The sequence below is a fragment of the Bacillus sp. OV166 genome (assembly GCF_900177675.1).
GTDB lineage: Bacteria > Bacillota > Bacilli > Bacillales > Cytobacillaceae > Neobacillus.
On record NZ_FXWM01000002.1, the window covers coordinates 1 to 57,671 of the forward strand.

At 34.7% G+C, this 57,671-nt stretch carries 52 protein-coding genes, 2 pseudogenes and 2 riboswitches (1 of these 56 running past the window's edge); of the genes and pseudogenes, 15 read left to right on the plus strand and 39 right to left on the minus strand.

What is annotated here, in order from left to right; genetic code table 11:
- Nucleotides 1-1,609: 1,609 nt before the first annotated feature.
- Together CCK98_RS31760 and CCK98_RS31765 are read left to right on the plus strand one after the other, a co-directional pair.
- Nucleotides 1,610-2,557, plus strand: coding sequence for a DNA-directed RNA polymerase subunit alpha (locus CCK98_RS31760; protein ID WP_088090621.1), 948 nt, complete (start codon nucleotides 1,610-1,612; stop codon nucleotides 2,555-2,557).
- Nucleotides 2,558-2,866: 309 nt separating this feature from the next.
- On the plus strand, nucleotides 2,867-3,061 hold the full coding sequence (locus CCK98_RS31765; protein ID WP_088090622.1) for an IDEAL domain-containing protein: 195 nt from the start codon (nucleotides 2,867-2,869) through the stop codon (nucleotides 3,059-3,061).
- A 96-nt stretch (nucleotides 3,062-3,157) separates the two neighbouring features.
- On the opposite strand, the gene CCK98_RS31770 is transcribed toward CCK98_RS31765, so the two are convergent.
- The 17 genes and pseudogenes from CCK98_RS31770 to CCK98_RS31850 form a co-directional block, all read right to left on the minus strand.
- Nucleotides 3,158-4,000 (minus strand): conjugal transfer protein TrbL family protein, encoded by an 843-nt coding sequence (locus CCK98_RS31770; RefSeq protein ID WP_088090623.1) that lies wholly within the window; start codon nucleotides 3,998-4,000, stop codon nucleotides 3,158-3,160.
- A gap of 13 nt (nucleotides 4,001-4,013) precedes the next feature.
- The gene (locus CCK98_RS31775) at nucleotides 4,014-4,511 is read right to left on the minus strand and encodes a hypothetical protein (RefSeq protein WP_088090624.1); all 498 of its coding nucleotides are present in this window, start codon (nucleotides 4,509-4,511) and stop codon (nucleotides 4,014-4,016) included.
- Complete coding sequence (locus tag CCK98_RS31780; protein WP_088090625.1) at nucleotides 4,508-6,103, minus strand: VirD4-like conjugal transfer protein, CD1115 family; 1,596 nt, start codon at nucleotides 6,101-6,103, stop codon at nucleotides 4,508-4,510. The genes CCK98_RS31775 and CCK98_RS31780 overlap by 4 nt, the downstream gene beginning before the upstream one ends.
- Nucleotide 6,104: 1 nt before the next feature.
- Complete coding sequence (locus CCK98_RS31785; RefSeq protein WP_088090626.1) at nucleotides 6,105-6,539, minus strand: hypothetical protein; 435 nt, start codon at nucleotides 6,537-6,539, stop codon at nucleotides 6,105-6,107.
- A 40-nt stretch (nucleotides 6,540-6,579) separates the two neighbouring features.
- Entirely contained in the window at nucleotides 6,580-7,176 is a 597-nt protein-coding gene (locus tag CCK98_RS31790) for a hypothetical protein (RefSeq protein WP_088090627.1), read from the minus strand.
- 12 nt (nucleotides 7,177-7,188) lie between these two features.
- On the minus strand, nucleotides 7,189-8,244 hold the full coding sequence (locus tag CCK98_RS31795) for a lysozyme family protein (protein WP_088090628.1): 1,056 nt from the start codon (nucleotides 8,242-8,244) through the stop codon (nucleotides 7,189-7,191).
- 5 nt (nucleotides 8,245-8,249) lie between these two features.
- Nucleotides 8,250-9,593 (minus strand): type VII secretion protein EssB/YukC, encoded by a 1,344-nt coding sequence (locus CCK98_RS31800; RefSeq protein ID WP_088090629.1) that lies wholly within the window; start codon nucleotides 9,591-9,593, stop codon nucleotides 8,250-8,252.
- 12 nt (nucleotides 9,594-9,605) lie between these two features.
- A complete protein-coding gene (locus CCK98_RS31805) occupies nucleotides 9,606-11,579 on the minus strand; it encodes a VirB4 family type IV secretion system protein (protein WP_088090630.1) in 1,974 nt (657 codons plus the stop codon).
- 21 nt (nucleotides 11,580-11,600) lie between these two features.
- A complete protein-coding gene (gene trsD, locus CCK98_RS31810; RefSeq protein ID WP_088090631.1) occupies nucleotides 11,601-12,260 on the minus strand; it encodes a TrsD/TraD family conjugative transfer protein in 660 nt (219 codons plus the stop codon).
- Entirely contained in the window at nucleotides 12,253-12,651 is a 399-nt protein-coding gene (locus tag CCK98_RS31815; RefSeq protein WP_088090632.1) for a hypothetical protein, read from the minus strand. Before CCK98_RS31815 ends, trsD begins: the two co-directional genes overlap by 8 nt.
- A gap of 14 nt (nucleotides 12,652-12,665) precedes the next feature.
- Complete coding sequence (locus tag CCK98_RS31820; protein ID WP_256942603.1) at nucleotides 12,666-12,995, minus strand: CagC family type IV secretion system protein; 330 nt, start codon at nucleotides 12,993-12,995, stop codon at nucleotides 12,666-12,668.
- A gap of 16 nt (nucleotides 12,996-13,011) precedes the next feature.
- Nucleotides 13,012-14,118 (minus strand): hypothetical protein, encoded by a 1,107-nt coding sequence (locus tag CCK98_RS31825; RefSeq protein ID WP_088090633.1) that lies wholly within the window; start codon nucleotides 14,116-14,118, stop codon nucleotides 13,012-13,014.
- Between the two features lie 125 nt (nucleotides 14,119-14,243).
- Nucleotides 14,244-14,657, minus strand: coding sequence for an IS200/IS605 family transposase (gene tnpA / locus CCK98_RS31830; protein ID WP_088090634.1), 414 nt, complete (start codon nucleotides 14,655-14,657; stop codon nucleotides 14,244-14,246).
- 1,018 nt (nucleotides 14,658-15,675) lie between these two features.
- Nucleotides 15,676-15,939: pseudogene (locus CCK98_RS31835) on the minus strand (DUF2750 domain-containing protein); the annotation flags it as partial.
- Between the two features lie 113 nt (nucleotides 15,940-16,052).
- Entirely contained in the window at nucleotides 16,053-16,499 is a 447-nt protein-coding gene (locus CCK98_RS31840) for a hypothetical protein (protein WP_179196049.1), read from the minus strand.
- A gap of 12 nt (nucleotides 16,500-16,511) precedes the next feature.
- Nucleotides 16,512-17,546 (minus strand): DUF3231 family protein, encoded by a 1,035-nt coding sequence (locus tag CCK98_RS31845; protein WP_088090636.1) that lies wholly within the window; start codon nucleotides 17,544-17,546, stop codon nucleotides 16,512-16,514.
- A 699-nt stretch (nucleotides 17,547-18,245) separates the two neighbouring features.
- Entirely contained in the window at nucleotides 18,246-19,520 is a 1,275-nt protein-coding gene (locus CCK98_RS31850) for an IS110 family transposase (protein ID WP_088090637.1), read from the minus strand.
- Between the two features lie 619 nt (nucleotides 19,521-20,139).
- Here CCK98_RS31850 and CCK98_RS31855 point away from each other — a divergent pair.
- Nucleotides 20,140-21,642 (plus strand): phospholipase D-like domain-containing protein, encoded by a 1,503-nt coding sequence (locus tag CCK98_RS31855; RefSeq protein ID WP_088090638.1) that lies wholly within the window; start codon nucleotides 20,140-20,142, stop codon nucleotides 21,640-21,642.
- A gap of 178 nt (nucleotides 21,643-21,820) precedes the next feature.
- Here CCK98_RS31855 and CCK98_RS31860 read toward each other — a convergent pair whose 3' ends face one another.
- Complete coding sequence (locus CCK98_RS31860) at nucleotides 21,821-22,423, minus strand: CBO0543 family protein (RefSeq protein WP_256942604.1); 603 nt, start codon at nucleotides 22,421-22,423, stop codon at nucleotides 21,821-21,823.
- Nucleotides 22,424-22,720: 297 nt separating this feature from the next.
- Nucleotides 22,721-23,230, minus strand: a complete 510-nt coding sequence (locus CCK98_RS31865) for a DinB family protein (protein WP_088090639.1) — start codon at nucleotides 23,228-23,230, stop codon at nucleotides 22,721-22,723.
- A gap of 1,065 nt (nucleotides 23,231-24,295) precedes the next feature.
- Here CCK98_RS31865 and CCK98_RS31870 point away from each other — a divergent pair.
- Nucleotides 24,296-24,559 carry a hypothetical protein gene (locus tag CCK98_RS31870; RefSeq protein WP_088090640.1) on the plus strand — a complete coding sequence of 88 codons (264 nt, stop codon included), beginning with the start codon at nucleotides 24,296-24,298 and terminating at the stop codon, nucleotides 24,557-24,559.
- 33 nt (nucleotides 24,560-24,592) lie between these two features.
- Here the strand turns inward: CCK98_RS31870 and CCK98_RS35800 are convergent, their stop codons facing one another.
- Both CCK98_RS35800 and CCK98_RS31880 read right to left on the minus strand, forming a co-directional pair.
- Nucleotides 24,593-24,742: a hypothetical protein gene (locus tag CCK98_RS35800; protein WP_088090641.1), complete on the minus strand. Its 150-nt coding sequence runs from the start codon at nucleotides 24,740-24,742 to the stop codon at nucleotides 24,593-24,595.
- 684 nt (nucleotides 24,743-25,426) lie between these two features.
- Entirely contained in the window at nucleotides 25,427-26,527 is a 1,101-nt protein-coding gene (locus tag CCK98_RS31880; protein WP_088090642.1) for a glycerophosphodiester phosphodiesterase family protein, read from the minus strand.
- 399 nt (nucleotides 26,528-26,926) lie between these two features.
- Between CCK98_RS31880 and CCK98_RS31885 the strand changes: the two genes are divergently transcribed.
- Nucleotides 26,927-28,201: an IS110 family transposase gene (locus CCK98_RS31885; RefSeq protein WP_088090643.1), complete on the plus strand. Its 1,275-nt coding sequence runs from the start codon at nucleotides 26,927-26,929 to the stop codon at nucleotides 28,199-28,201.
- Nucleotides 28,202-28,860: 659 nt separating this feature from the next.
- Here CCK98_RS31885 and CCK98_RS31890 read toward each other — a convergent pair.
- The 9 genes from CCK98_RS31890 to pssA all read right to left on the minus strand — a co-directional run bounded on the left by CCK98_RS31890 (nucleotide 28,861) and on the right by pssA (nucleotide 37,051).
- On the minus strand, nucleotides 28,861-29,292 hold the full coding sequence (locus CCK98_RS31890; RefSeq protein WP_088090644.1) for a DUF4395 domain-containing protein: 432 nt from the start codon (nucleotides 29,290-29,292) through the stop codon (nucleotides 28,861-28,863).
- A gap of 285 nt (nucleotides 29,293-29,577) precedes the next feature.
- Nucleotides 29,578-29,922, minus strand: coding sequence for a hypothetical protein (locus CCK98_RS31895; RefSeq protein WP_088090645.1), 345 nt, complete (start codon nucleotides 29,920-29,922; stop codon nucleotides 29,578-29,580).
- A gap of 284 nt (nucleotides 29,923-30,206) precedes the next feature.
- Nucleotides 30,207-30,710: a DUF2716 domain-containing protein gene (locus CCK98_RS31900; protein WP_088091073.1), complete on the minus strand. Its 504-nt coding sequence runs from the start codon at nucleotides 30,708-30,710 to the stop codon at nucleotides 30,207-30,209.
- Nucleotides 30,711-30,866: 156 nt separating this feature from the next.
- On the minus strand, nucleotides 30,867-31,292 hold the full coding sequence (locus CCK98_RS31905; protein ID WP_088090646.1) for a hypothetical protein: 426 nt from the start codon (nucleotides 31,290-31,292) through the stop codon (nucleotides 30,867-30,869).
- 308 nt (nucleotides 31,293-31,600) lie between these two features.
- The gene (locus CCK98_RS31910) at nucleotides 31,601-32,791 is read right to left on the minus strand and encodes an MFS transporter (RefSeq protein WP_256942605.1); all 1,191 of its coding nucleotides are present in this window, start codon (nucleotides 32,789-32,791) and stop codon (nucleotides 31,601-31,603) included.
- A gap of 167 nt (nucleotides 32,792-32,958) precedes the next feature.
- The gene (locus tag CCK98_RS31915; RefSeq protein ID WP_088090647.1) at nucleotides 32,959-34,338 is read right to left on the minus strand and encodes an ATP-binding protein; all 1,380 of its coding nucleotides are present in this window, start codon (nucleotides 34,336-34,338) and stop codon (nucleotides 32,959-32,961) included.
- A complete protein-coding gene (locus tag CCK98_RS31920; protein WP_088090648.1) occupies nucleotides 34,316-35,032 on the minus strand; it encodes a response regulator transcription factor in 717 nt (238 codons plus the stop codon). Before CCK98_RS31920 ends, CCK98_RS31915 begins: the two co-directional genes overlap by 23 nt.
- 30 nt (nucleotides 35,033-35,062) lie before the next feature.
- A complete protein-coding gene (locus tag CCK98_RS31925; protein WP_088090649.1) occupies nucleotides 35,063-36,355 on the minus strand; it encodes a VTT domain-containing protein in 1,293 nt (430 codons plus the stop codon).
- Between the two features lie 204 nt (nucleotides 36,356-36,559).
- Entirely contained in the window at nucleotides 36,560-37,051 is a 492-nt protein-coding gene (gene pssA / locus CCK98_RS31930; protein ID WP_088090650.1) for a CDP-diacylglycerol--serine O-phosphatidyltransferase, read from the minus strand.
- Between the two features lie 443 nt (nucleotides 37,052-37,494).
- Here pssA and CCK98_RS31935 point away from each other — a divergent pair, with 443 nt between their 5' ends.
- Entirely contained in the window at nucleotides 37,495-40,620 is a 3,126-nt protein-coding gene (locus tag CCK98_RS31935; RefSeq protein WP_088090651.1) for an efflux RND transporter permease subunit, read from the plus strand.
- 330 nt (nucleotides 40,621-40,950) lie between these two features.
- On the opposite strand, the gene CCK98_RS31940 is transcribed toward CCK98_RS31935, so the two are convergent.
- Nucleotides 40,951-41,880, minus strand: a complete 930-nt coding sequence (locus CCK98_RS31940) for a DUF1259 domain-containing protein (protein ID WP_088090652.1) — start codon at nucleotides 41,878-41,880, stop codon at nucleotides 40,951-40,953.
- Nucleotides 41,881-42,126: 246 nt separating this feature from the next.
- Nucleotides 42,127-42,224: riboswitch (guanidine-I (ykkC/yxkD leader) on the plus strand.
- 66 nt (nucleotides 42,225-42,290) lie between these two features.
- On the opposite strand from CCK98_RS31940, the gene CCK98_RS31945 reads away from it, so the two are divergent.
- On the plus strand, nucleotides 42,291-42,632 hold the full coding sequence (locus CCK98_RS31945) for a multidrug efflux SMR transporter (RefSeq protein ID WP_088089883.1): 342 nt from the start codon (nucleotides 42,291-42,293) through the stop codon (nucleotides 42,630-42,632).
- Nucleotides 42,632-42,946: a multidrug efflux SMR transporter gene (locus tag CCK98_RS31950; RefSeq protein WP_088090653.1), complete on the plus strand. Its 315-nt coding sequence runs from the start codon at nucleotides 42,632-42,634 to the stop codon at nucleotides 42,944-42,946. The genes CCK98_RS31945 and CCK98_RS31950 overlap by 1 nt, the downstream gene beginning before the upstream one ends.
- Before the next feature lie 806 nt (nucleotides 42,947-43,752).
- Here CCK98_RS31950 and CCK98_RS31955 read toward each other — a convergent pair.
- Entirely contained in the window at nucleotides 43,753-44,631 is an 879-nt protein-coding gene (locus CCK98_RS31955; protein ID WP_088090654.1) for an aldose 1-epimerase family protein, read from the minus strand.
- A 676-nt stretch (nucleotides 44,632-45,307) separates the two neighbouring features.
- On the opposite strand from CCK98_RS31955, the gene CCK98_RS31960 reads away from it, so the two are divergent.
- Complete coding sequence (locus tag CCK98_RS31960; RefSeq protein ID WP_088090655.1) at nucleotides 45,308-46,186, plus strand: processed acidic surface protein; 879 nt, start codon at nucleotides 45,308-45,310, stop codon at nucleotides 46,184-46,186.
- A 164-nt stretch (nucleotides 46,187-46,350) separates the two neighbouring features.
- Here the strand turns inward: CCK98_RS31960 and CCK98_RS31965 are convergent, their stop codons facing one another.
- From CCK98_RS31965 to CCK98_RS31985, 6 genes are all read right to left on the minus strand, one after another.
- Complete coding sequence (locus tag CCK98_RS31965) at nucleotides 46,351-46,791, minus strand: hypothetical protein (RefSeq protein ID WP_306299000.1); 441 nt, start codon at nucleotides 46,789-46,791, stop codon at nucleotides 46,351-46,353.
- Nucleotides 46,792-47,061: 270 nt separating this feature from the next.
- Nucleotides 47,062-47,274, minus strand: a complete 213-nt coding sequence (locus CCK98_RS31970) for a hypothetical protein (protein ID WP_088090656.1) — start codon at nucleotides 47,272-47,274, stop codon at nucleotides 47,062-47,064.
- Between the two features lie 34 nt (nucleotides 47,275-47,308).
- Nucleotides 47,309-47,455 (minus strand): terminase small subunit, encoded by a 147-nt coding sequence (locus tag CCK98_RS31975; protein WP_179196050.1) that lies wholly within the window; start codon nucleotides 47,453-47,455, stop codon nucleotides 47,309-47,311.
- A gap of 451 nt (nucleotides 47,456-47,906) precedes the next feature.
- Nucleotides 47,907-48,542, minus strand: a complete 636-nt coding sequence (locus CCK98_RS31980; protein WP_088090658.1) for a 50S ribosomal protein L25/general stress protein Ctc — start codon at nucleotides 48,540-48,542, stop codon at nucleotides 47,907-47,909.
- Between the two features lie 575 nt (nucleotides 48,543-49,117).
- Entirely contained in the window at nucleotides 49,118-49,255 is a 138-nt protein-coding gene (locus tag CCK98_RS35805) for a hypothetical protein (RefSeq protein ID WP_179196051.1), read from the minus strand.
- Between the two features lie 113 nt (nucleotides 49,256-49,368).
- The gene (locus tag CCK98_RS31985) at nucleotides 49,369-49,554 is read right to left on the minus strand and encodes a hypothetical protein (RefSeq protein WP_088090659.1); all 186 of its coding nucleotides are present in this window, start codon (nucleotides 49,552-49,554) and stop codon (nucleotides 49,369-49,371) included.
- A 48-nt stretch (nucleotides 49,555-49,602) separates the two neighbouring features.
- Nucleotides 49,603-49,692: riboswitch (cyclic di-GMP riboswitch) on the minus strand.
- Between the two features lie 226 nt (nucleotides 49,693-49,918).
- On the opposite strand from CCK98_RS31985, the gene CCK98_RS31990 reads away from it, so the two are divergent.
- From CCK98_RS31990 to CCK98_RS35810, 3 genes and pseudogenes are all read left to right on the plus strand, one after another.
- Nucleotides 49,919-50,377 (plus strand): MarR family winged helix-turn-helix transcriptional regulator, encoded by a 459-nt coding sequence (locus CCK98_RS31990; RefSeq protein WP_088090660.1) that lies wholly within the window; start codon nucleotides 49,919-49,921, stop codon nucleotides 50,375-50,377.
- 64 nt (nucleotides 50,378-50,441) lie between these two features.
- Nucleotides 50,442-51,240 (plus strand): annotated as a pseudogene (locus tag CCK98_RS31995) (transposase); the annotation flags it as partial.
- Between the two features lie 253 nt (nucleotides 51,241-51,493).
- Nucleotides 51,494-51,646, plus strand: coding sequence for a hypothetical protein (locus tag CCK98_RS35810; protein ID WP_179196052.1), 153 nt, complete (start codon nucleotides 51,494-51,496; stop codon nucleotides 51,644-51,646).
- A 607-nt stretch (nucleotides 51,647-52,253) separates the two neighbouring features.
- Here the strand turns inward: CCK98_RS35810 and CCK98_RS32000 are convergent.
- Complete coding sequence (locus CCK98_RS32000; RefSeq protein WP_088090661.1) at nucleotides 52,254-52,778, minus strand: transposase; 525 nt, start codon at nucleotides 52,776-52,778, stop codon at nucleotides 52,254-52,256.
- Between the two features lie 1,282 nt (nucleotides 52,779-54,060).
- On the opposite strand from CCK98_RS32000, the gene CCK98_RS32005 reads away from it, so the two are divergent.
- The 3 genes from CCK98_RS32005 to istA all read left to right on the plus strand — a co-directional run.
- Nucleotides 54,061-54,861 carry a ParA family protein gene (locus CCK98_RS32005; RefSeq protein WP_179196053.1) on the plus strand — a complete coding sequence of 267 codons (801 nt, stop codon included), beginning with the start codon at nucleotides 54,061-54,063 and terminating at the stop codon, nucleotides 54,859-54,861.
- Nucleotides 54,827-55,438 carry a hypothetical protein gene (locus CCK98_RS32010; RefSeq protein WP_088090663.1) on the plus strand — a complete coding sequence of 204 codons (612 nt, stop codon included), beginning with the start codon at nucleotides 54,827-54,829 and terminating at the stop codon, nucleotides 55,436-55,438. Before CCK98_RS32005 ends, CCK98_RS32010 begins: the two co-directional genes overlap by 35 nt.
- A 1,850-nt stretch (nucleotides 55,439-57,288) precedes the next feature.
- Nucleotides 57,289-57,671: the 5' end (the start) of an IS21 family transposase gene (istA, locus tag CCK98_RS32015; protein WP_088090664.1), read on the plus strand. 1,177 nt of this gene lie beyond the right edge of the window; 383 of the gene's 1,560 nt are visible here — the first part of the coding sequence; the start codon lies at nucleotides 57,289-57,291; its stop codon lies off the right edge, out of view.

Below are 57,671 nucleotides of genomic sequence, written 5' to 3' on the forward strand. Positions count from 1 at the left end.
AGAGTGTGGAAACAAATACTCAAATCTAACTAACCAATAGAATCGACCAGAAACCTATATTTACTTATGGTACGGTTCACCGTAACGGCTCTAACAGCAAATATGTGAACAGAGGAAGATAGAAGCATATTTGAAAATGAATGCATTTTGGGAACCAAATGCCTCGGAAAAAGTCAAGGAATCTTAAACGGAAGGATTAAGATCAATCATCTTTCGAGTGGCGTGCCTAATAACAATGACCATTATGCTGAATGGTAATCTCCGAATAATTCTCCTAGCCTATATAAATATTGTTATAATCTACAAATTGATTGAGAGGCTTGGCCCAGAAGTCGTTGTTTTATTAGCCGTAAGGCCGCCAGCCAAACATTTCTATTTCTGAGGCATTAACCCAAGAAACTTTCACACCTTCGACATAATATAAATCAAACAAAAAATTTGTACTTCGACCAGTTATTTTAAAAGGCATTTATAAACTGCTTTTATTAAGTCAGTTTAGATAATAGGTGTGGTGTAATTTAGTCCTACTCCCTCTTTTTAGCAGCAATAAAAGAAGCTAAAATAAAAAGGCGTTATTTTCTTGCTCTCCAAAAAAGATTAATACATGCTGTGGACTCCCAATAACGGAAGTCCAATGTATTTTAGTAAATAAATTGTTTGGGCCTCTTCTCCAAAAATATACCTCCCAAAGCGATTGGCACAAAATCAAGGAATATACAATTTTTATTTAAAAAGCCATTTGCTTCTAAAACGAATGGCCTTTTTCTTTGGGTTCATTGAATAATTTGAACAAAACTGATGGTTCTTATATATCACTAATATCTTTAATGTCTTGTACACAAATATGAAAATGTACTCTTTATGTAACTTTTTATAAAAATCTTCGAGTTACTAGTTTGCTGCCTCCCATAGCACCTAAAGTTACTCTGTCATACTACGCTGAATGACTAATCCTCTATGAATAAGTCATGATGAAAAATGATTTGGTAACAAACCAATGTTACATTTTAAATCAATAAAAGGTAAAGAGACCCTTTTCAAAGGACTTCTTTCCCAGTAAAAGTGCATATTGCATATCGCATATCCTGTTACTAAAAGAAAAGGTTGTTCAAAAAATCATATATTATTATCAATGAAATAAAAGACAACTTATATTATTTATCATAAGTTAAAATTGACATATATGTTGAATTATATTTTAAATAATTGTTTAATTTTAGGAATCGGAAAAAATGTACAGAGTACTGGGTCAGGACCGATGTTTATAACAACCAATGTTCGTTCATTACAAATGTCCAGAGTGTTATAGAATTAAAAAAGAGCGATAATTTTGTCACTCCTCATTTATCCCCTATCTAACTATTTTTACTTGATTTTCCGATAACTTGACTTCAAAGAGTAGTATTTGAGGGATAAAAAGAAGAGCGACCATCACATCCACTCTTAACTCACGATCTCTCTCTAACTTCCCTACAGCTGAACAGGAAAAACAATCGTTAAATACATTTTTTACCCGTAAAATTAGCATTCATTATAGTACTAGGAGTATATTAACTAAATATAATAGGTTGTTTTTTGAGTTTATGACTAAAAGGAGTGTATAAGTCGGATGTTAAAAATTGAAGTGCCGAGAATTGAAAGGGTTATGATTAGCAAGGATAACAATTATGGAAAGTTTGTCGTTCAACCTCTCATGCGAGGATTTGGAACGACACTTGGCAACACATTACGTCGCATCCTTTTATCTTCACTCCCCGGTGCCGCTGTCACTTCCATACAAATAGATGGGGTACAGAATGAATATTCAACTATTGAAGGGATAGAAGAAGATGTAGCAACCATCATTTTGAACATAAAAAAATTATCTATGAATATTTTCTCTGACGATGAGAAAGAATTGATGATTGATGTACATAGAACCAGTACAATAACAGCTGCTGATATTTCTCATGATAGTGATGTAGAGATCTTAAATCCCGACTTACATCTTGCTACCCTTGAAGAATATGTACATTTTAGAATGCGCCTAACTGCAAAACGTGGACGTGGTTATGTTCCAGCAGAGCAAAACAAACGTGAAGGCCTTCAAGTAGGAGTCATACCAATCGATTCAATCTATACACCGGTTTCACGCGCTAGTTATATAGTTGAAAACACTCGTGTCGGTCAATTGGTTAGTTTTGAAAGGTTATCTTTGGAACTTTGGACAGATGGGAGTTTAGGGCCCAGCGAAGCCCTTTCTGAAAGTGCAAAAATGTTTAATGAACATCTATCTATATTAGTAGGACTTAATCCTGAATCACAAGATAGCCAAATTATGCTGGAAAGAGAAGAAGTTTCAAAAGAAAAAGAAATGCTTAACCTAACTATTGAGGATTTAGACCTTTCTGTTCGTTCTTTCAACTGTCTAAAACGCAATGGGATTAATACTATTCATGACTTAGCTAATAAGTCCGAAGAAGATATAAGAAAATTACGTAATTTAGGACAAAAGTCTCTAAAAGAGATCATAGATAAATTAGAAAGTTTGGATATAATCGTACGCAAAGATGATTAAAATCCATCATTATTTTCCTTGTGATTTCCCCTGAAGCAAAAGTTCACCGGTATCTCGAAGAAAGTACTAATGGGCGGTAGTTATAAATGATTTTAAATGTAGTAAGTAGGTGATAATTAATTATGAATACCTACTTACTGCATGGACAGTGCAATTATGTTTTCCTCCATACTCATGAATTGATTCGTAACCAAATATGCAGATAAAGTATGTTTCATTTTGTTGCTCTCTCAAATTACCAATTTCAAATATTTGAATAATCAGAAAATTATTAGTATAATAGAAAAAAGGTCAAGGAGTTGATTTCTTATGGAAAAGAACTTGCTTAATTCACCACAACCTGAAGTAAATGTCATGGATTCTCTATTTGCTGAAATGGTGTTAGACAAAGCCCTGCGTGATTTCCGAAAAGAGAAAATTCAAAAGAAAATCGACCTGTCCTTACGAGACAAAAATAAAGCAGAATTCCTACGATTAACAGAGGAATTAAAGAAAGTTTCTTAAAATTGTTTTATGTAATCGTTCTCAAAAGGATCTTCCAGTCGAAGATCCTTTTATACTGCTTGTTGAACTATTATTGGACTCGGTGTCGCCTTTTCTTTACCTTTTTAATAGAAATCTCCTAGCTACCAGTTTTGTTGTACCACCCATTGCCCCCATCATTCCTCTTCCAGAACCCGTTGAATACCACATGTTCCTAAGTACGGACGGACTCTTAATAAGGAGAACACAACATCCCATAAGTAAAAGGAAATTGAGAAACGTTATATTTTCATTGATTAAAATACTTAGGGCTACAACGAATAAAAAGATTTTCGCAATAATAGTTACAATCTGACTTAATAATTCTCTCCACCAGACACCCAAGTATTCATTATCATTAGCAATGACTGATACACAAGCCAATGGAGATAGCAAATACAGGAACATAATATCTGCATGGAATACAGCAACTGAAAATAAGAATGCTATAAATGCTACTGCAAATACGGCTAATAAGATAAGAAGTGCAGCACCTTGAAAATGGAGTGTATCAAAGTTATTTGGATCAAACATATCATTGATTTTTTCCTTGCTAACCTTACTTCCTTCTCCAATCATCCAGTTTCCCATATTATAAGCGACTTGTTCTAACAAGATCTTTTGAATAAAAGGCATTGCAGGTAACAGTAAGGCGCTTTTTAAGGTATTTACTATAACAGGTCCGTATGAAACGGCATCTCCTGCAGCATTCCTTGACATAACCTCTATAATCTTATATAAAATAATGGTTACAGCTATTGTGGAGGTTAAGGCTAGCAAGAAATTATTGACTGTAGTAAAGAACTGAATTTCAGGATTTTGTTTTAATAACAAATCATTACACATTAGAAGAGCCCATTCAATGAAATCTTCTAACATACCTTGGATAGCCTCAACAATTTTTTCCTTAAAATTAAACAAGTTTACTCACCTCTTATTCAGGGTCTTCAACTCTTACAATTTTCCAAACATGTTCCTGCTTTTCTAGGGTGATTAATTTATGATCAATCTCGTATCGTTCCATATCAAAAGTGAATCTTTTTTCAGTTTCATTTAAACTGACACTTTTAATTTTTGCACCTTGACTAAATAGTAAGTTTGATTTTGTTTCCCCGTTTGGTAAGTCTTCAGCTTTGTTTACAGTCAATATATATAATAGTAGTTTTTGACCATCTTTGCTTAGATCCTTAGAGATTGCCTTAGCATTTTTTTCTTTAATTTTCCCCCATGCAATTTGATTTGCTTCATCACGTGTTTTTGCTTCAGCTAACTTTTCTTCATCATCAAAGGAATTTAAAACACTGTTCATTACCTTTGTTGCTTTTTCTTGCTCAACCTTTGGATCAAATTGATTACCACTGCCATTACATGCAGCAAGAAAGGTACTTACCATTAATACAAATACAAATATAAGCAAAGCTTTTTTTTTCATTTTAAAGTGCTCCCCTCTTTTGATGGATTTTCACTGGGAGTTGAATACCTTTGAGAAAAAAAGCTCATTGCAAGTTCTTCTTGCAATTCAGCCTCTTTTTTTGCTTTCTTTACCTGGTTTTCATGCAATTCAACCTCAGCCTTTTGTAACGCAACTTTCCGATCATTCGAATATATATACTTTTCGTATTCTTCTTTTTTATCTTCAAACCAGTCTAATACCTCTTGTGAAGGGCTATTTTGATAGTCTAATTGACTAGCATAAAATGAGTTCGTAACATTGGGAAACAAGTGATATTGATACGCTTTTTTCGCTCTTATGGGGTGTTTCCCAGTAATGATAATGATGCAATCATCTTTATGCATGGTTAGAATCTCATCTTCATTCATTAGATTCCGTGCTGTGTATGAGTAACTTGATGATGAAGAAGTACTTGATGATTTCCCTTTTGATTCTGAAGATGATCCTGTCTCTACTTTGGCGGTTGTTTTCCCCATTAACTGAGAAAAGTATTTTGCAGTTGTTTCGTTTACATTTCCTAAGCAAATTTTTGTTCCACAGTTACCTAAAATAGATTCAGCTTGTTCCCGCCCATACTTTTCTTGCAATTGAGTAATGTTTTGAACAATCGTAAGAACCCCAATTCCATACCCCCGGCAGGTTGCTAAGAACCTTTCATAGTCCGGAAACTTCCCTAAGTTCGGGAATTCGTCTAAGATAAAAACCACTGGATGAGGGAGTTTTGCCCTGTTTTTAGCACCTACTTTATACAACTCCTGAAACATTTGATTAAAAAACAAATTAATTAAACCTTCCCATGTAGAATCCATTACAGGAATAATAACATATAAAGCTATTTTCCTTTTTCCCACATCTCCTAAGAGGAAATCTGAGAAACTCGTAAACCGTGAAACCGAACTGGAAGTAAAGTCTCCAATTGTTGTCAGCAAAGAGATGATAATGTTTGCGCGAGTTTTTTCTTGGGACTTTTTAAATCCTAACTCATATGCTCTTCTTGCTGGATGCGATTTATCTAGTCTTAAAAATTGCTCATCTAATTCACTAGCACCATCATTGCTTTCCTCTGGATCAAATTCTTGTAAAAAATCCAAAACACCTTTCATGTTCCGTTGATTGGGCGGCATCTCGTGAACCGCATACAAGATTAATGCTTTTAACAAGCTAAATTGAGCATTGTACCAAAAATCTTTTCGTTTTGGATCATTTTTAGAAGCAACAATCGCATTGGCTACCGTGGATGCCTGGATTTCCTCCCTGACATAATCAAAAGGATTATAGCGATCAGAGTACTCCATTTCTGAAAAATTCACCACGTGTACTTCATAACCTTGCCTTCGTTTAACCTCAGACGTCATTTCATAGACCTCACCTTTGGGATCTGTAACGACTAAGGAACACTCTTTTTCGTGTAACACATTCGTTACCACATACCCTTGTGTTTTGGAGGATCCTGGACCACCGGCTACAAAGTGATTTCTGTTGGGAAGGTTTGAATTTGTAGGCTGGACAATAACCGCATGATTCAAAATACCAGCTATGATTCCGTTATTGTCCATATAATTTACAGCCATTTTACTTCTCCCCTTTCGTATCTAGCATACTTGCTTCAAGATCTTTCATAAGTTGTTTTATTGGAACCCTAACTGTCTCGCCATGTTTAAATATTTCATGCTTGTGAGCGAATCTACTTGATCCATGAACACCGTATTTGTCTGCTAACTGATATTTACCTTTAGCACCTTTCATAAAAAAAGCAGCATAGAAGGATAAAAGGAGCACTGCCACACTACCTAAGAAGAAAAGCGGATTTTTCTCTTCAATCATAAGCGTAGAACTCTCAATCGGATGCAGCAGGTTTTCTGTTATGAATTCCTGGTATGGGGCACCAGAAATATTTGCCTTGTGTGCTGCAATAAATGGGAGGATTCCAGCTAAATTGATTACGATCAGTTCAAGAAGGACCAATAAAAAGATCGTTAACAATAGTCGAATACCAAACATTTTCATGGGTTTCTCTCCTTTTGCATTACCGTTGATGACCGCTTACTTAGTTCTGTTCAAAGGGTTCGAAAGATCCCATTAATTCTAATTTATCAAGTAACCATTTATCCCCATTTTGAACAAGTGTAACCTCATATATTTGATTTTTTCTTGGGAACTCGCTGCCACCCACCGAGTATTGTGTTTCCATGTTTACAAGAGCTTTTGCTTGGTCTTTTTCTACAGCACTTAGATATACATTTAAAGCCTTCACTTTATTACTAAATTCAATTTGTGTACTACCCATTTCTCCTGAAGCCATAAGTTTTGAAATGACTGACTCTGCTAATTTGTTGCGGACCAGATCAAAACGTGCAGCATAAGTTTTGTTATCATAATTAAATAGTTCTTTAAAGGTTTCATCTACAAAACGTTTAACCTCTTCACTATGTTCAATTTCATAGTAAGATTCATTCTGTCGAAAGGTGGTAAGGGCTTTTTCCTTTTTATGTGATTCGTCTTTTAACTGAACGATCTGCTTTTTAGAATCTACGGTTTTTTCTTCTGCTTGGGAGACCGTTGCTCTTTGACCAACGTACATTAAACCCAAGATTACATTTGCCAGAATGGATATCCCTAAAAAGACAGCCAATACTTTATTCAAGGTGTTTCCCTCCTAATCTGCTACTCTACCAAAACCAACCAGATGGGATTTCCAATAAGGAGAATCGATATCATGCATTCCAATGCCTGAACCATTTGAATCAAACATTTTCCCGTTCCCCATGTAAATTCCAACGTGCGTGATATAATTGTCTGTCTCATATGTACCCGTATAAAAAATAAAGTCACCTGGCTTTGCTTCTGCTGGTGGGATTTTAGAAGAAACCTCGAATTGTCCTTGAGCAGTTCGTGGCAACTTTATACCAGCCTTAGCAAATGTCCATTGTGTAAAGCCAGAACAGTCAAATCCTGTACCAGGGTTAGCACCTGCCCACATATAAGGCCAGCCTACGTATTTTTGTGCTTCTGAAATAATCGCTTTAAATGCCTGCTCCCCCATCGGAGAATAATTCCTCCCCCCCACAGCAATATCTAGAGGCATGAGGTTTTTCATTACTTTTTGTACATACGTATAGTCTCCGTAACAGTAAGGTGCTCTCCAGTCGGAACAAACCCACTCTTGTTTGGATGCTTCATTCAAAGAAAATTTTCGGGCTAAATCCACTGAATGTTTACCACCATTTGAAGCAACAAAGTTTATGTATCCAGTACCGAAATTGTAAGATTGAACGATCGTAGCAAAATCAACTTCATCTTTTTGCCCTTGTTGTAAAACTGATTTAAAATGTTTAACACCAAAATTGACGGACATAACGGGATCTTGTATAGAGTTCGGTGGAAGCCCAGCAGATTCAGAACTTTGCATAATATCTAACGTTTGAGAATTCCCTAATTCTTGATACATAAGAGCTAGAAGGAAATCTGTGTATTCTGCTATTCCATATTTGCTCGTATATTCACTAACTAATCCTCTCCATTGCGCAATATTTGGTGGGACATCAGCTGCGCCAAATGGTGAATTAATGTTCTCAATCGGCTGTTGTTCAGAGGTATTCATTCCAAGCAGCAAACCGGCCATGAGTATGAAAGCGAAAACGACTCCTACTGTGATTTCCTTCCAGTTCCTAACAACAAAAACAGTCCCCTTAACAGCGGCTAATGCTGCCACTTATTTCACCACAATTCTTTATTAATTTTCTCTATCTCGGCTATCGCGTTTTTAAGTTCCTTGTTTTTGAAATCAAGCTCTTTTTGTTTGTCTTCTGGTTTTACGTTTTCGTTAATCTCTTTTATTTGTTGTTCTAACGTAGCAACTTGATTTTCCAATTCTTTTTTTCTAATAGTGATCTCTAACTCTTTGCTTTTCAACTTTTCATTTAAACTTTTAGCATCTTCAAGATCTCCATGTTCTGTAAAGGCTTTGCCCATACGAAGCTGTTGGTCTTTATCTTTTGCAAATGCTTGCATCGATAACAAAGTGCTATAATCATATCTTAGTATTTTCTTTTCAATCTCCAAATAATCACTTTCAGCTTTTAACCCTGGTATTTCATCCTTTTTATTCGCTTTATATAAGGCCTCCACAGTGGGTTTAATTAAACGTTTATCGGTATCAATTGCCTTTTGATACTCACCTTTTTCAAGGTACACCTTCGCAATCTCCTTATTACTGCCATTATTTTTTTTCAAAAAGGAAATGGCTTCATCGAATTTTTCTTCACTTAGCATTTTATAAAACTTAGATTCTTGTTCAGCCTTTTTAAGTTCCATCGCATGGACCGATTGAATTCTATTTACTGCTGATTTGTTAAGAAAAAGGGCTAAAACTAAGGCAGACGCACAAATCCCAAACGATATACCCGCCATGATCCTCTTTTGCTTCTTGGTTTTTTGTTGTTCCGTTTCCAATCCGATGAAATGATTGGTTTCTTCCTTCTGCAGTTTCTTGGAAATCAATCCTTTCAAATCCTCAACAGATTCAGCATTGTCAATTCTAAATAGAAATTCATCTTTTTCCTTTTTTAAGAGATTACCTTTTTCTCGTTTATATTTTTCATAGGTGAAACGTGAGAACATAGAGATAATTAAAATTTTGTACTGTTCCAGCTTTTCTATATGGTCATCATAGGGTAACCATTGATTGCTTCTATATAGGAACTTTAGTGTTTTCATATCTTTAAAGAAAATGTTTCTGGGATGAATCAATACTATCTCTTTTACTTTATTTAACGGATCCATCTCCAACAACTCGTTTACTAAGGCCAGACGCAGTACACTTGAATATTCTTTTGCTGTAATGAGTGATTGGTAATCTTCCTCCATCACATAGTTGAGAATAAATCGATCGTTTTCTTTTTTTATATCACGTAGAGTAAAGAAATAAGGTGAATCTTCTTGAAGATCTTTTACATCTTCTGATCTTTCGGCCAACACCTTATTTGCAGGTATTTCCAAACGATAGTGGTTATTTTGATGAATAAATAACGTTCCGAATTCGAATAATTGGATTTTCACCATTATGTCCTTCCTTTACAGAACAAAATTTCGTACTTCCTCTTTTTCAATCGGAGTCATTTCGTTCCTAGCTTCATAGTCTGGGATTTCGTCAGGATCCAACCCATACTTTTCAAAATATCGTTTTTTATTCCAAAGACGAAGTTCTTCTTGTGTAAGCTCCACCCTGATAAAAGCACGTTGAGATCCATATGTAATCAACGCTTCTCCTTGTCGTTTTGCACGTAATAAGGAAATCTCTTCATCAGAAAAGGATAGATTAATCTTTTTCACTACATCGTCTACCCCTTTATTGTCTAGACCAAAAAATACTTTTGTATGGCTGTTTTCAATCATAGCTGCCCCCAGGTTATCAGTGGTATCTAGAACATCAATAATTTGTTGTGTACCTGCAATCGCTCCAGCATTGTATTTCCTAAATCGTTTATACGCTTGATAGAAAAATCTCATAGAATCAGGATTTTTCGATAAGAAGTGAAATTCATCAATAAACAGATAAATTAACTCATCTTTTGTTTTTGTTACTTCGTCCCATAAGAAACCGAAAATGTTAAAGTAACAGGCTGCCTGTACATCTACTTCATTTTGAAGTGATTTTAAATTAAAGGAGAATAAGGAATTATTGATATTCACATTCGTGTGACCATTAAATAATGAGTTTGAACCATGAACATAACTTTCTAATATAAAATAAAAATCTTGGATTTTTTCATACCGTTCGATATCATTTTCCTTTAGTTCCCCTAAGTCATTGTAAAAATCTTGAAGAGTAGGATAGTCAGTGGCTTTCAGATTTTTAAAATCAATCTCTTCATTGATTGAAAAGCGATTATAAAGATGGGTTAGTGTCTTGTCTAAAATACTAGATTCAACCTGTGTTAAATCGGCTTTTAACACTTTAAAAAACGCCTTAAGACGTTGGACCTTCTGTTTCACAAGGTCTCTGACGAATTCTGCATCCGTATTAAAATCTTCGGTGTCTGTAATTTCTGTTGAAAATATCTCCAAAGGATTGATCTTTGTTGCACTATTACTGCTAAGATGTACCACTTCTCCACCGAGACTTTTCACGATATGGGAGTATTCACTTTCTGGATCAATGATATACACTTTGATTCCCATTGCGAAGCAGCGAAGAATCTTCTGAACCATAAATGTTGATTTACCAACGCCGGATGTTCCGATAACGACCATGTTTTGGTTTAATGTACGATGCGTATCTAAATAATCAATCGCTACTAATGAATTGGTTGTCTTATTAATCCCTTCCACTTGAGCCCTTGGGGATAGGTAACAAATTTCCGAATCATCAAATGGAAAAAAAGAAGAGGCTGTTTCACTGTTGCACATCTGATAGGTATAATCTTTTAATTGATTATCGCCTAATGGTAAAGCTGACCAGAAAGCCATTGGTGCAGCATAATGAGGGTTTAAAGCTTTCATTCTTAATTTTGTGCAAATCCTCTGGACATTGTCCTCTAAGGTCTTTAAATCTTCTAGGGATATCGCTTGAATGAAAATGTACGTGTAGAGATACATAAAGTTAGAACGGTTGGTTAAAACCTGATTAAGTTGGTATCTGGCACTATCAAGTTCTGATTGTAATCTGATACGCGTAGCTGGATCTCTTGTTTTTAATAGTTCAGCATCCTTATTTTTAATAGAGTCATTGTAATAACTAATCATTCCCTCAGAGTTAGCAGGCTCTAAATATTGGACAAAAGAAATGTTTCCCTTCAAGCGTTTCAAGTCAGAAAGCCAGTTTCCTTTTTGCTCTTTAGGATAAGAAACAATGGCCAGCACTTTAATGAAGTTTCCTCCACTTTCTATGAAACTCTTATTTTCCTTCCAAACAAAGGGATAGATAGAATTAAGCTCTTCTGTCTCTAAAACCCCATATAGCATGTCTTGATGGCTTTGTTGCATCTGTTCTTCTTGTTTATTTTCACGTTTTTTCAATGGAAAAAGTGTTGCTAAAGAAAAGGGCATGATTTTCTCCTTCCCGAATGGTTAAACGTAAAGTTTCGACATTTCAAAATCAAAGTATCGGTAAAGCAGAGTTAACGTATCTTTTTCAGATAATTTTCTTATCGCTATATCGTAGGCCTCGAAAGTAGATTGTAAAGAGTTTGATATTTCCTCCACCTTTTTTGTTAAAATACTTTCCGCACGTTCTAAATCCTGAAAAGTACGTTTGTTCATTTTCTCCCTTATAACAATAAAGTGTTGTTTGGTGGACATTTCATCTTTAACCCCGATACCTTGGAAGTGATCTATATATGAGGCGATTAATTTTCTCTTATAATCATTTCCGGCATTCTCTTTATTTTCAAGTTCTTGAAGATATCGTTTTTTCCAACCTAAGTTGTACGATCTCAAATCCACAGGTACAGTCATAGAGATGGTTTGTAATTGATCGTGGACTTGGCTCATTAAAAATGATCCATAGTCTTCAAATAAGCGATTCTGTTCATACTCAGCTAATAAATCCATATTGATTCCACTTACTTGCAAAATGGATGCTAAGTACCCATTTTTCAGAAGTACATAATCCTTATATATACCTTCTATCACGCTTAGATCTTGAATCGTTCTTTGTCCCTTATTTACAAGGGTTTCCACTTCAAAGTCAAACTCTGTTCTATCTATTTTCTTTTTATGGCTAGCCATGGAATTCATCCCTTTTATTCGATTTCATAAAGAACAACTTCTGTCTACTGTTGTAATTAAAAATTAGTTTCATATAGTTACTGTAGGTTATATTTGGACGAGATGTAATGGGACGTAAAACTGCAAAAATAAAAGAGCCTAATAGCAACAATGCTACAAAGAACATTTTGACCATCATAAACCCTAATGAGTAGGGTGGAATAAGAAGGATTCCTGCTGCAATGACAACTGCCGGCAAAATAAATTTAAAAAAGTTTCCAATCGATAAACCTTTCACTATGTTATAAGATCGGTTTACATTGTCAGGGAAAACAAACGTTTTCCCCTTCCGATTATCTTCTTGCCCTAGTAATTCTTTAAGTACTTCTTTCACATCTTCTTTTGTAGTCATACTTACCACCTCGATTAAGCGAATAGCCCATATACCCACGGGACAATCCATACAAGAGCCGATGCTAACCCGACCCCTGCAAGTGCCATTCCTACCCCTCGGAACATTTCATTTTTCGTATGCGGATCGTCTACGCCAGGTAATTTTTTAATGATAATCCAGACTCCAACGCAGATACCAACGATCACCACAATGCCAGTTAAAAATGCTTGAATTTGTTTTAGCCCTTCCTTCACCTTCGCCTCCACCTCCCCAGCAGCAAAAGCATGCTCCGGTATGAGATAGAGTCCTACCATAAGAGCTGCAAACAAAAGTATTGGTTGTAATTTTTTTTGTGTTTTCACTATTCCTCTTCCCCCTTCATTGTTTCTCACTTCTACCCATGAATTTGATGGTCGGACCAGATTCTTTATCTATGTATTTTTCATTCTGTTTTTCTAATTGAATATAATTAGTCAAATTTTCTAATTGTTTCTTTGCCTCCTCTTCAGAAAAATAAGGTGATAGTTTCTTTACCCTACCATTCCCACTTAACTTCCCAATGTACGAACCTTCTGCAATTGAAATCACTTCAAAATCATGCTGTCTTGTTTGAAGCTCTTTATTTATCTCAATGCCATAAAAAGCAAGAAAACCTTCTCCAATCGAACGACTATCCATGATAAGTTCATCAAACGCTACTTTGCTTCTTTGATTGTTTCTTACTCTTTCCATCCATTTTTCAGAAAGGTCAGGTAACCTGATGTACCTTTTTTTTTCATCCTCTTCAAAGGAGATTCTAACGTCTTCATGATCTTTGGATATACTGTTTAACGTGACAGTCTTACCTATAAGATCAGAGGGAATATGGTGTTCCTCTAATGTTCTACGAAGAGATTGTATCCTTAATTTCGGATCGATTTTCAGTTCTTCTTTAACAACAAAGGTTCGAGCTTGTTCAATACTTTCATAAAATGATAGGGTTTTATAAGGTTTTACTAAATTGAGTCGAAATTGCTTATTATCTTGAAGAGAAAAAACCTTCCCGTCTTTCGAAAGAAAGAACGATTGCCCTCGGAACTTTTCGAATTCGGAGGTTCCCAACGTGCTCCTAAGCACTTCCTCTTTGGATTGAAAAACATGAGTCACTTTGTGAGCTTCTTTGGACTCATGTTTATAAACACCATAAAATTGACCATTTTTATGAAAAACCTGAAGAAAGCTTTTATCTTTTTCGACGGGAAAGGATTCTACAAAATCTCCATTTACTTCAAATAGATCTGGTTGCCGTTCTTCTATTAAAGTGTAATACAGTTCGTACTCAGCTTCTTCCCTCTCTTCCTTCAATAATGAAAAGTCATCGCCAACCGCGAGCCTTTTTATATCTAATTCTTGTTGCCTTTTAGTCTGTTCGATCATTTGCAAAATGTAATCGGCGATAGTGAGCATGGAATCATTAACGGATCTTTCGATAGAATCGTTTCTCAAAAGATAATCCCCTTTCTGGTCAAAACTGATGCTATCAAGGGTCTATAAAAATTGGTCATGTTTGAAAAAGGATCTTCATAAAGTTATGATTCAATACTGTTCTTATTGAAGTTTAACCCCACCTTTTATTGGATTCTTCCTTTTAAAGAAAGTCTTTTTTCATCCTTGTAGTCCTGTACCAAGTTATCTAGTTGCTGATCCTCAGTTGAGATAAAATACTTTTGATCCCACAGACTTCCACCGTTTTTTATTTTAATTTCCGGAAACTCCTTATACAAAAACCTTGCCGATCCACCTTTTAAAGCTTTCATGATATTGGGTATGTAATGAGTCGTTTTGCAATTGATAACTAGTTTTACGCTGTACCCAAAGATCTCCATTCCCACGATTTTAAATTCATGACGAGTGGAGACGTTTCTAAAATAGGACTTTATAAAGTCTACTTCCTCTTTCTCTAGCACTATGTAATTATTTGTAAAAAATGTAATATGATATTGCAAACAACTCACGTGGTATTTGTTTGAATCAATCTCATACATATGTATTTTTCTCTCAACTCCCTTATATGATATTGTTATATAGTACGAATATTTGTTCTATTTAGATTTTAACAAAAATGTACTATTTTCGATATATTCAGATAGTACTATCTTAAAACTATATTAAAAATGAGTCATTAGCTTTGAATATGGTAAAAAAGCCCAACAATAGTTGTTAGCTTTAGCAGACTTTAGTCATATTGTTTCGGGATTACTTTTTAACAACCTTTTTTCTTACTTCTATCTATTTCTATTCGTTTTACTTTTAATAGCTACCAACCTTTATTAGCTCTCGTCACCTTCAGGTGACTTATTTCTGGACCTTCAGGTTGGCGAGTTTTGGAATAACCACAGTATTTGAAATCGGCAAAAATCCTGGCACAATGCTATATAGACAAAACTCTAACCGTAATTTGGTTAGAGTTTTTCTATTTACCTATTCTTCTTTCATTATGATTCGTAATCATCTTGTTAAGTTATTAAAGGGCCAGTACTTTTTTTACATAATTATCGTTATTTATGTTTTTTAAGATCCCTTCTCAAGAAAGAACTATAAATTGTATTAACCACTTATCTGTTGTAGTAAACAATAAAATTAGAGATGATTTTAATAATAAATTATATATTAATGTATATGATGATATATGTTTTGAATTTATTACAAATTATGTTTTTATATTATATTTTTCTCATTAGTTGAAACCCTGGCGTCCCCCTTTTTCATTTGTCATTTGCCCTTTTATATAATATTTACTAGAATATTATCCCGGGTTTTGAGGCATTTAATTGAGACACTATAAATATATTTCTGCCGTGAGCTGCCGGAGGTCTCATTCGGGTGTACCTAAATGAAACAGTTTTTTCAAAAGGGCTCTGTTAATTTATTGTTGATTATTCACCAAAGAAAAAAGACCAATTATAGATTGGCCTTGAGTAATGTCTTGTTCAACTAAAGCACCCGTTAGCGTAAGTACATTTTTTCACAAACTTCTTAATATCAAAAAAGTCTTTTCTTTTATTAATAATTTTCTAACTCATTATTTAAGTCCCTTAAAATTACATCTATTTCGGCCACTGCTGTATCATTGTCTGTAGGGAATATCGATGGTTTAACTCTATCTTCTTTCATTGGAATAAGAAATTCATTAATAAACTCAGCCAATTCAATTGGCTCAGCTTTGAAGTTACTCCACTCATAAACTGCACCGTTTATCGCAAATTCTTTTTTGGGAAAGAAAGGAATCAACATATTTCCATCATCATCCTGTGCAGTTGCCCAACCATCATCATATAGCCCCTAAACTTCCTCGTAATCTACGACCTTTTTAATAGGCTCTGTTAAATAACTTTGTTGATTTGCTTAAAATTAAAAGCTTGGCATTTTTTCGCCAAGCTTTACCCTTTTCTTAATAAGTTTTTAATCAATATCCCTATAACAACACCAGGGATAACACACAACATTGGAAACCACACTGTTCCTAACAGGTATCCGAATACCTTTATTTTTGAAGAAATCATAAGCCCCACTGTTACAAGGTAAGCAGAAGACACAAACGGCAGGAAAGCATAAGGTTCTTTATCTCCACCTGCATCTTTATAAGCATCCCACATCGCAAAAAAGTATACACATGGATAAAACATAAGCCATTGGTATTCTGTGCGTGCAAAGGTTTTTTCAATTTCCCCATTAAAACTAAGCATGATTACTTCGTTAAAATGGGATTGAACGTTTATAACAAATTCCAATAGGATAAAAAGAGCTCCTTTGAAATACTTTCCGTTAAGCATTTGCCCAAAACCAGGAAAAGCAATGCTCCATAACAATTTTTCTTTTGGATTCACATTTTTCAAACCTCAATCGGATGCCAATTTTTTTCTATCAACGGCATGTGGAGGTTGTTCCATCCAGCCTTTTTCAACAAAAATTTTTGCTGCCCCTTCAACAAATTGGGAGACTTTCATTAACGACTTGGTATACATTAGCCCAATATCATGCCTTCCGTTAACTGCTGCTGAATTTCCAAATGCTCTTATTTTCATTGAAAACATATCCATTTTATGAAATAACATTAATTTATCTGAAAAGGGTGAAAAAGTTGATGTTGTCACCAAATCGTCCAAAAAAGAAGGCGTAGGTAGATTTTCATCATGTAGCTTTTGCATATATTGTTCAATGTTTGTGGAGGTCATATCCCTACCCCACTCAAGCAATTTTCGAATCTCTTCATCCTTTACAACTTGGGCAAACGCCATAATGAGTGCTTTACTAGTTATGTTATTTTCAATATTATCGTACAGATGAGCAATTTCTAATGCATGTAAGGAACGCACATGTCCCAAGAAGCCATTTAAAAAATCCTGATGAACAAACTCCACCTTTTCAGGGATTGGAATTAAAGGAGGTTTGATGATAAACCCCTTATTCATCAATATTTCATTGATTTGCTCCATTAAATCCATTGTGGCATCCATACAATACCTAAAGAATTCTTTTACATCCTTTCTAATGATGAGGGGTATTGCCACATTATAGATACTCATTCCCGCTTTTCCTGCGTATTTCAAATAATGAACATAGTATTGGTCTTGAAATAAACGTGGAGCTCCAAGGTTTACATCTTCTTCCCCAAATCCTTTAGGAATAGGGAAACTCTCCTTTTCGAATATTTCCTTAGTTGATTTCATGAACTCCAGGCTCAATTTTAATGCATTTTCTAATAAAGTTTTTATATCCTTATCTTCAACATGTTGGAGATAATAACTTAAAATGCACTTTGACATGCTGTTCCCCATATAGGTAGCCCAAAGTTTGCCCATTTCTGCTGACGTTAATTTTTCACTAGTTTCTTCTTTGTATGAACCTAATTTAATCGGCTTAATCGTTTCCATGGTTACTCCCTTCTTGCACGCTTTAGGTTAGTATTCCCTTCATTTGGAATCATACTCAACAGTTAAACTAATCAAAACCATCAAAACCTAATAGGGAGATTTATACCAGGTAATTTTGTACGCTCAGTCAATCAAGCAATAACAAGCTTGGACTTTCTAAGGGTTTCAAAAGTCTCTTCAACAGGGAAAAGACAAGCGTAAATAAGCTAAAGGTTTTGATGATTTTTCCTCATCTCAATTCGATTCCTTCTTCAACTCCCTCAGATTAATACGATTTTCTAACGAATACTCGCTTATTCGCAGGATTTCATAACCCTTTATTTAGATTTAACGGTTAAATGAAATGAGTTCAGATCATTATGGCTTCGTGAAGGCATAGTTAAATAAAGGAGTGAATTACTACTCCATATTTTACCATATAATGCACATGCTCCACGCCGCCCCTGGAGGCTTTCCCTCCCATGTCTCAACGGGTCGTTTGCCCTCTCATTCCTTCGTCATGCCTATCCAAGGGGTGGAGGCCAGTTATGCTATCCTAATGGGTCCGAGCCCTTTTGTTGAAGAAATCTGGTACTCCGTACATATTTGAAATCCTACGAATAAGCCAACATTCGATAAATTTAAAGAAACATACACTCTTTATAATTATTTATTGGAGTTTACCCTCTCGGGTAAACTGGTCTAAGAATCTATTAGTTCTTATGCAGCTAAAGAAGTTAAATGTTGTAGTTTTTCCGGACAATAGGATTCATTTCGTTTGGCTATTCCTACAAATATACGTGCTAGTTTTCCGATCAATTTCATAATGGATTTCATTTTTTTCATTTTTTTTACTTTAACATTATGGGAGTGAATTGCTTTAAATTCCTGGTTATTCATCACAAGGCTCATTGTCGCTAAGTAGAGGAATCGTCGTAGCCTGGACCTTCCACGTTTTGAGATGACAATTTGACCTTTCCACTTCCCCGAACTTGCTTCAGCTAGGTGTAAACCTGCATGACGAAGTAGAGAATTGCCGTGAGAAAAACCGCTTAAATCCCCTGCCTCACCTAAAATACCAGCGAGTGAAATTTCACTAATACCTTTAATGGTAAGCAGTTTCTTGGCAAAAGGGATCTTATTTAATACATCAGAAACTTGTTTTTCAACTCTTTCGAGTTGTGTTACGGCTAAATCATACTCCTCTAGTAATTGTTCCAAATGAAATTTATACGCATCTAATGCTTGTCTGGTGCCCACTGATTTTCTAGCTGCTTGAAGAAGCAATTGGGCTTTTTTTAAACCAGGTTGTCTCTTCATAATTGATTTCCAACCTACTATAATCTCGCTAGGCTCCATAATTGACAATTCAAGGGGAGATGGAAATAGACGAAGGGTTGCGATTGCCCCTTTAGCCGTAACTTCTTTAAACACCTGTCGAAGTTCTGGAAAGACTATATCTACCCATCGATTTAATTGATTAATAGAACTAACGAGGCGTTTAACTACTACATCACGGTTAGACATAAGTACCCTCAGTTTTTCGAATGATTCTGATGTATACCTAACATAGGAGTAGTAACCGTTCTTTACCATATCAGCGATGACTAAAGCATCTTTTTTATCGCTTTTTGACTGGCTATTATCACGATTTTCTTTATTCCTTTTTACTAAATGTGGGTTTACTGTTACAACCTCAATATTTTGTTTAGAAAGCCATCTTGAAAGATTGATCCAGTAGTGCCCAGTTGGTTCCATCCCAACTATAACTGTATCTAGGTTATTTAACTTTTGAAGATTTTTAATCCATATTAATAAACTAGCAAATCCCTCTTCATTATTTTCGAAGGCCAGTGGATCTCCGACTACAATTCCACGGAAATTTACGGCTCTGGCGACATGAAATTGTTGTGCAATATCTACGCCGACAACGAGATGTTTATCGGAAATTCTTTCTATTAGTTGATTTTGTTTGTTATGCATTTTAAACTTCATAGTAGGGGTTCCTCCTAAGTTTTGAGTTAGAGTGATGTCTATACTCATATCTTACTGAGGAGCTCTTTTTTTATCAAAGTCAATAATTAACTCTCTACAGGAATGCTATCCTGCCCCGTTAGCACAATTAGAAAAAGGCTGCCGCAGCAACCTGATCTTAAAGTAAAGCACCCGTAGTTTAAGTGAAAACCTTCACAATCTTTTTTCACCTTAACAAAATCTAATCCCTTAATGTGTAGGGGCATATCAAAAAGACGCCTTCTTACTAAAGAAAAGCGCACGATTGTTGAAGATCATTGCTTAAATCTTATTAAAGATACGTTAGCAATAAGTAAGCATTTGATGTTATCTCCAGCTTTTCCCCTGCTCCACACGGAACGTGACAGTTTCCCGTCATCCGCGTTTCATCTAACTATCCATTATAGATTATGAGTTCCATGTTACTTAAAGTTCGGTCTACTTAATGGGTTCCAAACCGCATTTTTCACGGTATTTATTTAATTTATTCATTATAGAAATGTGTATATATATGTTCTCTGTCTTCGGCTTGATAATAACTTATAAAAGTATAAACGAGTTGTAGTTGCACACCCTAAAAAAAAATGGAGGAGGGATTTTTTTGGAATGGATTTTTGGGCTTTTTTTGTTTAATTCAGTATTTATGCTAATCATTGCGATTCGCGAGGTACGTCGACCGGCAGTGGCTCTGAATTGGTTAACAATCAATTTCATCTTCCCTGTTATTGGTTTTGTTTTCTATCTCATCACATCGAATCCACCACGGATTAATCTTCGTAAAAGGCTTACTTCTCCACACAATGAATCGGACGCATTGCCTGATTCCTTTGGTAGATCAGCCCGGGTAATTGCACAAGCATTGAAATATTTGACAGTGGAAGGAATTAGGAATAGTCAATTACAAGTGCTTATAAATGGGATTAAAACGTATGATAAACTTATGGAATCTATACAAAACGCCAAAAAAACGATTGACCTTGAATATTACATATATAGAGATGACCAAATTGGAAATCGTATTACGGACTTACTGATTGAACGGGCATTGGACGGTGTGCATATCCGCTTTATAAGAGATGGGTGGGGGAGCAAGAAGTTGTCCAAAACTCAGATTCTTCGGATGATGGATGCAGGAATTGAATGTCGCACCATTTTCCCATTACGTTTTCCTTGGATATTCTCAACGTTGAATAACCGGGATCATTGTAAGATTGTCGTTATCGATAATATGGAAGCTTTTACTGGCGGTATTAATGTTGGGGATGAATATACTGGATTAAATCCGGACGTAGGGTACTGGCGTGATACCCATGTAAGAATTGTGGGTGAAGCCTCAGTTGACTTGCAAAGGATCTTCGAAGCTCATTGGAATATCGCTTCACCGGAACATATGAGGAAAAGATCGAGGATGAAAACAAAAACAGAAAATAAGAGTTCCCTAATTACCCCTTCAACCAGCCCAAACTTATCTTCAATGATGACAGAATGGAGCAGTGAGTTAGGAACTATAGATAGCACAGACGCGAATTCAGTCCCGACCAGTAAAAAAACACACGAGGCATATGTTCAGACATTCGAAGGCAATCCAGAGATTCCTACTCCAGTCATTAGGGAGGCGTATTATACTGCCTTGACGCAAGCAACAAAGACCATTGATATTACGACACCATACTTTGTACCTGATGAAGATATTATTATGGCACTAAAGACAGCAGTGGCCCGTGGTGTACGTGTAAGATTGCTGGTTCCTCGTCAAGTGAATCAAAAACTCGTTGAACTTGCAAGCTTTACTTTTTATGGAGAGCTGCTGGAAGCAGGGGTTCAAATTTACTTATATAACAAAGGAATGCTACACGCTAAGTCGTTAGTCGTCGATGAGGAAGTAGCTGAAGTGGGAGCCGCAAACTATGATATGAGAAGCTTTCGCTTAAATTACGAAGTATGTGAATTCATGTACAGTAAGGACGTGGCAAGGGATCTTACAGAACAATTCGAACGAGACCTTAATGATTCTGTCCCGTTGCAAATGGAAGACTTATTACAACGCTCTCCTTCACAGCGGTTAATGCAGCAAGGCGCCCGCCTCCTTTTTCCGTTGTTGTAGCCATAAAATTTGATGCTAACCATTATATACATTCGAAAAGCCTCAGATAAACTAAATCTGAGGGTTTTTTTGAATAATTATGAATGGTGTGGGCTGTCATAACGAGAAAGGTTAGTCTCAAATAAACATTGGTTATATCGAAAATAGTTGCGTTAATTTTCATTTATCGTTGTGGCATCTATTTGGAAGAAGAAACGATTTTAAGTAATAGAGCTCGAATTCCAATCCCAATTATGATGTAATAAAAAAATGAGTACAGGTAATTCCACTTCAAGTAATAAATTAGGCCGATCCATTCGCACAAGGGTTCTCCGATAAAAGCATATGCAAATGCCATAATCATTTGAGCTATGATGAAGGATTTCCATGTTCGAAAATATTGACATAACAACATGTATGGAACCGGAACCATGGAAACATCAAATGGGAACGCCCTTGGAATAACAGGTAAAAATTCGACAGGATAATCCCAAAAAGTAAATTGCAAGCCGACTGTATCTAATAAAAGTGTAATCACCATTACAATAACACCGAACAGAAGAGACTCCACTAACCATTTACGTTTCGCAAGTTTCCACCATAACAACCAAGGAAGTATAAATAAACAGAATAAAACCCACCATTCCCAGGTTAAAAATTCATTCTCCAACCAACCGTTTAGATCTAAATAATATAACTTGTCTTCTAATAAACGCACGTTATAGAGGTTTTCGAATCGAGTGCTAATCTTTATCACCTCTAAATCAATTATGGCTTTGTAAGTTATAATTATGATTTCCATTTTCTTTCTATTTAAATAACTTTTATTTATCTTAACGATTCAAGATACTATTTGAATTCACTAATTCATAGAAATAATAAGGATCCTTGTTCAATGATATGGCCCGATTGTTGAAAAAAAGCTAATGACGATTGTTCAACTAAACTGCCCCGTTAGCACAACAAGAAAAAGGGATCGCCGCAGCGGTCCCTTATTTAACTCTTGCACCCGTTAGTTCATTAAGGATGGGGGCCTATAATTGTCCTAATTTCTCAGCATTAAATGAGAAATTAGGTTTTTTCATTAATAGAAAAAGACTTATAAGTATTTATCACTAATCACTTTCATATGGTGTAACTCGTGCCCGACAATGCCATATGCAAAGGTACCTATCGAAACTGGGCTGTTCATTACAGTTCCATTACGATCCCATGCTGCATCATCAATGGTTGAAATAAGACTTAACGTGTTGGAGCGTACCGTGTCTAAACCAGCTAGTAGCTGCTCCCAGGATAATTTGTTGAAGTTTGCCGCAGAAACGTATTGATCCTGATCCATTGCTGGGAGTGGCGCACTTTCATTTCGTGCAATGGCAAGCATTCGATACGACATCACACGTTCCACGTCGGCCATATGCCCAATCACTTCTTTTAAAGTCCATTTCCCTGGTGCGTACGCCTTCCTTGCTGACTCCTCTGATATGCTGCTCAAGAGGGTAATGGTCTTAGTTCGTTGCTTACTTAGTATTTCTTCAATATCTCCATCTGGCACAAGACTAACATACCTATCATACTCTGGATTTTCAATAGATAATGGTCGTGGACGCACAAGAATCCTCCTCATCGGAATAGTTAATTATGGTTCTAGACTAATATTCGACTGTCAAGAAGATATTTCCTTTATTTGATATTTAATTTCATTACCGCAAAATAATTGCAAATTAATCAACTTTATTATCTCTGTACAACTGATTTATGCAGTTAACATAATACACATAATAATGGATTAATTCACTTTTTATTCCACTAACCTGCCCCTTTAGTTCCATTAGAAAATGGAGCTGTTTCCAGCCCCATAAAGAAGTAAAGCATGCGTTAGTTGCATAAGTAAGAGGTTTGAAAAAATAGCCTGTATATATTTGAACGATGAATAACTTACCTATTTTCTTGTGTTTGTTTGCACCATATACAGAAAATTGGGAAAAACGTAATCAAAAACGTAACTAAGTTTATAAATTCATCAAAAAATACGTTAGAAACATTGATATATCAACAATTTAATAGATTGCAGTTTATTTAATTGAGGTATATTTTTCCAATTATTTTAAATTATTCTATATTAGTTCTTACGATGAATACAATGTTTCTTAACTATCGCAATTGACTAGAATTGATTTACAACCATTTAGAAACGTAACCAAAACCGTAACCATTTTTATAAAAAACTCGTCAAGTGTAAAATTGAAAGTATGAATTAAAGCAGCCGTTTCTATATTGGAATGCGTTGCTTTATTTTTTATTGGAGCATATCAGAAATGTTTAGCTGTGGTAAGAAAACTACTAGCAATAAAAGCTATTAAGCTAAACGCTGGTAGCTTGCTACATTCCATCTATGCTTATTAATCAGCTTTGTGTGTTCAGAAAACCATTCTAAGCGATTTTCAAACTTTCTAATGATGATTGATAAGCTAATTTTGTCTAAGGCTAACTCTAACTCATCATCTATCTATTTTTTTATATAAAGAATTCCATAATTGCGTAAACCTGTAAACCTTTTAACCTATAAACGTTGATATAGTAGGTTTTTTATAGGTTTACTCATTGGTTTACCTTTAAGTTATTAGAAGTAAATTCAGCGCATTGGTATTCCCTGACTTTCTTTGAGTGTGGGGTGTTGAGAAAGTATCTTGCTGAAAAGATCGAGACTTATCTTTTTATTCAGCTACCTAAGCCAAGTGAGTATCCAAATGTTTTAAAAATTTCTTCTGGAGATTACTGGTGTATCCAAAATAACGGCTGGTCTATTGATTCTGCTACTGAAATTTTTAGTGAGGAATGGATATCTGATGACGAGTTTTTTGTCACCGAATCTGAAATTTATGGGAATAATAAACTCTATCATCAATTGAAAAAAGAACTTCGAATAAGAAAAACATAGGGAGATTTTAGTCTTCCTATGTTTTCATTCATATTATTTATCTGTTTGTTTTTGCTTCTTTTTCAAATACTCCGCACGTATTTTTTCAAGTTGCTGCTTTTTATCAAATTTGGCAGGCGTCTGTTTTTCATGAAACTTTGTCACAGCTACCTTACCTTTGGTATCCAATTGATATTTTCCCACTTTGTTCACCTACTTTTCTTGTCTTTAAAGAGAATCTATTCAACAAATATAATATACCTTATTTTACTGAAGTAAACCTTATTACTTTATTAGTGTACTGCTAACTTTGCATATATCAGTAAAAACATTAAAAACTTAGTAAAATAATTCATCGCCAAATGGTATTCATTTCATTGCTATAATCAAAATAAAATGCCTTGACACTCTGCATAAGCCTCAATAATTCTTTTTCTTGTTTGTTCAGCTCTCTTCTAAAGGTCCAATTATTCGGTAAATAAGGTTTAAAATATTAAAACAATCTAAGTCTACTCCATCTTTTAAATGGTTCTTAATGCTAATAACCATTACGTTCTCGATGATTTCAAATTTAGGTTTCTGAGGGGAAATATTGTTTTTTTTTGCAAAGTCTTTTTACTACTTGTTTAAAAAAATCTACATCCCCAATATTTTTCTCCAAAAAATCACCCCTTGTTATTAACTTTTCTACTTATATCTATCTTAATCCAAATATTACCTTATTCAAATAGAACAAGAAAAAAGGGCTGCCAAAGCCAACCCAATCATGAACTCTTGCACCCGTTAGATTAATAAGCACTTTATTCTTCCTCAATGTATTTTGCATTAAATTCAGCATAAGAAAAAACGACGGAAAAATTTCCGTCGTAATAGTGATTATTATATATCTCACTTTTTTGGAGCAGAGTAGCTTTTTGGCAGCTCTAGACCGCGCTGCTCCATGACAGCACGAAGTCGGTCAGGGTAGTCGGTGATGATCCCGTCGACACTGTCATCCATAAGTTTATTCATGGTTGGCTCGTCGTCGATTGTCCAAGGAATGACCTTCATGCCGTACTTGTGGGCTTCCTGCACCATATCCTTCGTTACGTATGGCTGATAGTTCGCATCGGTGATTTTACCGTCTTGCGGAAAACCGTGCACAGGGGAGATGGCATAGGCACCGAATGAGTGGGCTGCCGTCACAAGATTGCCTCCGAAGTCGTCGATGTCAATTCCACCCAACCATGGTGAAGCACCTAGTTGACCAGGCTGCAAGAACTGCGGACCGTTGGTCAGTGCGACGAGCGGCAAGCGCGGCTCGACCTCGTGCATGCGCATGAGTGAACCCCAGTCAAAGCTTTGGATGGACACCCGATTAATCATTCCAGCTTTACGAACCTCGCGGGCAACAATCTGTACGAACTCTTCACGTGGAGCAGTCTGCTCTGGTGCACCGGCTTCTACCTTTGTCTCGATGTTCATCCACACCTTGTTGGCATGATAACGCTTAACGAGATCGAATATCTCGCTTAGCATCGGCATCCGCGCTCCGGGGCTCAATGTCTGGCCTGGGAATTGTGATAACTTTAGCGAACCGCAGTCCAGCGTACGCACCTGGGCAAGTGTGAGATCCTTGATATACTTGCCGACATATGGATATTGAGTGTCGCCAGGAAATGCCGGGCCTGTATCCTGGCACTTGGCACCCGAGATTTTGCGGTCATGTGTGATAACGGCTTGGTGGTCCTTGGTAATCTGCACGTCCATCTCAAGTGTGCTCACTCCAACTTCGAGGGCGCGGGAAAACGACGCGATTGTTGATTCACTGGTAAGGCCGATTCCACCGCGGTGCGCCTCCAGGTCGAACCCTTTATGACCGAAGCTTTTTGAATCTTCGGATATGGATGAGTTCTCAGCAGCAGAAGCTGATTGCGCGGTCAATTGGCCGGCACCTGTACACACCATGAGGGCCGCCATCGTTGCTAGTACAAACTTTTTCTTTGTCATATTCTTAACTCCCTAAAACTTATAATATAGTACCTTATAAGCTTAGTTGAACGACGTAAATTCTCTATTAAAAACATATTAAGAGATGGTAAAGAAAACCATGTAAATTATCATGGTTATTTCGAATTACGCAGTCTCTAAACCTAGCAAATATTTCTATTAATGATAAACAATAATTCTTATATTAATAAAGAAAGATGTTAACCTTTTATCATTTATTTGTTAATTTAGCAACATTCATAAAAGAAACAGCCAAATTTTTGACTTCTTCATCCACTAAACTGCCCCGATAGCATTCCTGTAGAGAGTTAATTATTGACTTTGATAAAAAAAGAGCTCCTCAGTAAGATATGAGTATAGACACCACTCTAACTCAAAACCTTAGGAGGAACCCCTACTATGAAGTTTAAAATGCAAGACAAACAAAATCAACTAATAGAAAGAATTTCCGATAAACACCTCGTTGTTGGTATAGACATCGCTCAACAATTTCACTTCGCTCGAGCAGTGAATTTCCGTGGAATTGTAGTCGGCGATCCTCTTACATTTGAAAATAACGAAGATGGATTTACTATTTTATTGCACTGGATTAACAAACTAAAAAGGACAAATAACTTAGATACAGCTTTAGTCGGCATGGAACCTACGGGACATTACTGGATTAATCTATCAAAATGGCTTTTCGAACAGAATATTGATGTAGTAACAGTAAATCCGTACCATGTAAAAAGGAATAAAGAGAACCGAGATAATACCCAGTCCAAAAGCGATAAAAAAGATGCACTAGTTATCGCTGATATGGTGAAGAATGGTTACTATTCCATCGTTCGTCCAACTTCTGAATCATTTGAAGAACTTCGAGTTCTTATGTCTAACCGTGACGTGATTGTTAAGCGACTCGTTAGTTCAATCAACCAGCTAAATCGTTGGGTAGATGTTGTCTTTCCAGAGCTCCGACAAGTTTTTAAAGACGTGAAAGGTAAAGGGGCAATCGCAACTCTTCGCTTATTTCCTACCCCGATGGAATTGCGTTCGATACAACCTCATAACGTTGTTATCGGGTGGAAGTCATTGATGAAGAGACAGCCTGGATTAAAAAAAGCCCAATTACTTATTCATTTAGCTAAACGTTCGATCGGCACTAGGCAAGCACTTGATGCTTATAAATTTCATCTACAACAATTACTAGAGGAATATGATCTCGCAACAACACAACTCGAAAGAGTTGAACAACAAGTCACAGAAGCACTTAAACAAATTCCTTATGCACATCAATTGCTTACCATTAAAGGAATTAGTGAGATTTCATTGGCTGGTATATTAGGAGAAGCTGGAGATTTAAGTGGTTTTTCCCACGGGAATTCTTTACTACGTCATGCAGGATTACACCTAGCTGAAGCAAGCTCGGGTAAGTGGAAAGGTCAAATTGTCATTTCTAAACGTGGAAGGTCTAGACTGCGGCGTTTTCTCTACTTAGCGACGATGAGCCTAGTCATGAACAACCCTGAGTTTAAATCTTTACATGCCACTAATGTTAAGGTGAAAAAAATCAAGAAGATGAATTCAATTATGAAATTGGTTGGTAAACTGGCTCGGGTATTTGTAGGAATAGCTAAACGAAATGAATCCTATCGTCCAGAAAAATTACAACCTATAACTTCTTTAGCAGCATAAAAACTATTAGATTCTTAGAAACACTTACTAGTTCTAGTTTCCCCGAAAGGGAAACTCCAATAAATAAGAATAAAGAGTGAATGTTAATTTTACACTTATCGAATGTTGGCTTATTCGTAGGATTTCAAATATGTACGGAGTACCAGATTACTTAAACAAAAGGGCACTGACCCATCCCGTTAGCATAACTGGCCTCCACCCCTTGGATAGGCATGACGAAGGAATGATAGGGCAAATGACCCGTTGAGACATGGGAGGGAAAGCCTCCAGGGGCGGCGTGGAGAATGTACATCATATGGTAAAATATGGAGTTTTTTATTACTCCTTTATTTCACTATGCCTTCACGAAGCCATATTGGTCTTAATTCATTACATTTAAACTGCAATCTACTACCAAGGGTTATGAAATCCTGCGAATTAGCGAGCATTTGCGAGAAAATCGTATTAAACTGAGGGAGTTTAAGTACAATTATTCACAATCTTTCTTGTGCAAAAAGAAAAAAGGCGACCTCCTTCTTGAAGTATCGCACCCGTTAGTTGAAAAACAAAATAACTGCCGAAGCACCTAGTGATCTTTAACAATTGCACCTTTTTGTATTTCTAATTATTAAAAAAGACAGAAAATGAACAATATTTCCTGCCTCAACCATAACATTTATTTATTGTTTATTTAAAGATTTTCTGTATTGGTATTGTTTCCAATGAAATCTTATATAACAACCAACACAAAAACCTAAAATTGCAATAAATGCGGCTGCAGCAACCATAATGGTGAAGACATAACCTAAAATGGTCCAATTCATTAGAAAACTTATTAATCCCCCTGCTAGACAAATGACCGCAATTATCTGATTGAATTGCTGCTGATCCCATTCCTCAGGAATATATTGTGAAGGGTGCTTTCTAAAAAACAGCTTAGCTAAACGCATTACAGGATTAAATTCAAAAAATAAGCCCATTAAACCTGCTAAGATAGGAATAGCAAGGATCCATTCTTGCTTAGTTATCCATGTAAACAATACAGACCCCACTATAAACCACTGATTTGTTCGCACAAGCGGACGAGGAACTGAACGTACTTGACTTCCCATCAAATCCAACCTTCCTTATCGATTTTTTTAATTTACTTTGATTTTTCTCTTTTTTCTATTTTATTATGAAAAAAAGAGAAAATGATTGAACTCCAACTGGTTTCTTCATTTTTAAGACCTCCAACAGGGTAAAATTTAACCTTATTTTAGCACTACTTCTTCGACTAACCTGCTCCGTTAGTGGAACAAGAAAAAGGAGTCGCAATTACAACTCCTTGTTTTGCTCAAGCACCCGTTACTTTAAGTAGAATATTTCACAAACTTCACTTCAACCGTAGAGTTTCCTTAGCTGTAGAAAAGTCTACTTATCCAGGCTAATCCATAAAATATAACTAAAATAATCATTGGTATTGCCAAACTTTTGATTGCCTCTTTCCACCCAAGTGTTTTATTAAGGTTACCAATCAACCTATCTACAATAAAATATAATATTGCTGCTACGAGACTAACCCAAAGCAAGACTAAGCCAAAAATGATATGTAAAGTGGCAGAAGTAAAAACCACTAACCGACTTCCTTTAGCCTTGTTGGATAAATATCCTCCTATCTTATCACTTATGATAGAACCTGGAATACCATAGAATAAAATAACTGGAAAGCTAAACATCATCACCATCGTTGTCATTGTCATTGATGATAGTAGGTATTCTTTAAAGGAGTTTGTATATCCATCAGTAAAAGGGATAATAAAAAAACCAAAAATAATAGCATATATAGAACCAGAAATAGATGCACTAATGATTTTCTTAGGTAAAATTTGGGTTCACTCCTTAAAATTATTCTTTACCTAATTTTAACATATAATATAATTGGGGGTTTACTTATACTAACCTGCATCGTTAGTGCAAAATGAAAGGGATCGCAGTACCGACCCCTTGTTTAACTCTTGCACCCGTTAGTTCAACAAGGTTAAGATTAACCAATCCGTAAAATAGTATTAAACATTCTAGGATGGTTTTTTTCAAACGCTTGTATTAGTTCCTTACCGAATACAGTTATGGTCTTTTCCCAGGGATGACCTAAAAATCCCCAGTTAAACTCCTTTTGTATAAAGAAATAATAATCCCCATTTGGGAAAATAGATATTGTCCAGTCATTAAATTCGTCTCTTGGAAACTCCAAAAAAGGATTAACCCAATAACAAGGGTGTTGCCAATCTAAAGCATAAAAATATTCATCTTTACTTATCAATTCTTGAAAGGAAAACAATGATTTCTCCTCAAGGTCTTTATAAATCTCTTCATATTCCTCTAAATCTCCTGACCAATTTAGATAAGCTGAAATATTATATGTGATGAATGGACTTGGTACAATAAATGACGGAAATTTAGTAATGCTGGGTTTAAATTGAAATTCATTAAACACCTTTTTCCATACACTTTTTTCTTCAGATTGTGTAAGTTCAATCCAATTATTAATATTAAATCCCCCCAAAACACCGCTTCTAATTAAGGATAATTATACCATTCCTTCTTCAACTATCCTGCTCGTTACTTTAAGTACATTCCTTCACAAAAAGGGACCATCAAATGACGATCCCTTTCTTCACTAAAGCACCCGTCAGTGAAATAAGATTTAAATTTCTTCTTGGTATATTTCTAATTTTATCGGCTTTAATTTTAACGGTATATTAAACGCCTGAAGTTTTTCTATATCCTTAAAGTAGTCATCTATGTCTCCATTTTCTTCAAAATAAAATTCTGATTCTTCTAACTTTTTTAATTCATTTGATGGATTAAATACAAATTCACAATGAAGTTGTTCCATATGAGAATATTCGTCTTCTTCATAAACAGTAAACTGGCGTACAAAATCAAAATAAAATAGTTCCTCTCCAGTAAAATCATAAACACCACATTGAAATAGAATTTCTTTTCCTTCTTCTCCCTCAACTGGTTCTTTACAAAAAGCCTTAAATGTTTCCCAAACTTTTTCTATATCATCGGTATCTTCACCAATCTTATCTTTAAGGTAACTTTCAGCATTTTTAACCGTGATCATTACAACACCTCCGATATTATTATGTAAGTATTCTTATTAAATAACCTGCTTCGTTAGGACAATAAGAAACAGCCACCAGTATGGCAGCTGTTTCTTCAACTCTTGCACCCGTTACTTTAAGTACATTTCTTCACAATCTTGCTTATTTCTTTTTTCGCATAAAAAGAGAGTAAGCTACCATTAATATTTTGATATTACAACGCGGTGTAAACCTTACACCTGAAACCAGTACTATCGTTGTAATTTTCAAATATAAATCAAACTTAAGAGCAAGTTATTTATTTTTAGGTTCATTTTTTTCACCCCAGTTATATACGAAGGATTAACATTAGCAATGCAGAAATAATTGCGAGTAAACTACTCACACCAAAAGCTGTAAAAGCACCAAATGATTGCCACAAAAACCCTGCCATTACGCTTGCTGGTAATGTAGCTATACCAGTTAATGCATTAAATGTTCCCATAGCCATACCTCGTTGCCCTTCTGGTACCATATCTGCTACATAAGCCTTTTGAATACCTTCAGTAGTGGCATAGTACAGCCCATAAATAAAGAATAATATCCAAATCCCAAAGACAGTATGTACCAGACCGAAGCCGAGATAAATGAGTGCAAACATTACATAACCTGTAATTATAACGGGTCGGCGACCGATACGGTCAGAAATCATACCAAATGGAGTAGAAAATATACTTGTAATTATGTTGTATGCAAAATAAGTCAGTGGAATATATTCGGCAGCCATACCAACGTCTTTTGCTCGTAAGATAAGGAACGCATCAGAGAAGTTCCCTATGGTAAAGAGTGTAGTTATAAGTGTGAACCACACAAAACGTGAATTAAGCCCCTTGAAGCTAATCCTAGGCAACCTTTTTACATTGCTTGGTGTTTTTATTGGATTTCTTTTTTCTTTTAAGAAGATGATGAGGAGCAGAGTTGCCATTAATCCAGGAATAGCAGATAACCAAAATACAGCCTGATAACTGCCATTCCATAGAGTAAGAATTAAGTAGGTCACAAAAGGTCCAAGAGCTGCACCCAGGGTATCCATTGACCTTCTAAATCCGAATGCTTTTCCACGTTCTTCTTTTGTAGTGGAATCTGCAAGGATGGCATCTCGTGGGGATGTACGAATCCCTTTACCAAAACGGTCTGCAAACCGAATAAAGAGAACTTGACCCCAGGATGTTGAAAATGCGAAAAAAGGTTTAATCAGATTGGATAGTCCATAACCTCCAACCATTAACAATTTTCTTTTGCCAAATCGGTCAGAAATCCACCCTGAGAAAAACTTTAAAATGCTTGCCGTGCTCTCAGCAATCCCTTCGATAATGCCCACAGTCCCGACTTGTACGTGTAATACTGAAGTTAAATATAGTGGAAGGATAGGAACAATCATCTGACTCGAAAGGTCTGTCAAAAGACTTACCATTCCAAGGACAAAAATCACTGAATTTAATCCGAAAAATTGTTTTTTCGATTGTCTCTCTGATTCCATAATTCACCTCTATTAACTTTTTTGAAAATGGATTATAAAGCACCACCAGTTAGCCATACATGCAGTAGTGCTGTACCACATTGATTGGAATCATAACCCGTTCTTCTAGGATATTTGAATTCCTTCTCTTTTATTGCATTAACAATCTAAAAAGAAATGAAAAAACATTAATCATCAATATTTCCATTACTAATTGGTAAAAGCAATTCTACATTCGTCCCTGATCCTTCTTTGCTTTTTATCTTAATTTCACCTTTGTGTAGTTTCATAATACTTTTCGCTATATGTAGTCCCAAACCATAACCACCAGTTTTTCGGTTTCTTGCTTTATCCACTCGGTAAAACCGTTCAAAAATATGTTCTATTTCTTCTTCTGGGATTCCAATACCATAATCTTTCACATGAATAATTGCATGTTTTTCATTCTTTTCTAAAAAGACCTCAATTTTTTCATTACTATATTTCATAGCATTATCTAGCAATATTATGATTACCTGCTTTATCTTTAATTCATCCGCATAAATAGTGATTGGATTTCCTTCAAAACGCAATGTTATTTCTCTTTTATATACATCTTTAAGTTGTTTTAGAATGCTTTCGCTTAAAGATACCAAATCAACTTCATTGATTTCTAATATATTTTCTTTCTCTAAGTTAGCTATGTCTAGAAAAGTTTCAGCCATTTTTTGTATTCTGGTTGCCTCTGAATGAATGGCATGGATGGCTTCGTCAGCCATTTCTTTATTTTCTAACCCCTGCCTTCTTAAAATATTTGCATAACTCTTAATGACGGTTAATGGTGTCTTTAATTCATGTGATGCATCAGAAACAAACTGTGATTGCCTCACCAAATTTTCTTGGATCCTATCAATCATCCGATTAAATGTACTTGCCATTGTTTGGAGTTCATCTTTCGTCTCATTTTGAAAGTTTATCTTTTTAGGAACACCGCTCATTTCAATTTCTTCCATGGTTTTTATCATATTGGAAATGGGTCTCATAATCATATTTGCTAACCATCTTCCACCGATTATTGACAACAAAGCTGCTAATAATGTACAAAATCCTAAAATTGCACGAAGGAGTTCTTTCCTGGCTTCTAAACCCATTAACCTTTCCCCAATTTCCAAACTCCCATTGATTTGATTTCCATTATTAATAGGAATTCGAACGATCAAAACTTGCTCTTCCCCATTTTCCGCCGAGATCAAACGTGTTTGAGACTGCTTTGTCTTCGTGTATTTTCCTTTAATTTTTTTTGAGAGTTTCAAATCATTCGTTACTTCATGAATCACCTTGTTTTTCGGTTGTATGATTCTGATAAATGAATGGTCGGTTAAATAATCTTTTAATTTTCCCTCAATGGTACTAGAAGATTGATTTGTATCGATGTCTTTTAGAATATCTCCTGACTTTTGAACAAGGACAGCCTCTTCCATATTTACCGTTGTTTTCATAAATAAAAAAAAGACAACGAAATTAATGAGCATTAATATGCACAGCATCCAAGCAGTTGTTAAAAGATTAATTTTTGTTGTAATCTTCATCCGTATTCTCCTTTATGGTAAAACCAATCCCTCTAATGGTTGTAATTAGAGGGAAAGAAAAGCCTTCATCAATTTTTTTCCTTAAGTGTCTTATAAAGACATCAATTACATTGGTGTCACCCTCGTACTCATATCCCCAAATGTTAATTATAATGTTATCCCGTGTAACTACTTTATTTTTATTCATTACTAAATAAACCAAGAAGTCGTATTCCTTTGGTGTTAATGAAATGGCTTTTCCATTCCTTTTTACTTCTCTTGAATCCGTGTTTATTATCAGGTCCTCAACTGTCAATAAGGATGATTCTTCCTTTGATTCCAATTTTTCAGGAATATTGCGAATACAGGCACGAATTCTCGCTAATAATTCTTCAATTTCATATGGTTTTGTTACATAGTCATTAGCTCCCTGATCCAATCCCGCTACTTTATCAAATGTTGTATTTCGAGCTGTTAAAAGAATAACAGGAGTATTACTGTTTTCCTTTCTAAATCTCCTTAGTACCTCGATTCCACTTAACCCAGGCAACATCACATCCAATAAAATCAAGTCGATTTCGGATTGTAAGGCGGTTTCTAATCCTGCTTTACCATCATGTTCTACTGTTACTTGAAAACCCTCATACTCCAATTCCACTTTTAAGGCACGAGCAATTTGAGTTTCATCCTCGATTACTAAAATATGCGTTTTCACTTCACATTCGCCCCTTCTACCACTAAAGCATTAATCATACTCTACTTTATGCCTGTCCAAAACAAGCCGTAGCATTTCAAACAACAAGAAGTTAAAAAATATCCATACACAGCCATATACATAACCACCCACAATATCACTTGGAAGGTTATGGGCAGAAGCAATATTTACAACCGCCAGACTTATTAATAAAATTAATCCAAATAAAGGACCAAATATGGGTAAATACTTGTTTTTCGAATGACGGACAAGTAAAAACAAGCAGGTTCCGTAAACGATAATCATAATCGTAGCATTTATGTCAGGAAAATTTGCGGAATGAAATTTTCCTACAAACCCGAATGATTGAAGGTATGAAAATGTTTTAATTATGGCATCATGAAAGGGTTTTGTACCCCCTATGGAAACCCCAAGAAGAAGATATTCAAGAACCCTGTTCCGTCCCTTTTTCCAAATTCGAATGATGGTTATCGCAATAATGCTAGCAAGTGCAAACGGAGGTTGGAATACTAAAAACCCTTTCATCCAACTCATATAAATAGCAGACTTGACCATATATTCTGCTATTTCATTAAACTGAGCAAAGTCGTTATATAAATAGTCTTGAGCCATTCCCAGCATCAAGGTAACCATACCGATTAACACTAAAGTGAGAAAAATAAGAAAGATCTCTATTTTTCTAATGGTTTTTAGATGATTCAACAACCGTTGTATGAAACGAATAAAAAAGTCCTTGATTTGATTCTTATAAAACCGATAGGCTAAATAACCTGCTAAAAATATAACAAAAACAAGAATAAATATAATGAAATATTTACTGGTTGCTTTATGAAAGGGCTCCCAACGAGGTCCCAATACTTTTCCTAGGGTAATAAAACAAAATCCCCATAAAAATGAACCTGTATAAGCAGGAATAATAAATTTTCGAAAAGGCATTCTTGAAATACCTGAAATATAACCAGTGAAATGCCTAATCCCTGGAATGAAATAAGCAAAGACCAACAGTTTGCTGCCTGAACTCTCAAACCAATCCGAAGTTTTTTTATATCTTTCTGGTCCCAAGTGGACATATTTTCCGTATTTTTCAATCAATTTATATCCTCCTGCCTTACCAATCCAATAAGTTGCAGTAATACCCGCACCGCCTGATACAAAGACTGTCAGGAGTGCCAAAATGTAACTCATTTTGCCTTGATATACAAAATAACCAGCGTAGCTCATTAAAAATTCGCCTGAAATAGGTAGTCCCAAAAGCTCTAGAAAGATTCCTGTAAATAGAATCAGATAACTGTGCTGTTCAAATAAAGTGATTAAATGTGACATAATTATGCCTCCAATATTTATAAAAAGAAACACTAAAGTCAATTCAAATTTAGTTCTAAATACAATGTAGCACGATAAATGAATTCAATTTCCATATTAATGAATTCTTAATCTGGTTTTAAGAGAACAAAAAGGTTGATGGATAAAATAAAAAAGCTAATCCCTTCGAAAAGGTTATCAGCTTTTTTACAATGGATATTAAAATTAAAGTTGTTTAACCTTAATTGGACTTACCATTAACAGAGCGAGGAATAAGGTAATCCATGCATTGCTATATAAAAAGAATCCCATACCAGCCAATGGCAATCCAGCAGCTGGAATGGGTAAACCTTTAAAATACCCAATGGTTGGTTTAACACTAAACTTAGCTAATCTTATTGCCCCCATCGTTGGGAAAAGGATAAACGCCAAAGAAGTTAAAATTGATGGTGCTGCTAACGAATGAAATAAAAGTACTGGAGCAACTCCGAAACTAACAATATCAGCTAAGGAATCCAATTCTACGCCAAATTCACTGTTCACTTTTAATTTTCTCGCAACCCTCCCGTCAAGAAGATCTAAAACAGCCGAAAAGAAAATAAAAATGGAGGCTACTTCTAAAAAGCCACTCATATTAAAAGTAATTGAAAGAACACCGCATAATAAATTTCCAATCGTAAATAAATTGGGTACAGCTTTTACTATATGATTGAACAAGGTAGACCCCCTGACGATGACAAATCATCTGCACTTAAGTAGCATTTTCTATATATTCTTCCGCTATTCTTAAAAAGACATGATATAGAATGAAAAAAATTTTGTTCTTCCTGCACAAATTTCTTATTTTTTGATATTGATTTTAACCAAATTTAAAATGCGGGAGATTCAAAGGAAAAACAATCCCTGTGCCTCACACTGCACTAAATACATAAGCCACTCAGTAAATCACTTGCCTTAAGATTCAAAATAAAAACGGTCCTGACCAAATATTCATTTTGCAACTTCATGAATTTTTAATGTTTTATTCAGGGAACGTACAAGTTCGTTTTGTATACTTTAAATTGCCCAATTTGATTGCAGTACCATTCTTGAATTCACCACAGAAAACTATACGGTTATTTGGGTTTAATTTATATAAAAAGATTTTGGGGGGTAAAGCAATGAAAAAATTAGTAGAAGCAACCATGCAAAGAGCCATTCTTATGATTGTGTGTGTTGTTATCATCTTGGCTTGGGGAGGTATTTCCGCTTTCCAAATGCAACGAGATTATTTGCCTGGAATTAACAATACGACCCTTTCGGTTAGCATGAGAGTACCTGGGTATCAATCAGCTCAGGTAAAACAGCAAGTGACCGATAATCTGGCAAGTGCCGTAAAAACAGTCGATGGTTTATCCAATGTGGAAACCACTTCTTATGATGGTGGATTATTTATGAGTTTGTATTTTCCGATGAATACAGACATGAAACTAGCGGAGGATCAAGTAAACAAAGCCCTGGCAAATGCAGACCTTCCGTCAACGATAACAAGCTCACCTTCTGTAACACGATTAACAACAAGTTCATTCCCAATTTTGACGTACAGTTTAACAAGCTCAAAATTGGATGAACAAACACTACGTTCCAATGCAACACAAGAAATTGTTAAACAATTAAAATCTGTTCCTGGTGTAGCGGATGTATCCGCAATTGGGGGAGCAAAAGATGGATATGTATTAACTGTCCGCATGAAAGACCTAGTGAAAAACGGATTAACATTGGATGATGTGAATAAATCGTTTGCTTTGGCTGTTCCATCAATGCCACAGGGGACTATTGTAAACAACCAATTATCAATACCAGTATCTTTTGATGGATTACAATTGACTCCACAGGACATGGCAAACGCAACGATTAAGAATAAGGAAGGAAAAGTAATTCCTGTTTCAGCATTTGGTACCATAACGCATTCCTTAAATGACGTTAAAACCGTCTCCAGAACAAAGGGAGCACCAAGTGTTACTTTAAATGTAATCAAAACACCATCGGCAAATATCACGGATGTTGCAGCTCAAGTAAAGGACCGTGTTTCACACCTTCACTTGGATACGGTAAATCCAAAAGAAGTTTCGTTCCAAGTTTTACTTGACCGAGAAAAAGAATTAAACAGTTCTCTTTTCGGATTAGTTCGAGAAGGACTACTTGGATGTTTATTCTCAATGATCTGTGTGTTCTTCTTCTTCCGAAATGTTAGAAGTACATTATTAATTGCGATTTCGCTGCCAATTTCATTGTTAGCTACAACTGCTTTCTTAAAGTCAATGGGTATCACGTTAAACATTTTAACGGTTTCTGGTTTGATTGTAGCGATGGGGCGTATTGTCGATGATTCCATTGTTATCTTGGACAACATGTATCGAAAACGGGAAGAATCGAAGGATAAACCTCTGCTTTCCATTCTTGCATCATCTGTAATAGAAATGATTCCTGCGATATTAGGTTCTACGTTAACAACAATTGCAGTTTATATTCCAATCGCCTTTGTTGGCGGCGTCATCAGTGCATCTTACAGTGGATTTGCCTGGTCAGTCGTAATTGCATTAATCATTTCATTCTTTGTTGCGATGCTTGTCATCCCTGCACTTGCTTTTATGGGATGGAAGGGTGGAGACGGGGAAAAACAAACTGTCAAACTCGATTCAAAAATGAAACCAATCTTGCAATCTGCTTTTAAACATAAAAAAGCAATGATTATTGTTTCTATCTTAGTCTTCTTAGCTGCTGGTATCTATTCTGCTTTTCTTCCAGTAAGCTTATTACCAAGTGGAAAAATTGGACAAATTGCCATTAAAGCAGAATTGCCAAAAGGAAGCACGTTAGTTCAAGTAGATTCTGAAGTCCAAAAAATCGAAAAAGCATTAAAAGAAAATTCAAAAGTCGATGCATATTCATCCAATTTTGGTTCCACCATGACACCACAAAGTGATGACGTGTTTGACCAAGGTGGAGGTTTTATAATCTATCCAAATGTCGCCAATTTATCTGTTGTTTTGAAAAACGACAAGGATGCAGACTCTGTTATTCAAGAGTTGCAAAAACAGCTTCCGACATTATCTAAAAAAGTGATATATACTGTCACAAGCCAGAACATTTCTGGTGATGACTCACAAATGCGTATCCTGTTTACTGGTTCAGACCAAGCAACTTTGGATCAAGTAGCTCAAGAAGCAAGATCTAACTTATCAAAAATTGAAAACCTAAGTGTTGATGGAAAAGTAGATTTAACGAATGCTTCACCAAAATACAAGGTTATATTTGACCAAAAAGCAATTCAAGATAAAGGGGTTAAAGTTGCTGACATTCTGACCGTTATTAATCGTTACATGTCCTCATCTAAGGACGCAACGATTACAGTTGATCATAAAGCCCTTCCTGTGGACCAATATTTAGATCAAATTGCAACAACAGCAAACTCTACAATTACGTTAAATGCTTCTGCGGATGATGTTTTAGCATCTCTTGCTGCTGAAACGTTTAATGGGAACAATGGTGAAATGGTCCGTTTTGACCAACTAGCAAAGATTACAAAAGACCAGTCTGCTTCAACGATTAGCGAACGAGATGGTCAACCATTCTCTCTTGTAACAGCACAGATTACATCGAATGATATTAGCAAAGTGTCAGGCGAAGCAGATAAAGCTCTAAGCAGCTTGAAACTTCCTAAAGATGTAACCTATTCATTAGGAGGAATCACTGAACAAGTAAAACAAATGATTTTCGATATGTCCGTTGCCGTAGCATTTTCTATCCTTTTAGTTTTGCTCATTACTTCTACAATTTTCAAAGGATGGAAAGCTCCATTATCAGTACTTTTAAGTATCCCACTTGCTTTAAGTGGTGTCGTGATAGCATTAATTCTATTCCACGGCGAATGGAACTTGGCTGCCTTAATCGGAATTCTAATGCTTACAGGTATTGTTGTAACAAACGGTATTGTGTTAATTGACAAAATCGAAAGAAATCGAAAAGAGGGAATGCCTGTTAAAGAAGCTGTGTTGAATGGTAGTCTTTCAAGGATTAGACCAATCTTAATGACAGCAGCAGCGACAGTCCTTACATTGTTCCCACTTGCATTTTCACATAATGCGGATACGGTTATTTCTCAAACCCTCGGTATTGTGGTAATTGGAGGTATGGTAACATCAACAATTAACAGCTTTATTATCATCCCAATCATTTACGAGTGGTTGCATAAAAAAGCAGGAATTAAAAACATTAATACACCAAAAGAAAAAAGTATGAGCTAATAAATATTGTAAGGTATTTCAATCATAGAACTAGTTTTTGATGTAACAAGGCACTTATTTAAATTAAGTGCCTTGTTTTTTTATTTGGGTTCGCTTCTTTAACAAATAAAACAAGGAATTAACTAAAAAATAAAGTGCAAAATCGATAATCGCTCTTCAAAAACTGCTTCGTTAGTGGAACAAAAAAAGGTTGCCGCAGCAACCCATCTTGAACTCAAGCACCCCGTTAGTTGAACAAGAACGGCTAATAAAAATAAATCCTATTCGTAAAATAAATAATTGGGGTTCGCTGTAAAATTCACTTATTATTCAATCTGTTTTTATAAAAATCTACATACTATGAATTTTGTCTAAGGCTTCACGCAATGCATTTGCCAATTTGAAAGGATCTTCATTTGCCCAAAAATGCATAAAGAACAGACGTGGATTCTCTCTTAACATGTGATTATGTAAAGCAGTTACTTCGATACCATGTTTACGTAATATTGTTGCAACTGGATTTACTTCTTCAGAAGTAAGTACAAAATCACCAGTTATGGCTTCTTTCCCATTTTCAGTAGGCTGTATATGTATTGCTGTTGCCACTCCCATAGCAGGAGGAATTTCCATTCCGTTAGCCATTATTTTTTCTAACCGAGCAATACTTACATGATAAACACCATTTGAAACGGTACCTTTATGTTTAAAGATTTTATCTAATTTTTGATTATCAATTGAAAAGGAATACGAGTGACCTTTTTGATCCAGATTTATTTTGGTTTGTTTCAAACCTAAACGAATCGCTTTCGCTAATTGAACAGCATTACTATGTCCTTCAATATGCATATACATTATCCGAGGTGATTCATCTAATAAATGATTATGTATCGCAGTTACCATAATTCCTTGTTGAAGCAATTCAGTCATAACTGGTTTAATTTCTTTTTCCGTTAGAACTAAATCACCCATAACCATCGCTTGGTTTGCCACTTGTTTAAAAGCTACCCATCCCCCTAATGCCAATCCTGTACGTATTGGCATACCCTTGACGCTTACTTTCAAATCATTTCGTGGTAGGCTGATATAAAAAACTTCATCTTTCCTCAATTCACCTGTTTTTCCTATTTCTTTCTCTACAAGTTTCCATTGTGATGAAAGATCAGCCGTAGCTAAACGGTAGGGTGAATAGTTCTTTGCATAGATTAAGGTACTCGCTGTAAAATTACCAATTAAAACAACAACTAATAAACAGGTTATTATCTTATATTTTCGTATGTGCATAGAATAAGTCTCCTTTGGGTGTATAATCGATCTTATCCTATTTAGAATTTCCTTTTTTTTGCTTTTTCTTGCACATTAAATTTTTAACAAACAACTCGGATAACTATAATTATCCAATTCCTTCTTCCACTAACCTGCTTCTATAGTTTAAGTATAATGTTTCACAATCCTACTTTTCTAATTTCCGATAATTTTAGTATTGACTAATATATAAATGTGTGTATAATTTATAACTAATTGCATAAGCCAAATGTTTTCTAGGGTTCCGTAACTTTAATGTTGGTCTGGTCCGAGAGAGAACTCACAGCTATGCTGTGTCACGGAAGGATAAAAGCCTGGGAGAAACTGTTTACAGTTATCTCCCAGGTTTTTTTTGTTTTGGTAAAGAATAAAATTGGAGGTATGTTTAAATGAATGCAAACTGGATTAAAGTATTTGTTGCGGCTCTATTTGAAGTATTTTGGGTTATTGGATTAAAACACGCAGATGACTTTTGGACTTGGGCTGGAACAGTTATATCTATTATTATCAGCTTCTATGTGATGATTATGGCGGGACGACAACTTCCTGTTGGAACTGTATATGCAGTTTTCGTAGGACTAGGTACAGCAGGCACTGTCATTGCTGAAATTATACTGTTTGGAGAACCATTTAAAGTGAGTAAGTCACTTTTGATATTACTGTTACTAGCAGGTGTAATTGGATTGAAATTAGTTACAAAGGATAAGATTCAGGAAGGGGCTGATTCCTAATGGCGTGGTTTTCTTTAATCTTAGCAGGGTTATTTGAAATGTTTGGTGTTGCTATGATAAATAAACTTCATAAGGACCGTAATTTGAAATCCTTGATTCTATTAATTATTGGATTTGGAGCAAGTTTCATCATTCTAGCTTATTCAATGCAAACACTCCCTATGGGAACAGCTTATGCAATATGGACAGGAATTGGAGCGTCTGGTGGAGCAATATTAGGAATGCTCTTATACGGAGAACCAAAAGACTGGAAAAGATTGGTCTTCATAACGATGGTTTTATGTGCAGCAATAGGATTAAAACTTGTATCATAACGGAAAAAAGGATAAGTATTATATATTACCTATCATAATGGAATAAGAAAAGCCTATTCTTTAATTCAACTTATTATTAATGGGGCTTTTCTTATTCCACTAACCTGCTTTGTTAGTGGAACAAGCTCCTTTTCTTCTATTACACATTATGTTCGTTTTGTTCACTTTTGTTTAGCCTTTAATCTTTTAATTTTCTTTTATGGGTTCTTATAGCTGTTTCCTTATCTTTTAAACTTGTTGTAACCACTCCACTGCTTTTTACTACCACCAAATTATTAATACCGCCTTGAAAGTTTCAATAGGAAATATACATAAATATCATCCTTCCATTACGAATAATATTTGTCTTTCCTTAATTTTTTTCGGGGATTACATCTGGTTACTACGATAATTCTAGCCTTTATTTATTTAGTTTAGATTAAAAAGTCGTAAAGTTTTCTTTAATTATTACTAAATAGACCACTTTAAAATGTGCACAATAGATGTCAATCACGACATTAAAAAAATTATCTTTTCCTCTTGTTCTTCAACTAACCTGCACTGTTAGTGGAACAAAAAAAAGGCCGCCGCAGCACCCCTTTGTTAAACTCAAGCACCCTTTAGTTAAATAAGTGATATAAGTAAAATAATCCTTACCCGGTGTGCTTAAAAGCACTGCACTTGACTGATACGTATCAAACTCAGTTACAGGTGGTTTATTTTTTTGGTAGTAACACTATGGGAAGTACAATCTACATTAAGTGGGTGTTTCGTTCATTATGATTCCCTTTAGCTTAAATGAAGATTTTGAGTGCATCTCTCTACTATTATTTAAACTTCATTTTATACTCAGCTTGGAATGTTTCTCCTGTTTCAAGCATATTCACTCCAAATTTCTCCTTCATGTTCCCAGATGTATTATATGTATCGGCAATGCCGTACCACGGCTCAATGCAAATAAACGGCGCCATAGTACCATCTGCGTCCATATATTTTGACCAAATCCCAACAAATGGAAAATTTTCAAACATTACTTCTACGCCATGTCTCGATTTATTAGATACCAGTGTTATTTGTTCGATATTGCTGTAAACGAGGGCATCATGTGCAAATAGAGAGTGAGTGAGTTGAATCGTTGAAATATCATTAGCAGTTCCTCTCTCATGAATAAGAGAATTCTTTAGCTCATATTCAATCACATTCTTATTTGCTGCTGGATTAAAGTTTAAACTGTAGTCCTCAATTGTTTCATTTTCTACAAGCGGAATCTTAAATGCAGGATGTGCACCAATTGAAAAATACATCTCTTCCTTGCTTTCATTCACTATTTCCCACTGAACAATGAGTGAGTCCCCTTTGAGTATATAACGAATAAAAACTTTAAATTCGTAAGGATAAACATTAATGAAGCGTCCAGCAGACTCAAACACTAAAGAAACGTTTGTTGTTGTCTGCTCATCCACATCGAATACAACGTCACGTAAAAAGCCATGTTGTAACATCTTGTAGGTCTGACCATCCAGTTGATATCGATCTTCCTTTAACCGTCCAACAATCGGAAATAATACCGGAGAGACGCGTCCCCAATAGGCGTCATCCCCTGTCCACATATAATCTAGCCCATTTTTCTTATGCTTCACTTTACGAATTTCTGCTCCATTGCTTATTATACCTACCTTCAACCAATCATTTTCAATTACAATCATCTTATTTCCCTCATCTCTCTGGTCTGGAATTACTTCCTTTTATTATTCTGAAAGACTCCACTGCACATAGGAAAGAGTCTTTAATTTATCATAAATCCTGATAACCTTATATGTTTACCAATGTAGCTAGCTTTATTCCTGCTACCTCGTGCTCTTCAGACAGTAATTATTGCTTGTGTAAATAAGCTCTTACATTTTATTTTTGTCCTTTAAAGATCTATAGAAATATTTTTAACTCGTGTCTTTTAGTCAAAACAATCATCCTTCCTATTTTACATTTTGAGTCAAATGCGTTTTAAAGAGCCGTTTCTCTTCTTGTACTAACCTGCTCCTTTAGTTGAATAAACAGCATAATCCTCTTTAGTAAACCTTAAAATTAGCAACAGAAAGCCCTTCTCAGGAGACAAGGGTATAAATTTATCGCAATAACCAAGAAAAGTTACTTTATCCAATATCTTTGCGACGTCTTTGCCTATTTCATTGTAATTCTTCTTGTTTCCATATGTATTTTTGCATATATTACGATCAGTTGATACCAAGTGTATTAGACAAATTAAGGGAATATCCTTGTGACATATTTTTTATATAAAGCCCCATAGTGTAGGAATTAATTGCATTTCTAATAAGGTTCAAAAAGGGTAAATTATTAATGCACCAAATATAAAGGAGGGTACTAATGGTCTATATAAAAGCTATGCTTATATGCTTGCTTACGATCCCATTCCTGTTCAATGTTCCCTCGGCACAAGCAGCACCGCCTGAAAATGAATTAAACCAGTATTTAGCCGAAATCGGATGGACTAAACAAGAATTTCTGGATTATGTTGATTACTACGAAATTCCTTTAAATGATTATAATACAGTGGAAGACCTAAAAGAAGTCCTGGGTACCCCTATTAACTCGAATAATTTTCAGGATTTATTAATAAAATATGGTCTGACTGAAAAAGAACTAAATGACTTAATGGATCATTTTGGAGACTCCGTAAATGAATATAAGTTTATCGAGGATATGGATGCGACAGTTGAATTTTATATTAATGCCGATAAAGATATGGCGGAAGTTGAAAAAGCATTATCGGATTTGGGCATAACAGAAGCAGAAGCAGAGAGATTTTTCAACTATTTAGCGGAAGTAGAAGAAAAAAATAAAGACCAACTAGACCAAATGGCAACAAACGATACACTGTGGGAAAATTTAATGAATGTAGAAGATCCTTCCCAATTAAGCGCTGAAGACCTGGATGAGCTGGTTCGAATATTAGAGCAAACCATTGCACTGTATGAAGTTAAAGTGAACTTGAAAGCTGACGGTCAGGCTGTAACATTAAAGAATTTACTAAAAATGAAAGAACCTCCAGGTAATTTATCTGGCAATGTCTATAGTACTTCTGGGGAACTTCTCATCGATTTTAACATCCCTAGAGAGTTTTTTGAATCAATGGAAGCTATTGTAGATGGGGAAGACATGATTCATTTAGGTGAGATTTCAGATGATTATGTAGATCATATGCATGAAGAGAAATATGAAGATGCTCAAAAAGGTTTAAAATAAACAAACTGGTCATTTTATTTCTCAACTTGATTTAGAATAAACAGCCCTTTTTGCCCATCTCATTTAAAATGAGATGGGCTTTATTTTTCTCCTGGATTAATTGAATTTAGGTAGATTCTATTCAATTAAAGCACCCTTTAGTTTAACATGCATGCTATTCTAGTTTACAAACCTCTTGTAATAAACCAATAAAATAACAAGCAAGATAGGATTAATAATTGCTGAATATCCAAATTCCACCATCCGTAATGAAAATATCCCCAAGGTTCGGGCAATAGGGTGATGGATTCATAGGTTAACAAACATACTTCCCAATAGATAAAATAACGTATTTGTTTAATTAAGGAACTTTTAAAAGGATACCAATTCAAAAACATCATATTTACAGGTGGAAGTAACATAGTATTGGCTGGTAATGCTGCCCAATCCACATTTTTTGTAAAATACCAGTATGCATGATATTTCAAATCTATGTAAGCATCTAAAGACATTTGAAATGCAGTTGTAAATGACCAGATATGAGCAATTTGTTTTGCCGATAAATTCTTATTAGTTTTGAAAGCAAGCACATTAAATATGATAATTGCGATAAAAAGTCCAATCATTATTATTTTTCCTTTTTCTTCTTACAATATCCTTATTAAGTAATTATCATACTCAAGGTCTTCTTCAACTAACCTGCTTCATTAGTTTAAGTACATTTCTTCACAATATTTTTTCTTTATACCTTAAAGTCTCATCCTCATGTTTGAAAAGTCGTACACGTGAGGCAACAACCATTCCAATTACTGTTGCGCCAATTGTACTTATTTCAACAAAAAGCTCAGCAATTATTGCTAGGCTGAATTAAATAACAACAAGCTCGATATCTCCCCTTAATTATCTTCTACGGATGGATCTACAAATGAGAACTCAATTTTACTGTTGAATCCACCTTGCAATTCCTTTTTCTCTACAAATGCCCCATTCGTTTTGGCAATGAATTCCGATGCTTTTAACCGGTCCTTCATATCCGCATTTCCATCCCTCATAATTTCCGTCCAATACCGCTTTGTTTCCGTAATATCCGCAATTAATTCCACATCCAACTATTCATTCCGCTCAATAATATACTCCAAAACCTTAGCATTTCCTAGCAGGCGGCTGGCGTTTACTTCGGCAGCATTTTCCTTCGGATTCATAACCCGCTCTCAAATAACTGGCTGTAGCATTGCCTGTTTCAATGTAATAGTCCGCGAATTTCTTTTGCTTTATATTTAACTCACCCATTAGTAACACCCTCCCCACTGTCATATTTCTATTAAAAGAACACGCGTTCCTATGTTTATTTATCACAAGAGCACATAAAAATATTTCTGACTGAATAAAGACAAATAACCATTAAAGAAAAAATATAAGCCTCCCTGAAAATCAGAGAGACTTTTTTACACACACGGCCAAATTCATTTATTTGTCTTTTAATACCAGTAGTGAACAGCACTCCACATGTGTCGTCTGCAGAAACATTTCAACCGGCTAACAAGGTCAGCGAGTGTGTAATACAATTTTACACCAGGGTGGTTTTTAATCTGGGATAAAAAGACCGGCCTTGTATTTGGCTACTCTCACAACTCTAACTAATTATTAATAGAAGTCTTTTACAATCAAAAAAAAGACGTAACCTTAAAGGTTACATCTTTTATATCTTATTTAAAATATACTTACTTTATTGGGCATCGGATTAATTAGAAGCTTTTGTTTCTCTTCCCTCTTCGTTTTCAGAGGTTTTTCCATCCTGTTGTTCACCTGTACTGATTTCCTCTTCCTGTCTTGGAGCAAGTACTGAAACAATTACCTCTTCATCTTCTTGGTTAATTGTAATATTGCTATAGTAATTTCTAATCTCACCTATTTTAATCGTTTGGTTTACCTGAATATTGGAAATATCAACTTCAATTGTTTCAGGGATTTCTCTAGGTTTTGCTGTTATGTTTAACTCGTGAAGAGACTGTTGGAGAATTCCTCCATCTTCAACACCTTTTGAAGTTCCCGTCAAGGCAACATGCACCTGGGCATGTATCTCAGTAGAACTATTAATATATAAAAAATCTGCATGAAGAATATCCCGCTTTATCGGGTCATATTGATAATCTGCAAGTATTACATCCTGTGAATTTCCATTAACATCTAAAGAAATAATTCCATTTCTTCCTACTTCCTTAATGATTCTGATTAAATCTACATTTTTTACAACAATCGTTTTGCTCTCTTCATTTTTCCCGTAGACAACTGATGGGATATTCCCCTGTTTTCTTAATTGAGTTAAACCTGAATTCTGGATTTCCTTACGTTCTTTTGCTACTAACGTGCTAGTCATAGACTTTCCCTCTTCCTGATCCATAAGAATTTTAGACATAAGTATAAAATTACGACCTAATATAGGAATGTCTAACTGTAAAACTATTAATAGTTTTTTTAAGCCTCTATATTATAAAAAAAACTTGCCCTTTTAGCAAATATTTTGTACTATATAATATTTGAATCTTGAAGAACTTCAATTAGTCATGATTACGAACAGTGCCTATCACTGTTCGTATTTAAATGTTAAATTACCTTTATTGGCAGCAGTGGGTATCGTACTCACTGTGATTTTGGCATTTCTTTCCTGAAGGAATCATAAACCGATCTGTTAAATAATGAGGAAAGGGATAATTTGAAATAATGCTTAGGTTCCAATTTAGATTCATTCAACTCTTCCTTCAAATTAAATTGAAAACCCTATAATAATAGAAAAAGCCTTGATAACTCAACGTTACCAAGGCTTTGTTTGATGACCTGTGGGGGATTCGAACCCTCGACCCCTTCCCTGTCAAGGAAGTAAAACGAATCTGATTATAACAGTTTTGTTATGAAATGCCTGATTTAATAGGCTACAGTTTCCGTTTAATTAGGTTAAGGCAGATTAAATTGGTGGCAGGATGTTGGATTTTGCCACCACCATGCCACCAACTTACCACTAGAATGTTCCTGCATTCGATATGTGTGGACTGTAATTGACAACACAATGGATGTTGGTGGGTTTATCAACATTCTTGAGGCCTTCTTAGAACATCACACTTGTTAAAATAAAGCACCCGTTAGTTTAAGAAATACATTCTCTTCAATTGCATAAAAACTCTAAAGGCGGAACTTAATCATTTTTCTTATTTCTGTATTTGTTTAGCAAATTCCAGAATTGCTTTTCTCGATAATATACGAACATATGAATCACCATCTTCAATATATCTTTTTGTAATCACGTGGAAGACTACATCACCTTTACCTTCTATTAATAAATGTTCTTCTTCAAAGTCATCCTTCCAACTAATTGTTACTATTTGCGTGTCCATTATATATGTCCCCTTCAAATTTTATTCATAAATCGTAAGAGACCTGTATTCGGTAACTGGCGGGCATAATCATCCAACATGATTTTAGCCCCTATAGTTTTGCGTCATCATTTTTCAATGATTTTGCCTTTATCGTACAATTTATGGATTATACTAGTATTATAGATAATATTTACTGATATTAACGCACTATAAAAAATGTTTTTTCTTCTCTTTTTAAATTCATGTATATACATATATAATGATATTAGTAAACATATTATCCGTCAAGAAATAATTACCAATCTAATATTGGATGCCTCTTTAATGACAATACCGTGAACGACTTATTAAATTTGGTTGGATTCGAAAGGAGAACTGCTTTATGAATAACAAACACAATGAGATGGATTATATTATACAATTTTGTGCCAGTGCGAACCTTAGAAAAGCAGCAAGAATTGTTACTCAAGCATATGAAAAACAAATGCAACCTACTGGCTTAAAAGTCACCCAATACTTTATGTTAGTAAACATTGCCCGTCATAAAGAAATTTCAATTAGCAAGCTAGGCGAGATTATGTTACTTGACCAAACTACTATTACTCGTAATATAAATATTCTAAAGAAAAGTGGCTATGTTAACATTACTAAAGATAAAAATGATTCAAGAACAAAATCTATTTCGATAACCGATGTAGGTCTTGTCAAATTAGACGAAGCAACGCCTATTTGGTTACAAATACAAGAAAAAGTTGAAAATTGTATGGGCAAGGAAAAATATAATGATTTGTTAAAAACGCTAATAAATTTACAAGAATCTATTGAATTATACGAAGGTTAAAATTTATAAAATAAACAGAATTTCTATTGATATAAACAAGTTTGTGACAACTTGTACTTAAACTAAACCAGCTAATCTTCCTCTTTACGAAAAGCCTATTGAAACACAATTAGATGTTTCTCTTGATGACCTTCGTACCCTCATCCCCATTGATCAAAAGTGGGGAATTAAGAAGAATAGCGAAGGAAAAAATGCGTATTGGTTCGGCTACAAAGGACATTTAGCTGTAGGAACAAAAAGTCAATATATCCTACAATCATTGTTTTCGTCAGGAAATCTTAATGACGGGAAAGCAGCGCCCCCCCGTTTAAAAGGGATCCAAGAAAAATTCCCTCTCATTATCAGATTTAGCACATTAGACGCTGGTTATGATTATGTTCCGATCTATGAACAAATCTATCGAATGAATGCACAATCTGTGATTGCTTATAGCAAGAAATCCCATTGGATTTGATAAACATTTCGCTCCGACTTGTGTACGGGAACATTCTTACCGGTACGATAGTTTTGACGCAAAGTATGAAACATTAAAGTATACACGGCCGAAATAATGTAGTGATTGCCCATTGGCAAAGGATTCCCTCTGTCAAAAGGTGTATAAAGTAAAAATCACAACTGATTTACGCCGTTATACTGCACCAGCTCGTGGTTATCAGAAATGGAAAAACATCTATAAGCAGAGAACTGCAGTCGAACGAGTCATCGCCTATTTGAAGGAGTATTTCCAATTGAACCAAGTTCGTTATCGGACAGGAAAACGGGCGAAGGTTCACTTTGATTTGGTTCATCTTGTTTATAACGCATTAAAGTTAGCTTGTGATCGACTATCGGTACTGGCAAAGTCTCAAAATCAAGTGGCATAATTGCGAAAAAATAACAAAATCAAAATTCTGTAGGTCTAACAATTTTTAAAAGCTTACATTATGAAATTGATTCAAAAAAAAAAACCCACATTTTATGTGGTTGTGCTACTAACCCTGGTTTCCTATATCAACCGTTTTACCAATTAAACTAGCAATTTTTTTGAACTTTGTTCCTATTAATATTTTACTATCGAGACCCTTAAACTTATAATTTTAATAAATAAATATCTGTCCTATTAGAAAGGATATATTCATGAATGATATAAAACTGATTTTATCGGAAGAAATAGGTCGACTAATTGATGAATTATACAAATGTAAAAATGAAACCTTAAAGGAAGAAATTTTAAAGGAAATTCTTCAATTAAATGACGCTATAATGCTTTCAAATGACTATGATTTTTAGAATGGAGTGTAGTACGCAATATGGGTCCTATGTGACATAAAAGAGAGATGGATTTTCATCTTTCTTCTTCTACTAAACTGCCCCGTTAGTGGAACAACGAAAAAAGGCTGCCGAAGCAGCAAAACCGTTCTTGAGCTAACGCCCCCGATAGTTTAAGTGTAATAATTCACAATCTTTCTTGTGAAATAAGAAAAAGGCGACCTTCATCTTGAAGAATCGCATTCGTTACATAATAAAATAAGAAGAATTTGATTAAAAAACACTAGTGGAAAATTTATATCTCAAGTGTTTTAGGGCTTTTACTTTTTAATTATTTGCTTTCGTTCTTCCATCCAACCATTTTAAATCATTATTTTTGCACCTTTATGGGAATATTCAAAAATGTCTTTCATAAAAATAGACATTTTTGCTGGTAAATCATTTCGCATACTAAATGCTCGCCACGGAGCTGCCTCGGACTAACGGCGCACGTTCAGTCTTTAAACCTAGTGCATAGTTGAACATGAGGGTTCTCCTTCCCGGAAGTTTGCCTTCGAGCCAAATCTTCAATTTTCAATCAAAAAGTTACTACTCAATAAATTTCATCTATGACTTACTTTCAATCTACTTAAGCAACATTAAATTCACTTATTTGTTTCTCCTCAATAGAACAAGCAATAGCCCAAATAAAGCCTAGTAATTCTCTAGCGACAGCAACAACAGCTACTTTTCCACCTTTTCCTTTAGAAGAGATGCGATGATATTTCATATGAAGACGGTGTTGAGCCTTCCAAGCAATACGTTTTGCCTCTGGATCTTGATTTTCTTGACGTTTAAGCAATTCACCTTTAAGAGATGGTTGGTGACGATAAGACCAACAAACTTCTACTATGGAACGACGAATTTGAGAGTTTCCGGTTTTGGTAATCGAACCTTGCCAACGACTTGACCCACTGGAATATTCTTTCGGGACGAGACCAGCATATGACATTAGTTGTCTAGGATTTGAAAAGCGAGAGAATTGTCCAATTTCAGCTACTAAGGTAACGGCAGTTACTTCTGCAACAACTCCTCTTAATGTTTGAAGTGCTTGAATAACAGGAGCGTGTTCACTTTGAAGAGCGCAACTAACAACAATTGTATCTATAGATATATTGTTGAATTATGAATTGAATTAATTGATAGAAACAACACTAAACTATTATTCAACATATATAATGACATATATATTAATCGTATTTGCTAATTTATATATTGTTTACTCGAATCATTTCTAAATTATAGAATTGGAAATCCATTTATCATATATATTAATATATATGATAAATTAATTACTAAAAATATTACTATCTTATATTATAATATATATATCAACATATGTTTTTAAAAATATTATCCAATATTTATTTTATCTCAAATATAGGAGATCCACTTTAAATCCTTGCATATATTGATGTAAACTTTAACAGATTTATCTTTATTTTCAATGAAAATAAAGATAAATCATATCATGAAATATTTAATAACATATGTATTAACATATACTTTAAAGTTATTATTAAAATATTTATTTTATCCCGAATACAGAAGGTGTTCTTCACTATCTTTTCATTTAAAAACGATTTATAGGTATTTTATTTATTAGATTTATCTCTCAAAATAATTAGATATAGAAATGACCATATCCTCAACGAAATTAAATTTAATTTATTTTTAAAACACTTTACATCATATAAATTAACATATACTTTAAATTCATTTTCAGAATATATGTGTTTCTCCCTAAATGTGATAATGATTACCATTCTAATCATTAATGGATATATTGGAAACTATTAAAATAATCCTTTCTAAAGACTAAAATAGTGTTCTATATTAATCTTTAATGAATAAAATCAAAAAAATTACCATTGATACAATATGCAATAATATATATAATGACATATGTTTTAAATATATTAATAGAATATATTATTATCCAACCAGGTGTTTTATTATTATGTACCTCAAATTAAACCTTTATACTCGCTATCTCAAAATTTTTTAGTTAATATCGTTTGTATTCACCAATAAAGATAAAAACAATTTATACAACATAATATAAGTTAACATATATAATTATCTCTTATTAATGAACTTAATTAAAAAAATCATTTCTGACATCCAATTTACTAGGTGAAGTTCCTTAAAAGTAGAATTATTTCTTGTTAGCAAGAGAATATATTTATTTAAATATTATCGGCTATAAAAATTATGGCCCATTAATAATACATATTTTAATATATATATTGACATATGTTTTGCAAACTCTATCAAATTATGTAATAACATAAAATATAATGTTGTTAATAGCATCTTTTTATATTAGTACAATCATGCTAAAATAGTTAAAGATTTAATATATAACAAAATATACATAGATAGAGGTGAAAGTGTTGACAGCAAAAATAATAACGTTTGGAATCAGTAAAGGCGGCTGCTCAAAGTCGACTAGCAGCGGCATCACTTCTTTTCTCTTAAGTAAAGATGAAAAGGTTTTGGCCATTGACATGGACGGTCAAGGAAATTTAACTAGTTTCCTAACAGGCGAATATGACATATGCAATGCGTTTGAGGAAAAGACCGTTCTTGAGGCCATATTGGAAGAAGATGCTAGGTCTTATATTATCAAAATCAAAGAAAATCTCGATCTGATTCCCTCAAACGATTTCCTTGCTACTCTGCCTAGAAAAATGTTTGAAAAACATCTCAGATTGGATGCTTTGCAGAAAGCATTAGAGCCGGTAATGGAAGATTATGATTGGATCATTATTGATACGCCTCCAGCACTCTCAGAGCAAACGGTAATGCCTCTTAGTACATATTCAGAAGCTGGAAGTTTCGCTGTAGTCATGTTTGATGGTTCTATGTTTGCTTATTATGCCATTCCAAAATTTTTGGAAATTATAGAAGGAGCCAAAGAGCGCTATAACCCTTCATTAAAAACAGCAGGTATCCTATTCTCTTTAATTGATTCAAGAGCCAAAGAAAATGAAGTAATGTTAGAAGCTATTGAGGAGGATTACCCTAATTTAAAATTCAATACGATCATAAAAAGAAAAGCTTCTACTAGGCGTTTAGCAATCGAAGGTTTTGAAGGAAATGCAGAATTAAGAAACGCCCTAGAATATTACTATCCCTTTGTAGAGGAGTTGAAAGAACGTGTCAGCCAAAAACAGCCTCAAGGATCGAATTAAAAAGCCTAATCCTACCCAAGCGTTCTTTAATTCATATGATACAAATGAAGATGGCACTAGCAAGGTAGATAACAATGAACACGAAAACAAAGTTATTAATGTTGATGAAAACAAAAACGTTAATAAAAATAACATTAATAAAGATGTTGATATTAATGATAATGATAAAACATATGTTATTGATGACAATAAAAGCAAAAACATTGTTGTTGATAATGATGAAGACGAAAACAAAGTTATTAATGTTGATGAAAACAAGAACTTCAATAAAAATAACAATAGCAAAAATGATGATATTAATGATATAGATAAAACATATGTTATTAATGACAATAAAAGCAAAAATATTGTTGTTGATAATGATGAAGACAATGATTATCTCCGAGATTTAGCTTCCGGAAAGAAACCTACGAAGAGAAAAAACAAGAAGGTTTTTACCTCCTTTTATATGGATCCAGACTTAGCTGTGGAAGTGGACAAAATCGCTTCCAGAGGAGAAAAAGGGGATAAATCCAAACTAATTAACATGGGAATAAGAAAATTGTTAGAAGAGTACGGTGTTATTGAAAAAAAATAACTTTCGAATCACCTTTATATTGCATTTAACCTAACTCAGTTTTAAAAAAGTGAGCCGTTTCCCGGAAACTATTTCTCTTAAGCTAAACTTTCACATTGATAGCAATAAAAAGCTAGACCTATTCACAAAAATAAATAGGTCTAGCTTTTTTTACTCTAAAAAACCTCGCATTTGTAAACACTCCTTTATTCCTCCTATAAATTAAAAATAACTGGTACCATAAAATGATCTAGTAGTTTCAATTTCCTCAATAAAATAACTTTCTTCAAAAAGAAACATTGTAGTACCAAACATTTTGCTTAGAAGCAATCGTGCTTGGTTTTACCAAATACAAGTCGCGAAAGTACTACCTTAGATTTAAAAGCATTATGTAATCATAAAAACAACAAAACGCTAATAATAGCTGTAACATATGTTATTCATAACATTATCATATATATTATAAATATCAAAAACAACAAAAAAGATAATAACATTAATTTTGTTGTTTTATTAGCTTGGAGTTAAAGCGAGTTAAAAATTAGAAATTATAGCAGAGAAAAAAGAACTATCAAGTGTACTTTTAGCGGTACTAACGGACAACACACTATGTATTAGGGATTATTCCAGTAACGGCGGGAAAATCTAACGATATATTTGATCTAATAGCTGTGAATGATCAACCTGTAACAGAACAGCACATTGCTTAAGAAATGAAAAGCCTGGGTTTCCCCATATGGAATTGTACGGAAATAAAGGAATAGGATTTTTGAAAAAAAAAGAAAATCGTCAAATTATGGACGGTTTACATAGAGGGATTTCCAGATGCCTATAATAGACGAAAATTACTTGCCACTATATTTTTTATCACCGGAGACAGTATCCTTTGTATCATGAGGGGTCTTTTCTTATTGTTGTTCTTCGTTTAGGTCTTATATCTTTTGCGTTTCTTTCTATAGGGGTAGTTTATTTTAATGTATACCCTTTAAACAACCGTGTCCTAAAAGTGTCGTGTCGATATAATTCATTAAAGTAACATACTTCGTAGCATTATAACTAAGGAATCTTCGGATGCTATGAAAATTTTAAATACGTACTTTTCAATAAAATATTTTATTAATTTGTATGTATAAAAGTTAAATAGATTGGGAAACATATAGATAAGGAAGATATAAAAAGGGGGTAAAAATATCGTTTTTAGAACATAACCTCCACTATCTAAATTTATTCATGAAGATCGATTTAAGCTAAACCAATATCTTACTTAATTTTTACCAATGTAACAATTCTCAAGTGAAAAGTTGAAAATCATTCGGATAAAAAACAACTAAAAGAAAGAAACCTATAAAAGTAAATATGATAAATGTAAGCAGCTAACTTATTCCATGTGAATAATTCAGTTGCTTTTTCGCTCGATTAAAGATCCATCCTTACCGTTATACCTGAACGGCAGAAGAAATATATGTATTTTAATATATATGTTGAAATATATAATAATGTTATTATTGTAAATAATTCGGCATTTTACAACTCTTAGTTAGTTCTAATCATATAACGTCCCATTTTATTTCGATAATCATCTCCAAAAGAATGTAATATTTCTCAAGGGGGTAAAATAGTGATCTTAGAACTTAAACCGGTGTTAACTAAATTTATTCATGAAGATCGGTTTGAGCTAAACCAATACCACACTTATTTAACTAATGTAAGTATTCCCCAAGTGTTTATGAAAAGTTGAAGATGAATAGGTGTAAGTGCTAGACTAAATTGAACAGTTTACGACAATTAAATTTGAACACTATTTACTAAGATTGTTCTCCACCTTATGATAGATTTTTATACTTCTATGATTAGGCGGAGGAATTGAAAAGGTGGATAAGTTTGAAATGTATGTTGAAATTAGAGGAATGCTCAATCAGAAATACAGTATTTCTACTATCGCTAGGAAACTAAATATATCAAGAAATACGGTTTACAAGTATATTCGTAAATCACCAGAGGAAATGGCAGAGTGGACGGCATCGACAATGACTAGAAGTAAGAAGTTAGACATTCATAAGGAATTAATCCTTCATTGGTTAAGAGAATTTCCAGATTTAACTGCAGCTCAAGTGCAAGACTGGCTTAAAGAGAAATATCCTGAATTCAAAGTTGGGGAAAGTACGGTAAGAAGCTATGTAAGGTGTCTTCGAGAGGATTTTCAAATTCCAAAAGAATCAAGTACTAGGGATTATCAAGCAGTCCCTGATCCTCC

What these genes read in the sequence shown, in the direction of transcription:
- CCK98_RS31760 (WP_088090621.1), top strand. Translation starts at nt 1,610, where the DNA reads ATGTTAAAAATTGAAGTGCCGAGAATTGAAAGGGTTATGATTAGCAAG.
- CCK98_RS31765 (WP_088090622.1), top strand. Translation starts at nt 2,867, where the DNA reads ATGGAAAAGAACTTGCTTAATTCACCACAACCTGAAGTAAATGTCATG.
- CCK98_RS31775 (WP_088090624.1), bottom strand. Translation starts at nt 4,511, where the DNA reads ATGAAAAAAAAAGCTTTGCTTATATTTGTATTTGTATTAATGGTAAGT.
- CCK98_RS31780 (WP_088090625.1), bottom strand. Translation starts at nt 6,103, where the DNA reads ATGGCTGTAAATTATATGGACAATAACGGAATCATAGCTGGTATTTTG.
- CCK98_RS31785 (WP_088090626.1), bottom strand. Translation starts at nt 6,539, where the DNA reads ATGAAAATGTTTGGTATTCGACTATTGTTAACGATCTTTTTATTGGTC.
- CCK98_RS31800 (WP_088090629.1), bottom strand. Translation starts at nt 9,593, where the DNA reads ATGGTGAAAATCCAATTATTCGAATTCGGAACGTTATTTATTCATCAA.
- CCK98_RS31805 (WP_088090630.1), bottom strand. Translation starts at nt 11,579, where the DNA reads ATGCCCTTTTCTTTAGCAACACTTTTTCCATTGAAAAAACGTGAAAAT.
- trsD (WP_088090631.1), bottom strand. Translation starts at nt 12,260, where the DNA reads ATGGCTAGCCATAAAAAGAAAATAGATAGAACAGAGTTTGACTTTGAA.
- CCK98_RS31815 (WP_088090632.1), bottom strand. Translation starts at nt 12,651, where the DNA reads ATGACTACAAAAGAAGATGTGAAAGAAGTACTTAAAGAATTACTAGGG.
- tnpA (WP_088090634.1), bottom strand. Translation starts at nt 14,657, where the DNA reads ATGTATGAGATTGATTCAAACAAATACCACGTGAGTTGTTTGCAATAT.
- CCK98_RS31845 (WP_088090636.1), bottom strand. Translation starts at nt 17,546, where the DNA reads ATGGAAACGATTAAGCCGATTAAATTAGGTTCATACAAAGAAGAAACT.
- CCK98_RS31850 (WP_088090637.1), bottom strand. Translation starts at nt 19,520, where the DNA reads ATGAAGTTTAAAATGCATAACAAACAAAATCAACTAATAGAAAGAATT.
- CCK98_RS31860 (WP_256942604.1), bottom strand. Translation starts at nt 22,423, where the DNA reads ATGGAAATCATAATTATAACTTACAAAGCCATAATTGATTTAGAGGTG.
- CCK98_RS31880 (WP_088090642.1), bottom strand. Translation starts at nt 26,527, where the DNA reads ATGACAAAGAAAAAGTTTGTACTAGCAACGATGGCGGCCCTCATGGTG.
- CCK98_RS31885 (WP_088090643.1), top strand. Translation starts at nt 26,927, where the DNA reads ATGAAGTTTAAAATGCAAGACAAACAAAATCAACTAATAGAAAGAATT.
- CCK98_RS31890 (WP_088090644.1), bottom strand. Translation starts at nt 29,292, where the DNA reads ATGGGAAGTCAAGTACGTTCAGTTCCTCGTCCGCTTGTGCGAACAAAT.
- CCK98_RS31895 (WP_088090645.1), bottom strand. Translation starts at nt 29,922, where the DNA reads ATGACAATGACAACGATGGTGATGATGTTTAGCTTTCCAGTTATTTTA.
- CCK98_RS31905 (WP_088090646.1), bottom strand. Translation starts at nt 31,292, where the DNA reads ATGATCACGGTTAAAAATGCTGAAAGTTACCTTAAAGATAAGATTGGT.
- CCK98_RS31910 (WP_256942605.1), bottom strand. Translation starts at nt 32,791, where the DNA reads ATGGAATCAGAGAGACAATCGAAAAAACAATTTTTCGGATTAAATTCA.
- CCK98_RS31915 (WP_088090647.1), bottom strand. Translation starts at nt 34,338, where the DNA reads ATGAAGATTACAACAAAAATTAATCTTTTAACAACTGCTTGGATGCTG.
- CCK98_RS31925 (WP_088090649.1), bottom strand. Translation starts at nt 36,355, where the DNA reads ATGTCACATTTAATCACTTTATTTGAACAGCACAGTTATCTGATTCTA.
- CCK98_RS31935 (WP_088090651.1), top strand. Translation starts at nt 37,495, where the DNA reads ATGAAAAAATTAGTAGAAGCAACCATGCAAAGAGCCATTCTTATGATT.
- CCK98_RS31940 (WP_088090652.1), bottom strand. Translation starts at nt 41,880, where the DNA reads ATGCACATACGAAAATATAAGATAATAACCTGTTTATTAGTTGTTGTT.
- CCK98_RS31945 (WP_088089883.1), top strand. Translation starts at nt 42,291, where the DNA reads ATGAATGCAAACTGGATTAAAGTATTTGTTGCGGCTCTATTTGAAGTA.
- CCK98_RS31950 (WP_088090653.1), top strand. Translation starts at nt 42,632, where the DNA reads ATGGCGTGGTTTTCTTTAATCTTAGCAGGGTTATTTGAAATGTTTGGT.
- CCK98_RS31955 (WP_088090654.1), bottom strand. Translation starts at nt 44,631, where the DNA reads ATGATTGTAATTGAAAATGATTGGTTGAAGGTAGGTATAATAAGCAAT.
- CCK98_RS31960 (WP_088090655.1), top strand. Translation starts at nt 45,308, where the DNA reads ATGGTCTATATAAAAGCTATGCTTATATGCTTGCTTACGATCCCATTC.
- CCK98_RS31965 (WP_306299000.1), bottom strand. Translation starts at nt 46,791, where the DNA reads ATGATTGGACTTTTTATCGCAATTATCATATTTAATGTGCTTGCTTTC.
- CCK98_RS31975 (WP_179196050.1), bottom strand. Translation starts at nt 47,455, where the DNA reads ATGGGTGAGTTAAATATAAAGCAAAAGAAATTCGCGGACTATTACATT.
- CCK98_RS31980 (WP_088090658.1), bottom strand. Translation starts at nt 48,542, where the DNA reads ATGACTAGCACGTTAGTAGCAAAAGAACGTAAGGAAATCCAGAATTCA.
- CCK98_RS35805 (WP_179196051.1), bottom strand. Translation starts at nt 49,255, where the DNA reads ATGTTGATAAACCCACCAACATCCATTGTGTTGTCAATTACAGTCCAC.
- CCK98_RS31985 (WP_088090659.1), bottom strand. Translation starts at nt 49,554, where the DNA reads ATGGACACGCAAATAGTAACAATTAGTTGGAAGGATGACTTTGAAGAA.
- CCK98_RS31990 (WP_088090660.1), top strand. Translation starts at nt 49,919, where the DNA reads ATGAATAACAAACACAATGAGATGGATTATATTATACAATTTTGTGCC.
- CCK98_RS35810 (WP_179196052.1), top strand. Translation starts at nt 51,494, where the DNA reads ATGAATGATATAAAACTGATTTTATCGGAAGAAATAGGTCGACTAATT.